We start from the raw sequence: 56,128 nt of genomic DNA, 5'->3' as shown, positions 1-56,128 counted from the left end.
GGCGAGCGTCACCGAAAACGCCGCCCCTGCGCCCGCCCCGGTCAGTATCCACGGTCCGATTGCGTCCGGATCGATCGAGATCGTCTGGAGCGTGTCCGTGTTGGCCTGCGCCGAGGTGATCGTGAACGTTCCAAGAAAACACCGCGCGCCACCGGCACTAGCATACCTCCAGCCGTACGTGCCGGCTGGCCCCCGAAACATGAAAGAGCCAAGCAAACGCCGCGCACCGCTTGAGCCGAACCGTGTGCCGGCCAGCGCCTGGGCTTCGATCGTTTGCTGAACCAGCATGAAATCGCCGGCCGCCACCGCCGCCTTGGCCGTCGTGACGGTCAGCCGAAGGCGATTGGTGGCGCCCCCTGGCGTCGGCGCAGCGACGCGTTGGACGGTAATGCCTATGCCTGCACCGACTGTCGCCACATACATCTGATCGGCGATATATGGCCAGGCGCCCGTACCAGTGATCGGCACGGCCGTGTTGCCGTACTCCTGGCTGTGCTGCATCGCCCCATTGACGATCAGGCTCGGCGTCGGATCGATCACCTGGACGATCGCCCGCGCCTGCGCCGGTGTGCCGTCAATCGGCGGGCCGCTGCCGGCAGCGAGCGCGCGTAGCTTGATCGTACCTGCCGCCATGTCGGCGAGCTTGGCATTGGTGACCGCGGCATCGACAAGTTTGGTCGTCGTCACCGTGCCTGCCCCGAGGGAGAGCGGCGTGCCGTCGGCCCGTGTGTAGCCCGCGCACTGCCAGACACCGTCGCCGCTAACAAGCAGCGCCCAATCCCCGGTTGCCGTTACGATATTGGCACCGGAGGGAAGAGCAAGCGACGCCCCATGCGTCAGAACAAGCGCGTCGGCGAACCGCACCAAACGCCAGACCCCGTTAGCCGCAGTGCCAAAGGCCGCGATGGCCGTCGCGCCAGTAATGTTGACGAGGTTCGAGTTGACCGCGCCGAGATCGACGGTCGGCGCCGACGCGACATCGACGGCAGAAGCCCAATCAAGCGGCCCGGTCAGTCGGCCGCCGGTCGCGCCGAGCGCGTCGATGCCCCAGGCCGTGCCATTGTATTGAAGCCGCGCCGAAGTGCCCGCGAGCACGACGCTCATGCCGTCTTGCGGCGGCGTGAAGGACCATTTGCCTGTGGCAGCGCTGTAAAGCGCGAGGTGTTCAGCCCTGCCAGCCCACGCACCGGTCGGGTCGATGCCGACAAGATGCCGGTCGCCATCCGCCGGAGCTGCCGGCGGCGTATTGCCATGGGACAGAACGGGGTAATTCGGCGCAAGGTCGGCCGCATTCTGCAGGCGCGTCAAGGCCGCAATGGCGGCGGTCGAGCTGGCCGTGTTGATCGCCCGGTTGATCGAACGCTGTTCGACGACGAGATCGATCGTGCGCGTCGCGGCCTTGTAGGGCCAGGCCAAGGTGACCTCGGTTTCGGTCAGCGCCTTGATGACGAGAATGCGGCCTTCATCGTCGAGAACGGCATCGCCTTCTCGGGCCCCGGCGGTCACCGGAAGGATGCCGGCAACGGATGCGGTCCTGCTGTTCTGCGTCAGCGTGATCGTCCACACGCCGGGCTCGGCGGCGAGCAGCTTGTCGTAAGACATCGATTGTTCCTGGATTTAGCGCTTATGGCGCAGACGACGGTGGAGCCGAAACATGTGGTGAGCGGAGGCTGCCGCCTCGAAGCGTGTCGACCATAACGGCTCAAGCATGGATCGTTCTTAATGCATGGAATCGCGGGAGACCGGCGCCCATGCCGCTGTGCAACGCTCGGCCAAGGGGCAACAGCAGCCTAAGCAAGGGATCGAGGTGCTGCCGGTTGCGCGACGTAGCTCAAAGTGCCGTCCGCGATGCGCCTTGCTGCCTCACTCCGCATGGCAAAGAAATACTCGTAGCGCAGGCCATGCCGAACGACTGGCTTGCCTTGCCGATCCAGGCGAGGCGCTTTGCCCTTGATCGTCTTCACCACTTGGACCATTCGCGGCGCGCGATGCAGGGTCGGCTTTCCATCCGCCCCAAGGAGCGGTAGGCCGTCGCTGGTCTCGACTGGTACTTCATCAAATTCGAGAACGTCTTCGTCGACAGTCTTGGTAACCAGGACCGCCCGGCCGTCCCGAAGTTCGATGTCCTGTCGCGTTACCGATCGCACGGATTTTGCCTGTTCGCTCACCGTGTGTTGCTGATCGACATCGTCGAAAAGTGGGTCTTCGCAATAGGCCGCATAACGCTTCGGATCGAGCCCGCGCGCAATCAATGCGTCGCGGAACGCCTGCGCAGTCGGCCCAAAATGGATCCGCGCGCCATCCTCGCCTTTGTCATCGACCGCCGATTTCCACTGCCAGAACTGGACAGGCGTGTCGTAAGCAGCCAGAAGCGCTTGGTCGTCATCACCAAGTAAATTCTTCTCGGCAGCGTCCGACGTGACGATGTTGGGGTTTGTCGCAAAAATGTTTCGCATGCGAGCGCCGGACCAACCGATGTCCTGCGCGCCATCGCTGAAGGGAACGAAGGTGCCCGTAGCGTCGATCGCGAACCGGGCAACTCCATTGGTATGGAAACGAATCTGGCTATTCGCCGTGGCGACGTCCTTGCCAAAGACACTAATGGCGGCGCCGTTGCTGTAGCTATCCCCTCCATAAATCTCAACGGACGACGTCGTGTTGGTCGCCCGCATCACTATGCCTGACGATCCAAAGAACTGGGATGACTGATACGTGTAGCCCAAGCACGTTCCGTCATACTTCACCTGCAGCGGCGTTCGAACGTAATTCCCAGCACCGTCCCAAATATGCAGCAGGTAAGAACCGTCGAGATAAAGCTCTTCCTGAATGCGAATCTGGCCGTTTGACCAGCCAAGATTCCGCATGGCCTGTCTCGAGCCTACTGCCCCGGCGAACTGACCAATCCCGGCATGGAAGGTCGTATTGCCGGACGCGTCGATGCTGATCCCGGATGAAGACTCGATCGTGCCACTGGTATCGCCAAAGCGCGGCACGCGACCCGCGGTGGTCGTCGTCGGAAGCCCGATCAGATTGCGCACCTGGTCGCGCGAGAGGTCTTCAGGCGCCCCCATTCCAACCGACGCACGCCCCTTGATGCGCGAGGTCGCCATGTCGGCAAGCTTTGTGTTGGTCACCGCAGCATCGGCGAGCTTGGCCGTGGCCACCGAGCCTGCGCGAAGCCCCAGGGGCGTCCCGTCGATCCGCGTATAGCTGAAACACTGCCAATTGCCGCTCCCCCGGCTGACGAATTCGGCTCCGTCGCCATTCGCCGTCGTGATGTCGAGGCCGCCCGGGAGCATCAGCACAGGACTGTGAACTAGCGTGACGATATCGGCGAATTTGACCGTGCGGTGGACGCCATCGGCCGCCATGCCAAGCGACAAGATGGCCGCAGTACCAGTGATGTTGATGAGGTTGGAATTGGCCGCTCCAAGATCCATGATCGGCGCCGAAGCGACGTCGACTGCAGGCGCCCAATCGAGCGGCCCCGTCAATTGGCCGCCGGCCGCGCCGAGGGCGTCGAGCCCCCACTTTGCACCGTTATATTGAAGCCGCGCCGACGTGCCGGCGAGCACCACGCTCATGCCGTCTTCAGGCGGCGTGAATGACCACTCGGCCGTTGCGGCACTGTAAAGTGCCAGATGCTTGGCCTTGCCGGCCCAGACACCGGTCGGCGCGAGGCCGACGAGATGCCGGTCGCCGTCCGCGGGAACGGCCGGCGGCGTGTTGCCATGAGACAGAACCGGATAGTTCGGCGCCAGGTTGGCCGCATTCTGCAGGCGCGCCAGCGCGGCAATGGCCGCGGCGGAACTTGCGGTGTTGATCGCCCGGTTGATCGACCGCTCTTCGATGACGAGATCGATCGTCCGCGTCGTGGCCTTGTAGGGCCATGCGAAGGTGATTTCGGTTTCGGTCAGCGCCTTGATGACGAGAACGCGACCTTCGTCGTCGAGAACCGCATCGCCTTCGCGGGCGCCCGCCGTCACGAGCAGGATACCCGCGACGGGTGCGGTCGCGCTGCCCTGGGCGAGCGTGATCGTCCACACGCCGGGAGCGGCGGTGAGCAATTTATCGTAAGCCATTTGTATTCCCCGAGCGAAAAATCAGCAGAAGCGAGCGTCGATGACGGCCGAGCCAGAGAGCTTGATACGCTGCTGGCTGGCGGGGATCGGTTGGGTGGTCCAAGCTGTCCGTAACCGCCATTGAACCAGAAACTGCCAATCGCCAGCCGGTACGGTATTGCAGCCCGTGTCGAGGATCTGGTTGATGGAAGCGCTCCAGTTTGCGGTCTGCGCCGGCAACGTGATGACGCCAAATTCTTGCGGCGACAGAATCTCAACCTCACCGCCGCCGCTGCGGCCAATGACTCGAAAATCGACATAGACCCACGGCCAGGCGGTCCCGGTGCCGCCGATGCTGTGCGTGCCGCTTGAAACCGACTTCAGGCGCAGGAATCCCATGACCGGTGCATCCGATATCCCGGCGCCCGGCACGGCCCCAGGATTAGGCGTAATCCTTATTGGTCCACCGATCGGAAACTCGGCCCAGCCGTTAGCTCCACCACCCGGGCAGTCGCCGACGCCGATGTCGACATAATCCACATCGACCGGGCGGAGGACCCGGCGTAATTCGCTTGAAGTACCGGATGCGATGCCGTTGCGGACAAACCGCCCATGCTCATCCACCATGAGCTGCGGCGCGCCGCCGGCCTCCGGTCGGCGGTAGATACGATTGCCGACCAGTACGACCATGCCTTTCGGCGTGCTGCCGCCGCCCGCCTGCGCATAGGCTTCGATCCCGGCCTCAGCCATCCCTCCACCGTCTGTCGCCTTGACCAGCATCTGCACGCCGGACGCCGCGCCGCCCGGCAGCGAAGCCGCTTGGCGGAACTGCAACAGGCCGTTGGCGCTGAGACTGCCGACCGAGGCTTGCAGATTGTTGATCTGGCTCGTCTGCGCCGAAACGGTGCCGTTGAGATTGCTCACCGTGACATTGGTGCTCGCCAGCGCCGAGGCATTGGCATCGACGCCGGCCTGCGCCGTCGTCATGCGCGCGGCGAGATCAATCAGCGAAGAGGCCGTCGCTGAATTGCGTTCCGTTTGGGTCGACGAGAACTGCGTGAATTCCGCGCGAGTCTTCGCCAGCCCCGTGACCGGATCATTGATCTCGGCCTGCAGGCCCTTCAGCTCGCTCGCCTTGGCGAAGCCGTTCACCGGGTCGGTGAAGACCTCGCGCATTTCGACGAGCCGCGCCTCGGCCTGGCCCTGCACAGAGACCAGGCGCCGCCCCTGGCGGATGCCCATCTCGGTGACCTGCTCCATGATCTCGGTCTGGCCCTGGGCAAGCTCCTCGACCTCGGCCCTGATCTCGTCGCGCTGCTTGTTGGCCTCGGCCAGCGCGTTGCGCATGGCGCCGTTGATCATCGTGTAGGCGATGACGTCGTGTTCGACATCGGTCGCCGTCACCACCGGCTTCGGCACCACCAGCTGATAGGGCTGGCTCCACGCGCCGGGCAGACCGGTCGCGCCATAGGCCCGCGCCCTGACCTGCACGGGCGTGTCCGAATAGCGCAGCGGCACGGTGCCGGCATTGGCGGCGCCGTCGTAGATGGTCGAATAGTCGGCGCCGTCCTGGCTGAGCTGCACCTCGAAGCGGGCGGCGCCGGGGCTTGCCAGCACGGCCCATTGCAGCTCGAGCGAGGAGGTGTGCTGCAGCACCTTGGCCGACAGCGTCCAGATCGCCGGCGCCTCGTCGCTGACGAGCGGCCAGGTGAGCGGCGTATCGGGCGGGATGACCGCGCCGATGGCATCATAGACCGCGGCGCTGTCGAGCTTGGCGGTGAGCGCCGTCAGGCCCTTGTCCTTCGGCTGCTGGCTCTCCACCAGCCATTGCTCGCCATGCTCGACGATCGGCCCGACGATGATGCTCGGCGGCGCGCTTTCCGGATCGCCGAGCACGTCGGCGAGCACCACGCCGGAGGAGGCCTCCTCGGCCGCCACATCGGCGGCATCGAGCACGACCTCGCGAAGGCCCGTCCCCTGAACGAGGCGCACCGGTCCCCATTCCTGCCCGCCCCTGTCGCGCAGCATGGCATAGTCGCCGGCCATGACGGCGAGGTCCATGTCGAGCGCGAGCGTCAGTCCGGCCGCGCCGGTGACGCCGGCGACCTGGCGCGAGGCGACGAACCAGGAATCGACCGCGATCGGATCGCCGCGCAGCACCAGGCGGCCGGCGAGCTCGGTCTGGAACGAGACGGTGGCGCGCCGATAGAAGCCGGCGGCGGCCAGCCAGCGCGCGGTCTCGACCGCCGCCGCATAGGTCGAGATGCCGGATATCTCGATCCGCCGCGGCGTCGTCGACGGCATGCCGTAATAGGCCTCCGCCGTGTTCTTGCGCTTGGGATCGGCCGCCTCCGTATAGGCGACGATGACGTGCGAGGTGCCGTCGTCGGCCTCGAGCTGGAAATCGAGCGAGGTCGTGCCGCGCACGATCTGCCGTCGGCTGAACGTGTGCCGGCGTACGGCCTTCGGCTCGTCGCGGACGAAGCTGTAGCCGGCGCCGAGCCGCACCGGCTCGGCGCGGAACGGGAACATGATCGTGCGCGCCGCGTCCCAGAGCGAAACCGGCCCGCGGATCAGCCCGTCGAAGGTCAGCGAATGGCCGCCGACGGCCTGATAGGCACGCACCTTGGCAAGATCGATGAGATGAGCCTCCACGCCGCCGCCGAAGGCCGGGTCGCGCAGGACGTCGACATAGCAGTCGACGCAGTTGCGGATCGTGCCCTCGACGAATTCGCTGCCGTTCCAGACCGGACCGAGCCGCTCGACCTCCACCTGGATATCGGCGAAGGCGGTGGCGGTCAGCGACTTGCCGCTGCGGATCTTCATGCAGAGCTCGGTGAGCCCCTCGCGCACCCTGACATCGGGCATGTGGCCGCGCAGCGCGTCCCACTGGATGTTGCGCTGGAACTTGGCTTCAGAATCGACGTCGAGCCGCGGCAGGTTGTTGTAGGCGCGCACGGCATAGCGGCCGAGCGGCACGTCCTTGGTCCTCGTGAAGCGCTTCGGCTGCATCACCTTCAGCGCGGGATTGGTCTCCCGGTAAAGGGTCTGCCAGGGACCGATCGGCTGGCCGGCATCGTCGACCGGCGCATATTCGAAGCGCATGTCGATTTCCAGCGTCGTGCCGGTATTGGTCTTCCAGTAGCCATTGGGGAAGCTGTAATCGACCTGCAGCCGGGAGATCTCGACGCCGACCGGGGTCACCACGAAGGGTCCGGCGATCGGGTTCGGATCGTTGGACAGCGGCAGGACCGCACCGGACACGCTCGGCGAGGTCAGGACATCGCCGGGCACGAGCGCCGAGGGCTGGCCGTAGAGGAACTCCACCTGCGTGCCGGTGAAGGGCGTGGTGACACCGGCCGAGGTCGGGCCGCCATTCGGCAGGCCGCTGGCCGCGCCCTCGGCCCAGAGCGTGGTGGCGCCGGCGCGGATCGTCCTGATCCGGTATTTGCCGCAGCCGACGATCAGACGCTTGTAGAGCGTCATGTCCTCGCCGTCGTGGGTGAAATAGTCAGGCTGGGCAAGATCCGGCGCATGCCAGAAGCGGCCATAACCGACGGGGATGCGCTCGTTGGGCCGGCCGAGCGTGCCGCCGCCGGTGACGCCATAGAGCTTGGCCGGCGCCTTCTGCTGCGCCAGCGCCGCCAGCAGCGCGCCGCCGCCGACAAGGATACCGGCGGTGATGGCGTTGCCGACCGGCCCTACCGAGGTCGCCGCGATGGTTTCAGCAGCCAAAAGACCTTTGGCAATTGCAGGGCCAGCCCACCATGCGAACGCGATGAGCGCGATAGAGGCGACCGCCAGGCCGATCTTGGCACCGGACTGGCTGCCCGAGCCGCCCTGGGGCAGCACGGTGAACAGCACGATCTCGTCGCGCGCGACCGCACGGTCGGCCCAGGTCCGGCCGGGATAGGCCTTGTCGACCTCCGGCAGCCAGACCGACTCTTCGGTCGGCGCGAAGATCTCGCCCGGGCGATGGACGGAAACCAGGAACGGCGCGCCGTTCATGCGCGACGCATGGGCGCTGACGATCCGGTCGAGCCGGCGCCGGCGCCCCTTCAGGTCGATGCGCGGCGCGAACTCGCCGCCGGTGACATTGGCAAAAGCGATCTGGGTCATAGGGGCTCGTAGAATTCGGGAAGCCAGCCGCGGGCCTCGACCAGCATGAGATCCTCGATCGCCACGCCCTGGGGGCGGTCGGCGTGGACGATCATCGGGCCCGGCATGAGAAGACAGACGCCGGCATGTTCATCGATGCGCGGCTTGCGACGCTTGGACATGAGCACGACGGCGCCGTGGCACGGCCCGTCGACGCGCCGCCAGCGCGTTCGTTCGGGATGCGACAGGAACAGCCGGTGGCGGGCAAGGCCCGAGGGCGGATAGGCGACGACAGGCAGGCTGCGGGCGAAGAAGCGCTGCTGGATCTCGGCGGTCAGCGCCCAGCAATTGCGTTCCTCGGTCCACGGCTCGCCGTTGATGGCATTCAGAAAGGCATCGAGGGTCACAGCACGTAGAGCGCCGGGAACCGGGCCTTGTCATAGATCTGACGGGGGAAGGCCTTGGACTGCATCTCCTCGTAGCCGATCTCGCCCGTCGCGGTGCTGCCGGTGACGGTCACGCGCCTGAGCTTGAGGTCGCGGATGACCTGGCCGGGCGCGGAGAGGTCGGAGGCGACATATTCGCGGTAGATGACGCGAACGGCCGCGTTGCTCGCTATGGCCTGCCGGAGGATGGCGGCGATCTGGCCGGACACGTTGTCGATCTTGACGGTGGCGGGCGTCGGCCCGTTGCCGGTATGGCCCGGCGGCTGGATCGCGAAGGCGACGGCGGTGAAGGTCACCGCCTGGCCGGGATCGAAGGGCGCCTCCATCTCCAGCGTCGCCGTCAGCGGCTGATCCTGGCCGGTGACCAGGCGCAGCGGCTCGGCGAAGGCGGCATGGTTGAGCTCGACGGTCGAAATGATGTCGTCCGACGGGCTCGTGGCATAGGCCTGCTGCATGGCGGCGGAGATGATGGACATCAGTAATAGACCGTCAGTGAGAGGGTGACCTGCCAGGCATCGTCGCTGAACGGCACGATCTTCGGCCGCTCGCCGTCGAGATGAACGGTGCGGTCGGCATAGCTGCCGTCGGCATTGGCGGTCGGCATGGTGAAGCGCAGCGTGCCGTCGCGCAGGACATCGTCGAAGAAGCTCTCGAAGGTCGCGAGCTGGCTGCCGTCCATGACGAAATTGGCGGTGTCGCGCCGCGCGCGGATCCGGCTGCGCGGGCGCGCGAGAACCGGGCCATCCTCCATTTCGGTGATCACGGGCGGAAAGCGCTTCTGGCGCGAATAGCCATCCGTCTTCGGCTCCCGGGGGAGCGAAGCCGGCCAGACGGGGAGTGTCATGGTCGTTCCTGAACTGATGAGGCGGGAAAAGGCGGACGCGCGGCCAGGCTCAGCCGCGCAGATTGCCGTTCTGGTGGACGCCGAAGCGCTCCTGGATGGCCGAACCGAGATGGCCCTGGCCGCCGGCAACGTCGCGCGCGAGCTGCGCCTGCAGCGCCGGATAGATGTCGACGACCGTCGAGCCGTCTGGCCCGGTCCGCTCGCGCACCTCGCCGCCATTGTAGTTGTTGATGATGACACCGGGCCGGTCGCTGCCGCCCGCGCCGGTTGCCGCCATCACACCGAGTTGACCGGAGGAATTGCGCCGCAGCGGCATGATGGCTTCAGGTCCCGCCTCGCCCATCAGGCCCATGCCGCCGGCGAAGGGAAAGAGCGTCGGCTGGGAGACGACGCCGCCGTCGGCGAAGGCATGAAGCCCGATCGGGCTGAAGACATTGCCGTTGGCGCTCGCGACCGGGAACAGCCAGCTGAACAGGCTGCCGAGCAGACCCGACCCGGCCGGGCCGGCGCTGGTCTTGCCGAACAGGGAGTCGAAGATCCGGCTCACCGACATGTCGATGAGCTTGTCGCTGAAGCCGCGCGCGCCGGCCAGCAGGGCATCGCCGACCGGCTTGCCCTTGGAGATTTCCTTCAGGATGGTGGAGACACTGCTCCGCGCGCCGCCGGAAAATTCCTCCCATTGCTTCTTGGTGTAGTCGTCGAGCGCGCCGATACCCTCAGGCGCCGGGGCCTCCGGCGGGCGCGGTTGCGGCAGCGGCGCAGTGGCGCCCAGCGCACTGCGGGCGATCGGGCTGCGATCGGCCGTGACGGTCACGCCGTTCCGCAGCAGCTCGAGTTGGTGCAGGCGTTCCACAAGCCCGTCATAACCACGCTCGGCCTTGTTCAGCGGCCCGATCGTGTCCGTCTGGTCGTTGAGGCTGCGCGAGAGATTGCGGGTTGCATCATCGACCACGGTCGCAGCCTTGCTGAGACGCGACGCGCCAAGCTCCGCCTTTTCGAAGGTCGCGGCGAGCTTGTCCAGTTCGCGGGTGGCCGCGGAGACCTGGCCCGTATCGATCTTGAGGTCGAGTGCGGCATCCATGACAGGTTCCATCGATTGAGACATCACGAGAGGCCGGTTTCACCCGGCAAATGATCGAGCGGGCGTGCGTTCAGAGGCCACACGGCCGGGCACCGGCGGCACGAGGCCGCCGGCGCATCAGGTGATTTGCGTCGGCGCGGCCGGTCAGAGGCAGGGGCGATCAGGATGGACCGGCCCTGCTCTCCCTCGCCGCCTTGAGGGTGCGCAAGAGCCCCTTCACCTCACGCCCCGACACCGGCGGCTTGTCGGCCGGAGCCGGTTTGCCGCCGAAAATCGTGCGCAAGAGATCCAGGCGGCCCTTGTAGGCGGCCAGGATGGAGGTGATCCTCGCGCCAAGCGTCTGCTCCTCGGACCAGCCGAGCCAGCCGGTACCGATTTCGAAAAGCCACGCGTGGAAAGCCGCGTGGCTCACCCTTCCCCCGTCCGGGCAGCCTCCTCGACTGCCGGCGGCGCGCGGCCGCCATTCGACAGGAGCGTCAGATAGTCGGTCAGCGGCGCGATGAGGTCGGCCATGCCGCTGCGATAGACCGCTTCCTTGACCTCGTTCGGCCGCCGGCCGAGACCGGCGGCGACGATCACCGTGAAGGCGCCGAGCTTGAAGCCGGCGAGCTGACGGAAGGCCTCGGCAAAGCCGCCGAGGCGCTCGTCGATCTCGATCGCCGCGCCGAGCGTGCATTTGAGCACGACCGGCCGGCCATCGAGCATGAGTTCGACATCACCCTGCATCGGCGTCGTCCCTCGGATCACGGCACGACCGTGGCGGGGACCTCGATGATCGGCGAGACGATGCTGAGATTGAAGGTCTGCTTGGTCACCTTGTCGGCATCGGCGAAGGTGGTCTTCGCCGACTGCACCATGGCGTGGAAATAGAAGACCGTGTCGGTGTCGTTGGCGTCGGCGCGATCCGCCGCGACGATCTTCACCGCATAGGCGAACTTGGTCTTCTCGGCGGCGCGCAGCGCGACCTGGCCCGGATCGAGGGCATCGCGGCCAAGCGTCAGCAGCAGGGTGCCGGGATCGCGCGCGCCCTTGACCCGGCGCACGATGGGGGAGCCGATGGCGGTGAAGGTCGCGGCGGCGGACTGTTCGCCGAATTCACCGATGCTCTCCACCTCATGGACTTCCGTGTAGGTGAGCGCGGCATAGCCGGCGGCGTCGGTGGCGGGCGTGGTCGGGCCGACATAGACCTTGGCGCCGGACGTCGTGGTGATCATCAGGTTTCTCCAACAAAAAAACCCCGCCGGATGGCGGGGCTGACGTGACCGGCCGGGGCCGGGACAGGGGCAAGCTCGAAGGGGCGAAGCCGGAGCGGCTCAGGCGAAGGCGCGGTATTGGATGGTCACGGGCAGGTAGATGCGGGAGGCCTCATCCACCTTGGCGCCGACATGGGAGCGGATGACCTTGACCTTCACGCCGTCGCCATAGATGGCCTTGGCCGGCGAAAAATGCGCGGCGATCGCGCCCGCAACCTCCTTCGGTGCGGTGATGCCGGTGCGCTGCGGCCAGACGACGTCGACCTGGATCGTGCCGTTATAGTCCCGCGCGCCCGGCGTGATGGCGAGATAGGCCGGCGCGGCCGCCGCGAGCGCCGCGGGCAGAATGGGGCTCGGCGCCTCGCTGACCCGCAGCCATTTCTCATCGGCGGGCGGCGTGAAGTCGAGGTTCGGCAGGGCAATGGGAAGCGGCGGCGTCAAGGCCAGCGCCGCAAGCTCGGCGAACAGGCTTTCCACGATCTTGGTTTCGGTCTGCGTTGCCACTGAAAGCTCCGTTCCGGAATGACTGGCCTGGTGCCTGCGCGGCTCAGCAGCCGCGAGGGTCGACAGGCCCGCACACCGCCTGCCCCGCCAGGGGTGGCGCCGTTGCGGCCTGTTCGGCTCCAGATTGTCGGGAGATGACCGACCGGCCGCTGTGCGGAATTTCCGATCGTCTATTTCTCGTACTATGACTTAATTCCTATCATTCGTCAAGCACAATCTGGCGGCTGTGGATAAGTCGACACGACAGGGAGCCAGGACGAAGCCGCCATTCGCGGCGGAATTGTGCCGCGATAGCGACCGCAATGATCGGATGTGCTTTGTGGAAATCCTGTCCGGGGCCATGAAGCCCAACGGTACATTCCATGCATTAAGACATAATTCCTAATATCTGGCAAGAGCGAAGAAGCAAGACTGGCTATCGTGGCGGCACGGAGCCGACCCGCCAAGGCACAATGCGCCTTGCATCGCAGGCCTCACCTGATAGCGAGAAGGCCCCTCCCCATTCGGGCACAGCCATGATCCGCCACATCGTTCTGTTCAGCGCCAGGGACAAGGCCGACATCGGCCGCATCGTCGAAGGCCTCGCGCACTTGACCCGGATTCCGCACGCCCGCCGCCTCGAGATCGCGCGCAACCAGAAGACCGACCAGCTCGGCAATGATGTCGACGTGGTCGTCTATGGCGAATTCGACGACGATGCCGCGCTCGCCGCCTACAAGGCACACCCGCTCTACGAGACCACGATCCAGCTCGTGCGGCCGCTGCGCGACATCAGGCTGGCGGCCGACTACGCGGTGGCCTCGGCCGTCGCCGGCCCCTGACTTCGGGGGCGGCCGGGAATCCCGCTAGGATTTCGGCGTCCATGCCGCGACGGCCGCCTGCAAGGCCTGCGGCAGGGCATAGGATTCGGCCTGGCCGGGAAAGGCGCCGCTGCGGACGTCCTCGGCATAACGCGCCATACCGTCCTGCAGCTGCGCGAAACCATCGACATAGGTGCGCACGAACTTCGCCTTGTGGCCCTGGATGAGGCCCAGAAGGTCGTGGAACACCAGGACCTGCCCCGAACAGTGCGGGCCGGCGCCGATGCCGATGGTCGGGATGCGCAGGGTCTCGGTGGCGCGCGCGGCAAGCTCGCTCGGAATGCCCTCGAGCACCAGGGCGAAGCAGCCGGCCTCCTGCAGCGCATGGGCGTCGTCGAGCAGGCGCAGCGCATCGGCGGCGGCGCGGCCCTGAACCTTGAAGCCGCCCATGACGTTGACGCTTTGCGGCGTCAAGCCGAGATGGCCCATGACCGGGATCTCGCAGTCGACAAGCGCCCTGACCATGTCGATGCGCTTGGCGCCGCCTTCGAGCTTCACCGCGCCGGCGCCGCGCTGCATGAAGCCGCCGGCATTGCGGATGGTCTCCTCGGGCCCGAGATGAAAGCTCAGATAGGGCATGTCGGCGACGACGAGCGCGCGCGGCCGCGTGCGCGTCACAGCTTCCAGATGGTGGTTCATCATGGCCATGCTGACCGGCAGGGTATTGTCGAAGCCGAGACAGACATTGCCGACGCTGTCGCCGACCAGGATCATGTCGACCACGGGATCGGCGATGCGGGCGGCCACCGCGTCATAGGCCGTCGTCATCACCAGGCGGCGGCCCTCGCCTTTCCATTGCTGGATCAGCGGAACGGTGACGCGTGGCCCTTCGGATTGCGCGATATGGCTCAACGGTGCCTCCCATTTGCGGTGCAGCAAAGTGCCGGCCAGGCCGGCCTGTCGCAATCCCCCTAACGGGCGATGAAGTCCCACAGGAAGCGGCCGCTGACGATCAGCAGGAACAGGCCGAAGGCGATCTCCAGCTGCCGCTTCGGCAGGGCATGGGCGAGACGCGCGCCGAGCGGCGCCGTCCACATGGAGGTGGGGATGAACAGGAGAAAGCCGACCAGCGAGACATAGCCGAGCGCGAAGGGAAACTGGATCGCCGCGACGGCCGGATAGTCGGCCGCCTTCGACCAGCCGGCGAGGATATAGCCGATGGCGCCTGGAATGGAGATGAGCACGCCGAGGCCCGAGGACGTCGCCACCGCATTATGGATGGTGCGGCCATAGGCCATCATCACGAGATTGCCGAGCTGGCCGCCGCCGATGCCCATCAGGCTGGAGAGAATGCCGATGACGCCGCCCGAGGCGGCCATGCCGACGGGACCGGGCATGCCGGTACCGAATTTCAGCTCCTTGCCGGTCAGCAGGCGGAAGGCCGACAGGCCGGCGACGAAGACGAAGACGAGCTTGAACACGACCGGCGGGGCGTAGCGCGCAATGACGCTGCCGACCACGACGCCGGCAATGACCGGCACGGCCCAGGCCTTGAGCACGTCGAGATCGACCGCGCCGCGCGCCTTGTGGGCCTGGAACGACCGGATCGAGGTCGGAATGATGATGGCGAGCGAGGTTCCGACGCAGAGCGGCATGCGCACCTCCACGGGCACGCCGACGACGCCAAACAGCTCATAAAGCACCGGCACGATGACAGCCCCGCCCCCGACACCGAAGACGCCGGCGAGGATGCCGGTGGCAGCACCAGCGGCAAGCAGGCCGAAGGCCAGGATGGCCAGCTGGTCGTAGGGGACGCCAAAGAGCATGATGACCTTCAGATACGTGGAGCTTTTCGCAAGTGCGAAGGCGGCGGACACTGGACTTAGCGCACGGCGCGTTCAAGTGCCCCTGACGCATGGCGGAACTGCCCGCGTCGACTTGGTTGCATTGCAATGAGAATATGCCTGGCGGGCGCCGAGCGATGGACGGGAGACCTTTCAGGCGACGGCGCGCAGGGCGTGGTCGCCCCGGGCGGAGACGACGAGCGCCAGCGCATCCCTGACGACCCGGACATCCGCGCCGGGCTTCACGGCCTCGACGCTCAGGTGGCGGCGGAAGGCCCGCGCACCAGGAACGGCCTGGTAGAGCCCCAGAATGTGCCGGGTCATCGCGGACAGGCGGACGCCCGCCGCAAGCTGCGCCTCGATATAGGGGACGAAGCGCTCAATCACCTCGTCGAGGCTCGCGACGGGGGCCGGCACGCCGAACAGCACGGGATCGACGGCGGCGAGCAGATGCGGATCCTGATAGGCCGCCCGGCCGAGCATGACGCCGTCGAGACGGACCCCGCCGCGCGGCGCCAGCAGCGCCTCGGCCTCGGCAAGCGTCCGGATGCCGCCATTGATGGCGATCGGCAGCCCCGGCAGGCGCGCCTTCAGGCGGAACACCCTGCCGTAGTCGAGCGGCGGTATGTCCCGGTTCTCGCGCGGCGACAGGCCCTTCAGCCAGGCCTTGCGGGCATGAACGGTGAGCGCGTCGACGCCGGCGGCGACCGCCGCGTCGGCCAGGGCGTCGAGGCTTTCTTCGGGATCCTGGTCGTCGATACCGATCCGGCATTTCACCGTCACGGGCACGTGCACCGCGGCCTTCATGGCGGCGACGCAGTCGGCCACCAGCCCGGGCGTCGCCATCAGGCAGGCGCCGAACTGGCCGCCCTGGACGCGATCGGACGGGCAGCCGACATTGAGGTTGATCTCGTCATAGCCGAAATCCTCGCCGATCCGGGCCGCCTCGGCGAGCGCGGCCGGATCGGCGCCGCCGAGCTGCAGGGCGACCGGATGTTCCGCCCGCGACAGGCCGATGAGCCGCGCGCGGTCGCCATGGATCACGGCGCCGGCGGTGACCATCTCCGTATAGAGCCGCGCATGGCGCGTCATGAGGCGATGGAAGAACCGGCAATGCCGGTCCGTCCAGTCCATCATCGGCGCCACGGAGAATCGCCAAGCGCCTGATTTTCCTGCCTTTCCCTTATTAATCAATATCTTGCACCATTCTAACTCTTTTAGCTGCCATCATCGCTTTTCATGAGATTGCAGCCATTTGTAGGATTGAGTATGACATTGTCGTACCACTGGGAGGCAATGTCGTACCGATGGGCACTATCATATCACGTCGCCGAAAAGACGGCTCGACCGGTCACACGGCACAAATCGTAAAGAAAAAGAACGGTCACATTGTCTGGCGAGAGGCGAAGACATTCAACAGCGTTCGCGAGGCCAAATCCTGGGCTGCTTTTCGCGAGCGCGAACTCGATCGTCCCGGCGCCATCGAGGAACTTAACCGGCCGGTGACGACACTCCGTGCCGCTATCGAATTTTACGAGGAAGACAACAAGTCAATTGGCCGGACCAAGGAACAGGTCCTCCGATCAATCAAATCTCATCCTGTCGCGGAAATGGACTGCGCATTAATCCGCAGCCATGACATCGTTCAATTCGCGACCGACCTACTGAGCGCGGGTCGCAAACCTCAAACAGTGGGCAACTACGTCAGTCATCTATCCGCCGTGTTTCGCGATGCGCGTCCGTCACGCGGCATCCAGCTCGATCCGAATGAAATGAAGGCTGCGCGTGACGTTCTCGCTCGCCAGGGCAGGATCACGAAATCGTCGAAACGCGAGCGGCGACCAACTATCGCTGAAATTGATCGGATCATGCAGCACTTCATTGATCGCCAAGCTCGCTCGCCAAGATCCGCACCGATGCACGTCGTCGTCGCCTTCGCCATCTTTTCCACCCGACGCCTTGAGGAAATTTGCCGTATCCGATGGGTCGACCTCGACGAAGGCGGCAAGCGCGTCCTGGTACGCGATATGAAACACCCGGGACAAAAGCGTGGGAACGATGTCTGGTGCGAGATGCCGGATGAGGCGCTCGCCATTGCGTTGTCCATGCCACGGGGCGGCGATCGAATCTTCCCAATCTCAACAGACGCAGTGGGTGCCGCCTTCACGCGCGCTTGCCAGTTTTTGGCCGTCGACGATTTGCATTTCCACGATCTACGTCATGAGGGCGTGTCGCGGCTGTTCGAGATGGGCCGCACCATTCCGCAGGTTGCATCGGTTTCGGGCCATCGATCGTGGCCAAGCCTCCAGCGCTACGGCCACCTCAGACAGGTGGGCGACAAGTGGGCGGACTGGCATTGGCTGAAAAAACTAAAAATCACCTGACAGATCTTGTCGTTTTTTGGCATCGACGCTTACAGGGAGTTTTGCGCACACCTGAGGCGCCATAACCCTCCCCTACGATCCCTGCATTGGAGATCGACGATGCTCACCTCTTCCGAGGCGGCCCAGTTTCTCGGAAAATCCACTAGCTGGCTCAATCAATCGCGCATGCGCGGCGACGGCCCGGTCTTCTACAAGATCGGGGCTGCCGTCCGGTATGACGAAGCGGACCTACGCGCGTGGCTCGCCACTCGCAGGCGCACGGGGGTCTATGCCCACGCGAATGATAACGCACGCGCGAAGGCCGCCTAAATCTCACCCACAGCACCACTCCGGCCCAGGGCGGCAACCCTGGCCGGGTCCTCAAAGGAGGATGCGTTGCGCATCAAGGACGTGCGGCCTGGAGACAGGCCGTCGCGACGAGGCTTCGTGTGCCTCGCACGCTTCAATATCGAGCCGATCGAGGGGGTCGTGGTTTACGACCTGACCGTCGAACGGGCGCCAGATGGGCGCGAGTTCGTGTACTCGCCGATGCGTACCGGCGGACCGGTTGCAAACTTCTCACCCCATGTTCGCCAGCGCCTGATTGCGATGGCCAAGGACGCCCTTGAAGATGTCAGCAAGCCCTTTGCAGCCTGAACCCGGCATGGACCCACTGGCCTGCGCCCACAGCCTCGCCGATCGGTGTTGCGCGGACGTGCTGCTGGCACCGATGGTCGATGGCCAGCCAGACTTTGACGCCGACCGCGAAGCTTTCGAGTGGGCGCCGGAACCTTCCGCCGAAGAACCCTCCGCCGGCCTGTCCGCCGCGGATGCCGCCCGGCTTTGCCTGCGGATCGATTGTTTCGACTCATACAGCGCTCGCGTAAATCCCGGCGCGACCGTCGTGCGAACGCTTGACGGTCGCTACTTCATTCGTCGTGGCGATTCCCACGAATTAGCCGCGGCGCGAGAGATCATCGAGCGCGCCCTAGCAGGCGGTGAGATGGTCGACGGCGGCTACGTGCGGCCTCGGCAACGGCGGGCACACGCAAACGACAATCGTTCGCCCAAGACAGGACCGCAGCGTGTTCTCAAAACCGTTGACGCAAGCTCCCTGCTCGCGATGGAATTCGAGCCAGTCAGATATGTGGTTCCAGGCTACATCGCTGAGGGCCTTACATTGCTTGCTGGCCGGCCGAAGTTGGGAAAGTCTTGGTTCTCGCTCGGTGTTAGTTTAGCCGTAGCTACAGGTGGGAATGCGCTGGGTGCGATCCCTTGCGATCAGGGTGACGTCCTTTATCTCGCACTTGAAGACAACGAGAGGCGCCTTCAGGGGCGACTGCTATCTCTCCTGCCGAAGCTTGTAAGTCGTCCTGACGTGTCGCGGCTCAGGACGGCGACGGCCGCGCCCAAGATCAATGCAGGCCTGATTGAGGCGCTGGACGATTGGCGCAACTCAGTGGCCAACCCGCGCTTGGTGACGATCGACACCCTGGCGATGGTCCGATCTCCCAAGGGCCGGAACCAGGATCCCTATTCCGCCGACTATGAGGCCATTTCGCCTCTTCAACGATGGGCAAGCGAGCATCGCGTCGCCGTGGTCGTCGTTACCCACGTCCGCAAAGCCGAAGCTGTGGACCCGCTCGAGGCCGTGTCCGGCACGAACGGCTTGACCGGTGCTGCTGACGCGATCCTGGTCCTGACGCGCGACACTAGTGGCCCCAAGCTCTACGGGCGCGGACGAGACGTAGACGAGATCGACAAGGCGCTCAGGTTCGATGGCGGCCGTTGGTCCGTTGTCGGCAACAGCGAAGACGTCAAACGTTCCGACGAGCGCAAACAAATTATTCGGGCACTCGCCGACGCGCGGGGGGCACTCCGGCCAGAAGAAATCGCACAGGCCGTTGGAAAGAAGACCAACACGGTCAACGTTCGGCTTAGCCAGATGGTCAAGTCTGGCGAGGTCGAGAAGGTGGGATACGGCGCTTATAGACTCCCCCCATCAGACTCATCAGAGTCATCACTCTTGGCCGAATAGTCTGAAACCTCTATCTCCCTCCATCAGACTCATCAGAGTCATCACTCTTATAGAATGCTGAGGAATATATAGAATGATGACTCTGATGAGTCTGATGGAGGGAGATAGAGAACAATTGACAGGATCGCACTTGTGATCGACCCGCACACAATCAATGAAACCGTCGAGACCGACGGCGAGTCCCTCTTTTGTTTTGGTGAAGACGCCGAGACGGGCGAAATGGTGTGGGCCTGGATACCAGTAGAGATTTTGGAAGAGGCCGGACGCACGGACCTGCTGCGATCCGCAGGCATCTGGTCCGACGACGATTGGGAGGCGGCGGCGTAGGCAGTTTTCGCGCACAGATTCCGGAGTGGATGGCGCGGCCAGGGCGTAGGGGGCTCGTGGGCTCAAATGTCGTACATGTTCGACATTTGAGCCCATTTCTTCCGCAATCGTCATGTAGCGGTGAGCGCTATCTCGATGCATCTCAAATTCGGCTTCGATCCATGGCAAAAAATCGCCGTGGCCGAGGGCCTTCTTTTGTTCGATAAGCTCGCGGCCGACTTCAATGATGCTTTCCGCCGCAAGCTGCATTCGGCCACGAATACGCTCGGCCGCAGCGCGAGCGGCTGACGCTTTGTCGGTCGACATACCGTCCTTTCGGAGTGTGATTGCTTACCCCTAGCGCTCGCAAAGGGAGACGCGCGTTGGGGCTGCGGCCTTTTCGGTGAAGAGTCCCAAGACCGGGCAATTCGATTTCGTGAATCCGGGCTGCCCCTTGACGATTGGTCCGCCCGCTGCCTACCCGGCCACAGTTCCCTCGTAACTCAGGAGCGCCATTTGCGCACACCCGCCGAGCATCGCGCCATTCTGGCGCGCTGGCGCGAAACCGCGTCTGCCAACGATAATCAGATGATCCGGAAGCCGCGACCATCCTCGCCCCGTCATCGTCAGCTTGCAGACGAACTGCGCCCGCTGTTGCGGTGGCGGCAACTGCGCTCCGCGGCCGAGGCCGGTGATGTGCCGACTACGTGGCTCGCCGATATTGCGGGCGAACTGCTTGCCGCGAATGACAACGAGCCGCTGCGGGAAGACGGCTATCTCGACGCCCGTCCGAGCGTTGACGAGCTAATGGCGGCGGTTGAGAGCGTCGTATTTCAACGACGAGCCGGGCGACTGGTGCCCGTCGGTGGGGACATCGAGCGGGACCGTGACGGCAGGCTCGTGCGGCTCGGTGGGCTGGCCATTTCGGACGAGCGCCCCGGGCGGATTCTTGGCCTGTCGGTGATCGGACGTGACGGCCGACGGCGCCTCTGGCCGGCCACCGAACGCTTTCGTCCACGGCCTGAATCTCGGGGCGCACCGCCGCCGGCTGCGGCGCCCCCGAACCCGTGGCAAGCTCGAGCAGCCCGGCACGAGATCCGGCGCTTGACCGAGGTGTTGTCGGGTGACGATGTCCGGACGCTCGACCTCGCGCTTGAAGCTGCAAACTTCGCGACGATCGGCGAGGCCTTCGGCAAAACCGGAAAGACTGCCGAGCGGTTCGGCAGGGCGCGATTGCTCGAGGCCTGCGCCGCACTGAGAGCCGCGCTCAATGACGAGCAGGTGGCGGCCTAAGTCCCTTTTTGCCACGTCGCCCCGATACTCATTGAGGGGACACGTCCCCCCAACCGTACCGCCGCAGACGCCGCCCTTCGGGGCGGCGTTTTGCTTTGCCGACACATTTGCAATTTTTAACACTTAAGGAGCCGAAATGGCTTCGATCAATGACGCCGTGGCGGTGCTGGACTATCGCCTTGGCTTCGATCGCGCGCGATCGCGCACGATCGCGCGAAGGCTACAGGAATCCGGGCTTCTTCCATCCGGCGCCCCCGGTGTTGGTCCGATTATCGGGCTCGACCATTTCATGAATTTTGCTATGGCGCGGGCCATCGATCCGGCGCTCCACGTGGTCGCGGATGCGGTCCGCAAATATGGGGCGATGACGCCGGGCGGCGCGTCGCTCGTTGGTGCATCGAAACACATCCCGACGGCCCGACAGCGCCTCGCCGATCTGGCCGCAATGGCGCTCGGCTCGATGGACGAACAGGCCATGCTTGCCAGTTCGGCGATCGAGTTCGTCACCACGTGGCCGGAGATCGTCGTTTCCAGCCAGTTCGGGGTGGAGCGGTTCCGCTCAGTCGGCGATCTCGCATCGCATTGGGACGCGACCACGCATCGTTCCGCGACTGCCATTCCCAGTGCTGCGCTCGGCGCGGCGGTTCGCGACTTGTTTCAGGAGTGAAGATGGCATTTCTCAAATCCAAGGCGCCGGCTTCAGCGGCATTCAAGGTGCCCACCCTCGCAGAGGCGGACGACGAATACGGTGCGATGCTTGAGCGTCTTGCATCACTGCATCACGAGCTCGGCCAGACAAGGCGCAAACAGATTGAAATTGAGAAGGCAATCGCTGCCGACAAGTCGCCGGAAATTCGAGCCAGCGTTGCTGCGTTGCTCGGCGATAAGCCGAACAGCAAAGCTGTTCTACGCGCTAATCTGGCGGACCTGCGAGGCCGTCAGCGCGACCTTGAAGCCGCTGTTAGTGTGCTCACCGAACGACTGCGGCTTCGACAGACCGACGCGGCTAAGAAGGTGCGCGAGGCCGTTCGCCCCGAACTTGACCGCCGCGTCCGCGCTGTCATCCAGGCGATGAAGGCACTTGATCTGGCGCACGTCGAGCTGATGACGCTGCATTCCGACTTGGAAGATGTCGATGCCGCTCCGAGCGCATTCGGACCAGTTTGGCCGTTTTTCCTCGGCAACGCGCGCGATGCCTCGCGCAAAATCCAGTTTTTTCTCAACGAGGTGCGAGGGGCGGGCCATGTCGGTTGAGCGGGCTAATAGAAAACGTTCGATCAACGCCACCCGATCGGTGACCTTTCGCGGACAGACGATCCGGCGGGACAAGTTCGATCCGGCGGAGTTCGCCCGGGAGATCGTTGCCCGACGCAGGCCGCGGAAATCCGTGGCGGAACGCTCTATCGAGATGGAGCGGAAGTTTGCCAAGCGCTGAAACGCGGAATGTCGGCGCGCGCGTCGAGGGCAGCACGGCCGAGGGCTATGCGGCGGTGTTCAACCAGTGGACCGCCATCGCGGGCATGTTTCGGGAGCGCGTCGCGCCCGGGGCATTTGCCGAAAGCCTCCGGAGCGATGACGTTCTTGCGTTGTGGAATCATGATTGGGATCGCCCGCTTGGTCGCACCAGCGCCGGCACCCTGCGGGTCAGGGAAGACCGGCGTGGCCTTTGGTTTTCGCTCGATCTTGATGGAAACAATCCCGACGCCTTGCGTGCCATCAGCACCGTCGGGCGAGGCGATATTACCGGCATGAGCTTCGGCTTTAAGGTTACTGCCGAGTCTTGGGCAGATCCGGGCCATGGGCTTCCCGAGCGGACGATTGAAAAGGCGGATCTTTTCGAAATCTCGCTTTGCCCGGCCCCCGCTTACGGTCAAACGACCGTCGCCCTAACTCGGGCGGAGGGCAACCGCATTGCCGCCGCTCGACGACGGGCCGAGGCCGCGATGCGGCTGCGCGGCATCGCGCCGTAGCGCATCCTCGCCCCCAGGGAGGGGTGGGTCGCGCCTCTGGCGCCTCAAAAGGGCGTTAACCGCACGGGGTCCCTCGCGCACGCATCCGCAAATCAGAATATGACCCTGTGAGGTAGTGCCATGGCGAGGCCTAGCGCGAACTCTTGGCCCGCGCCCGCGGATGTACCGGCGCGGGCGATTTTTTTGGGAAAAAACATGATCTCTTCTCTCACGCCAGCCGTCGCGAAAGATTGGCACGCGCTTGGCACAAAACACGGCCAGGAAGATGCCGCGACGTTTCTCGAAACTTGCGTGTTTGAGACTGATACCCTCGCAGCCGAAAATGGCTCATTGCGATGGGGCGATCTGACGATTCCGTCGGACTATCAGGCGCGTATCGACCTGGCAGTTGAGTCGGCAGTGATTGCGGCTTTGTGTGCGGGCGCTTCGCCGCAGGAAATGCTGGTCTATCGGCAATCGCGAGCTGCCGCAAGACACGCATTAATCGAATTTTACGGCAACGAGCGTGCGAGAATCCATCCGCCCAGATCGGGCGGACCGAAGGCGGCACGAAGATCTCGTAACAAGCGAGGTCGCGCCTAATCAGATGACGGTATCACTTCATCCAGCCGCCTCACGGCCTGGGAGGTGTCGATGATCATCATGCTGGACGAGCTCCAGGTGGCCGAAATTTATCGCGCGATGAAAGACGAGCATGGCTGAGCAAGTCGTCACAGAGCTCATTGTCGACACCGGCCGGGCTGCGGTTCAACTCGACCAGTACGTTCGCGATATGGGGCGCGCTAGCCAGGCGGCTGACGTTGCGACCAAGAAATCCGACGATCTGTCGGCGGCCGTTCGCCGTGTCCAGAATGTCTCGCTCAACTCGGTCACGATTGATCGTGCAGCCAAACAGATCGACGCCATCCATGCGCGAGTTGATCCGGCGTTCATGGCGAACAAGCGGATCGAGCTGGCCGCCTCTCGTATTGATCGCGCTGTCAGCTTGGGGATCACTAGCAGGGAGCAAGGCGACGATCTGCTTGCGCGCTATCGCGAGACCGTCGAGCGCACGATCGCGCCGACCACTCGCCTGGCGGGCGCCAATGACAATTTCGCAAAATCAACCGGTGCGTCTGCTTATGCCGTTCGCAATTTGGGTTTCCAGGTCAATGACATAGCGACGATGCTGGCATCGGGCTCGAGCCCATTTCAGGTCCTTGCCACACAGGGCGGCCAAGTCTTTCAGATTTGGCAAGATCAACCATCCGTCTTTCGCGATTTTGCATCTTCCGTCGGCTCGGTTTTGACGCCGGCACGCCTGGCGACCGGTGGCCTCCTGGCAATGGCGGCGGCGGCGGCCTACGCCTATTCCGCTTGGGCCGATGGCCAGAAAGAATTGCAGCGCTCCTTAGTCGGCCTGGGCAAAGATTCAGGCGCCACGCTCGGACAGTTGAACGCGATCACGGCTGCCACCGCTAGCCTGCGAGGCGGCTCGATTGCTGAGAACCGCGGAACCGTTGGCGCCCTTGCCGGGACGGGCCGGATTGGTCCGCAGATGATCGGATCGATTGCTGGCATTCGGCGAGATTTCGCAGCCACGCTTGGTCTCGATGCGGTCGAAGCGAACAAGATGCTTGCCGCGTCGTTTGCAGATCCCGCTCGTGGCGCGGAGACGCTCAATACGGCGGTCGGGGGGCTGAACCAACGGACACAGGACTATGTCCGTTATCTCAGTCAAAGCGGTCATGAGCAGCGAGCGCAGCAGGTGCTCCTCGACGCCATCGCCCCGCGCCTTGGCCGGGCCGAGGAGCTTACAAATTTCTGGGCACGCGCATGGGACCGGGTGAAAGTAGCGGCGTCGGGCGCCGTCACCGCCTCCGGCGAGGCTATTGATCGCTACTTGACCAGCCGCGGTAGCGTCGAGAGCCTCGTTGATCAGAGGATTAGGAGTCTGCAGGCTGAGGCGGCTGGCGACGCCGTCGTCGATCGAACCACCGGGCGGTTTCTCGGCTCTCGGTCGACGTTCGGCGAGACACAGGAAGCGTTGAGCCGCAGACTGGGAGTTGAGCGGCAGATCAATGCCGAGCTGCAGATACAACTTACGACCCAGAATGCACTCGTCGTCGGCGCGCAAGCACTCACCTCATCAACGGAACAGCAGGCAGCGGCTGCTGCATTGGCCGCGCGAAACAATCGCGTGCATGACGCTGCGGTCGATGGCGCGCGTCGACAGGGCCAGCCCGGACAACGGCTGATCGACGACATCAGGCCAATGATCTCCGAACTGGAGACCACCCGGCGTGACGCTGAGCGGCTGATGCGCGAAATGCCTGGCAGTCAGGAGTATTTCGACGCGCTGGCGCGAAACGCGACCACGGCGCGCGCCTTACAAGGGCGTTTGCGCGATGACGGCCGAGCTGTGTTCGATCTCAACGCCCGAGGAGCCGCCCGCTTTCGGCCAGACCTGTACGGTCCCCAGGACGAATACGGCAATCGCGCTCTCCGGCCCGAGAGTTTTGCCACCATTCTTGCTCAGCGCTTGTCGCCGATCGACAACGCGAACGAGGCGGCCCGCGTCGACACCCTGCTAAGGCAGGCCAGGACGGCGGGGGAACGCGGCAGCGCTGCTGCCGCGCAGGTCTATCTGAATTCGCGCCAGCAGGGCGGCGCGGCCGGCACCCAAGCTGAAGTGGACAATGCGGCTCGGATCGCGCGCGATCGCGAATTGCAGCAATCGCAATTCCAGCTCGGCGAGGCCTTCCGGCAGCGACGCAACGCCCAGCTTGATGCAGCGGAGACGCTGCGGCGCGAAATCGACACCATGGGTGGCTCGATTGCTGTCCAGGAGCGCGTGCGCGTTGAACAGCAACTGATGACCGATGCACGTCGTCAGTATCGCCGTGAACTTGGCGACAGCGCGCAGATTCCGTTCGCAGAAGCCGAGGCATATAGGCAACTCGCCAAGGCTATGGGCGAGGCGCGCCAGGAACAGGCGCTCGTGCGGCTGCGGCAGGATCTGACGTTCGAGAGTCAGACCATGTTCCTGCCCGACAGCGAACGACGCGTCGCGCAGACCATGCGCAACGTCTACGGCGAGGGCTGGTCGTCGCAGATGGACTCGGCGGTGGCGGCACAGGTCAGGTTCAACGAGCAGCTTAGACTGACCGGCGACCTGTTTTCCGGGTTTGGCAGCGGCATGCTGCAGGATCTCCGGAGCGGCGCGACATTGTGGGGCGCGCTCGGCAATCAGGTGGCTCGCGTCGGTGACCGCCTGCTGTCAATGGCGATGGACAACGCGATCAAGCAACTGCTTGGCGGCCTTCTGGGCGGCAGCGGCGGAATGGGCTGGCTCGGCGGCCTGTTCGGCGTTGGCGGGGCGGCCGGTGGTGGCTTTGCTGGCACTCCTGGCGGGTCGTTCTCGTACGGCGCGGGCGGCTATACCGGCACGGGTCCGTTCATGGCCAACGGCGGCATTTTCGGCCCCGCCGGGTTACACCCGTTCGCGCTCGGTGCTGCGTTCACGAACAGCATCGTCGATCGACCGACCCTGTTCCCGTTTGCCAATGGCACTGGGCTGATGGGAGAGGCTGGGCCTGAGGCGATCATGCCGCTGCAGCGCGACAGCCGCGGGCGACTTGGGGTCAGCTATACGCCATCGTCGCGCGGTCAGGGCCAGGGCGGGTTCACGGGCAACGTGATCGTCAACAACAACGGTCAGGCCATGTCGGCCTCTGTGCGCTCCGATAGCCAAGGCAACATGGTGATCGACCTGGAGACGATGGCCGATCGGATTGAGGCGCGCCAGGCACGAAACATCTCACGCCGAAACAGCCCGATCGGCAATGCAATGGCCGGGGCTTACGGGCTCCAACAGCGGCCGGTGGTTGGGTGACGTGGGTGGAGCGGCCCCTTTGAGGGGCCGCTCCAGTCTTCTTAACGCTTGCGGCCAGCGCCATTGTTGCTGGGATCCACCAAGCGATAGCCCTGCCCTGGCGCACGCGTCGGAGGCAGGGGTTCGCCCCGCACGACGGTTCGTTCGGTATTGAGGCTGCCGCCGCGGGGGCCAACCATTTCATATTGACCGGATTTGGGTGCAGTGCTCCCAGGTGGGAGGATTTTGTTGCCTGCCATAGAATATCATTCCTCTTTTGGAAGGTTGACATTCCGCCTCACTGGAGGCACGGCAAGGATGCGAAGCCAAGACGTGTCCAGGTTCACTCAAGGTGGCTCACCGGAAAGTAAGCTGGACCCATCATGACGAAACGGGAGCGAAGGGGTGATTCCCCGGCGCTCCCGTTTTTCATATCAGGCAATATTTCGTTAATCAACTAGGTCGCGTACTCGACCCAAGGTAGATAACGCCGCCGGCCGGTCCTGTCAATCCACTATTCGACATAACGCGATTGACAGACCGCGACTCGCCCGAATCACCTTGCCAGTTGCGTGTTCACTATATGTCCCAAAGCGCGCTGGGGCTATCGCTTGCAGCGAGCTCAGCGCCCCACGTTTGAAGCTAATCGTCAGAATGGTTTCGATATCTGTTGGGCGGCGCCTACGATCCGACGATGATCAAGTATCAGACGTCGGCGGTATAATTCTATACTACGCGGCGTCCTGATAAAGGGTGTCCGCTGCCCTAGACGGGCACTACATGCCGAGGAGGCCGCGAGGCCCCCTTCGGTTTTCCAGACCGGGAAATTGACTGGCTGCGATAGTTCCCCCCGCCCGCAAGGGTCCACGCGCAACACGGGACAACTAAGAAGTTCCACGACGCGTTGAAAGGCTCATGTAGGGGTCTTTTGATGTCGACATACCACAGCGATTTTCATTGCCCGCTTCCTTTCAAGAGCGGGCATGCTGCGATACGCGTCTTCAAGAGTCAGCCCAGCTTCGCGTGCTCACACCTTCGCCCTTCCAACGCCTTGGCCATCTTCAATCGCCAGTCTGGCCCTGTGACCTTGAATTTCGCGATCATCTCCGATGACAGCCGAAGCGAAACGACTTCGCTCATGGGTGCACTCTTCGGGCGACCACGTGATCGCGTAATGCGTTCGGCGAGATCTGGAAACGCATCGACGAATGGCCGTGCCGACTTGATTTGCTCGTCGGTCAGTTCCGGATTGTCAGGATCTAACTCAATCATACGCTGGACCGGCCTCGGTCGGGAGGGGCCTTACAGATAATCTTCTAGCTATGAAGATCTCCTTCGACCGATAACCTTTTACCTAGGGCGCGGTCGCCAGTCACGTTGGCCTTATCAATGGCGTTAGATTCATAACAATTTTCGATAATACATTCCGAGAATCGAAAATACTGTAGATCGCCACCGACCAGTCCCGGTTTTACGATACCGGGAATTCGAAGTTGAATGAGAGCTGCCCCGGCCAAGCGCGGAAATGAGCGCGGACACGCTCAATACGACCTAACCGGCGCCGGGCGTAAGCCCGCACACTCACCAACCTGGACCGCAACATGTTTCGCATGTTGACGCCTCACATTGCTTCAGTGCGGGCAGGTCCCGCTACCCCGGCACAACTTCGCGCCGTGCCGCCAGGCGTGTGGGTAATGCTGAATCAACGAGCGTCGGTGGCGATCCGGGGGCACAATACCATTCAGTGTCACGCGGGTCACCGATGGATTGCATTTTTCATGGCGACACGGAATAGGAGTGCCGTGGGCAGTGCGCCGCGCAGTTCGAACGACCAACGTTCGTGGCATTGTCAGAGCGCTATCACGTTGCGAGCAAACAAATACGAACGTGCTTACGAAACTGGATTCCATAGTGCATCTTGCCACCCATAGGTCGCGTTTATAAGGTTCGCTTACCGAAGGTTGGGGGGGTGAGAATGAAGAAAATCGCGGCGATTGCCGGGATGTTGTTGTGTGGGTGTCAAACGACAGCACAGCAGGAGAACCCACCAATCTGGGGGCGCATTGACTGCCAGCGAGCGGCCGACAACCCCGAACTTCGCGTTTTGTTTGAGCAGGCCAAGCTCGTCTGCCAGAACAGAGCGGAGGCGGCGGGTACGGCAGGCACGGCCGGGATGCCGGTGGGGCGAGGCATCGGCGGCGCGATTGCGTCCGGCATAGCTGCGGGCATCACACATTCCCAGATCGCCGTCGCCACGACGAAATCATGCATGGCTGAGTATGGGTTCATGTTGGCCACACGCTCGGAGCACGACACACGCTGCGTGGCAGTGAGAGCCACAATGGCTTCTCCTCCAACACCAACAACGACAGCACGACGCGTGATGGAGCGAGCGCAGCGACCAGCGCCGCAAAGAAGGGCTGAAGAGCGTGCCACGTCGGCGCCTACGATCACGACCGTGTCGCCGACATCCAGCGTGCAGATCACGCCTGCGCCAGCCTTACCGTCTCAGCCCGCGAGGTGAAGCGGACGATCCGGCTGGAGTGATTTGTGCGGATAGAGCCGGCTGGCGCGGCGCCGGGGGGAGCGAGCGTAATTGGGCGAGATGTCGGGTCGGCAATGCACCAAATGTGGGAGCGTACGCTTCAACTCCAATAGTCGGTGCATGGACTGCCGTAATGCTCGCGCACGGCGGCGAAACGAAAGGATGAAAGCTAACGGGGGTCATCACACCGTCGCTGAATGGCGGTCGTTGCTAGCCGCATCGCCGTGTTGCGCCGAGTGCGGACGTCCGTGGGAACATATCCCGCGCCGCCCGGATCCCCGATATCGGTTTGTCTGGACAAAGGGCCACAAGGTCCATGTCACCGCCGGAGGCACGAATGACATCTCCAACCTTCAGGCGGAATGTTACCAGTGCAATTTTCGCAAGAACGCTGGCCGATCAATCCGCGTCCGACCACAGTCTTGGTTAGGTTGAAGATCGCACTACCAGGTGGCTGACAATCATCTGGCCTTCCGCTTGCCCTCCCAGCGCTCAGCGATGCGTAGTTGGTCGCGGCCCTCCGGCGCTACGCGGATCAGCGCGCGGCCATCGCTATCTTCTCCGCATTGCATCACAAAACCTAACTTGAGCAAGCGTCGAACCGTTGTTTCACCGGCCCGAGGGATTTGTTTGTACGACTTGCCGCCCTTTTGCGATTCAAGCCTGCGCAAGATCTCAAGCTCACGCCGATCGGCCTTGGTTGGCGGTCTGTTACCGGACCAACGCAGGACCTCAAGTGCCTTTTCATAAATTTTCGGCCGCATCACCGGCACAGCGGTGACGCGTCGCTCGACTGGCGGCTCGCGGAGGGCTTGCCACAGCGCCAGCAGGTCAGCTTCCGAGAAGAGGTAGTCGCGCCCGACTCTTGAACACTGGCCATGCTGCCGTGCCAGCTTGATTATCGCGCGTCGCGTCAACCGCAGTCGCTCGGCCGCCTCGTCGGTTGTGTAAATCTTGCCGAGCTTTGCTTCTTCGGTCATGCGCGCGAGGCTACATGCACGTGCTGAATTCACCGGCAGGAAAAAAACTAGGGAGAGGTCACGGGTTGCAGATTGTCCACAACCTACCGACGCCTAATTTCGCCAAGTTTGCTTGAATTCCTGGTCGAACCATCTCTCGGCGTCTTCGTGGGCGCCCGCAACAGATCGCAAATTGAGATAGTGGCCGTATCCCTTGCTTAACAGCCACGCTTTGAAATTAGGGAAGCTAGCTGGCGCTTCGACGGTTCGACCTACGGCGCGTTCGTTCGCCCACTCGTGGCAAAGGTACCGAATAGCTTTCTCGGCTTCATCTTTCGTCATGAACGTAGCACCACGCCGGGGCCAGTCGCCATGTCGCCATTGTCCAGGAACTGAACATCTGCCTTTTCTAAGGCGGCTCGGATGGCGGTCAGATTGTTGATCGTCGGAACACGCCGGCCTTTTTCAAAGTCACGGATGGTGCTTTCACTCAGGTTCGCTTTGGCCGCTAACTCTGCTTGCGACCAGTCTAGCAGGCCGCGGGCGGCGCGAGATTGAGAGGGGGTCATTGGTCTCTCCTTCACGATAATCATATATCGCAAACGAAAAGCGTTGACACTCGTTCCGTTTCACGCTTTCCTATAATAGTAAACGATTTTCGTTGATGAGGTTTCCATGTCCAACATCACCGCCACGACCACTGCTGCCGACACTCCGATTGTGGTCGAGTCTTTCAATTGGGAGATCTTCGGCGATGCGCTGTTCGCGGCACACCGAGCGGCAAAGCTGTCTGCGCTGATGGCAAGCTTGGTGGCCAGGAACGAGGCGCCGCCAGAGAGCGCTGAGAAGGCCGCCACGGCCGTAGAAGTGGCCTTCAAACGACTGACCGCCGTTGTCTATGGCGAGCAAGAGGCAAAGCAGGTCACCTTGACCTTTCAATAAGCGGGCGCACTCGCGCGAACAATCAAGGTACGACAAATAGTACGACGTGGCGCCGAAATCTAGGTATTTCCTTAGAAGTCCGTCCAGTCCATCATCGGCGCCACGGAGAATCTATACGCTTGAGATTTCAGCATTTTTTTCGGTCGGTTCCGGATCATGCATTGTTCGGAGCCGTCTTCTACGCCATTTTGGCGCATGTTTCGCCCCTCTTTCGCGTTGCGAATGAACGAGGCGCTGGATTTGCCTGTCGGTATGAGGGAATGGCGCCCACAGAACGCCGGACGCTGGCTCCTTGCTATTTAAGCGAGCTTGCCTTGGCATGGCCGCTAATTAAACAAACAGGCAATTGCTTAAATAAGGCCGACCCATCATAGTGCCCGCATGGTCAAGGTTCACACAGCCGCGGCGCGGCTTGGCCGGTTCGTCGAAACGCCCGTTGGCGGCGAGATGGTCCGCGCCTTCGTCCCGCCTGCACTGCCGCCGCAGCCCCCGGTCGATATCCTCGCCCTCCTGCCGCATCTCAGTCTCGCGGAACGGGCGCTTGGCCGGCTCGACGGCATCACCACGCTCCTCCCCCGTCACGAACTGTTCCTCTACATGTATGTGAGAAAGGAAGCTGTCCTCTCGTCGCAAATCGAGGGCACGCAATCGACTCTCACCGACCTTCTCCGGTTCGAGACGGAGGCGCAGGCCGGCCAGCCGATCGACGACATCCGTGAAGTATCCAATTACGTCGATGCCATGATGTTTGGCCTCGAGCGCCTGAAGGAATTGCCGCTGTCGCTTCGGCTCATCCGCGAGATGCACGGCCGCCTCCTTCAAAGCGGCCGCGGCGGCACAAAGAGCCCAGGCGAGTTCCGGCGCTCGCAGAACTGGATCGGCGGCACCCGCCCCGGCAATGCGCTATTCGTTCCGCCCCCGGTCAGCGAGCTCAACACCTGCCTTGCCGCGCTCGAAACCTTCATGCACGAGGACCAGTCGCGACTGCCGGCGTTGATCAAGGCAGGCTTGCTGCACGTGCAGTTCGAGACGATCCACCCTTTCCTCGACGGCAATGGCCGCATCGGCCGCCTGCTGGTGACACTCTATCTGTGCGTCCACGGTGTGTTGCGGCGGCCGTTGCTTTACCTCAGCCTCTTTCTGAAAACGCATCGCGCCGACTACTACCGTCTCTTGCAGGAGGTCCGCGAGCATGGCGCCTGGGAGGCCTGGCTCGAATTCTTCCTGAAAGGCGTCGCGGAAACGGCGAACCAGGCCTTCGACGCCGCGACGCGCATCGTCGACCTGTTCCGGACCGATCGCGAGCACATCACCGCGGAGAGCGGTCGGGCAAGCTCGGCGCTGCGCGTCCACGAGCTCCTGCAGCAGCACCCGTTCCTGACCGCCGGGCAGCTCGTCGCGCAAACGGGTCTCAGCATGCCTACCGTCAACGCCGCCCTCGCCGACCTCGAGCGGCTCGGCGTCATCGAGGAGGTGACCGGCCGCAGGCGCGGCCGCGTGTTCGGCTACCGCCGCTATCTGGACATCCTGAGCGAAGGCACCGATCCGCTGCCGGCAGCTGGGGGACAGAGGCGCGCGCCCGCGGTCCTTGGCTGACGCTGTTCAGGTCCGTCTCCGGCCCTTCGCCGCGCTCGGCGGAGCGCCCTCTCCCGCCTCGCGCGCCGCGCCGGCGGCGAGCCCGCTGCGGCGGCGGACGAGGTCGGCGAAGCGCCGGGCCGCCTCGGTGACGCGCACCGACTGGCAGGCCAGATACATGTCGGCCTTCGGGCCGCCGCCGATCAGCCGCTTGTAGGTGACGCCCTGCGGCAGCAGCTGCGACATAGAGGCCGGCACGATCGATATGCCGATGCCGGTCGCGATCAGGTTGACGATGGAGGCCATCTGCGGCGCCTGCTGGCCGATGCGCGGCTCGAACCCGGCGGCGTTGCAGCCGGCGATGATGGCGTCGTACAGCGCGCGGCCGCTGGCGCGCGGATAGAGGATGAACCATTCGTCGCGCAGGTCCGACAGCCGGACCGCGGACTGGTGAGCGAGGCGATGCTCCACCGGCATGGCGGCCAGCATCTCCTCACGCAGCAGCGGCCAGAGCCGCAGGTCCTCGGCCTCGCCGGTCGCCGGCCGGATGAAGGCGGCATCGACCGCGTCATCCCGCAGCCGGGCAATGAGGTTGCTGGTATATTCCTCGATCAGCTCCACCTCGATGTCGGGATAGGCATTGCGATAGTCGCGGATCGCCCCGGCGACGAAGGGATGGAACGAGGCCGAGCCGGTGAAGCCGATCCGGATATGGCCGGTCTCGCCGGCGGCGATCCGGCGCACCCGCTGCACCGACTGCTTGACGGAGGCGAGAATGCCGCGGGCATCGTTGAGGAAATTCGCGCCCGCCTCGGTCAGCGCGACGCCTTTCGGCAGACGCTCGAACAGCGGGCTGCCGACCTCCCGCTCGAGATCGCGGATCTGGATGCTGAGCGCCGGCTGGGCAATGCCGATGCGCTCCGCGGCGCGGCTGAAATTCTGCTCTTCGGCCACCGCCACGAAGTAACGCAGGTGTCGCAGCTCCATAATCAGAACCTATCACAGATGCGTCTCGTATATATTGGACACGATTACCTCCGCGGCACAAGCTTTCATCAGAGCCAGCCAATGGCCAGACCAGGAGGAAATGACCATGACGATTGAGACCGAAGTCGATCGCCACGCTTGGCAGTCCACCGATGGCCTGACGCGGCGCGCGGCGCTCGGCGCGCTCGGCGCCGGCGCGCTGGTGCTGGCCGGACGCACGGCCCAGGCCCAGGCGGCCAAGCCCCAGGAGATCAGGGTGGGCATCGCCACCTATCTGTCGGGGCCGGCCAGCGTGTTCGGCGTGCCGGGCCGGCAGACCGCGGAAATGCTGTTCGACGAGATCAATGCGGCGGGCGGCATCGGCGGCGTCAAGGTCCGGCCGATCTTCGTCGACGAGGGTCCGGGCGTCGATCATTTCGTCGGCGAATATCGCCGCCTCGTCCAGAGCGAGAACGTCAACCTGATCTTCTCGGCCATCTCGTCGGCCGACTGCATCGCCTGCGCGCCGCTCGCCGATGAGCTGAAGCGCCCGACCCTCCTGTGGGACTGCGGCACGCAGCGCATCTTCGAGGACGGCAAATACGACTATGCCTTCCGGACCCAGGGCAATGCGACGCCGGAGGTCCTTGCGCCCCTGCTCTATCTGCTCAAGGTGAAGCCGGATTTCCGCAGCATCGCGGTGATCAACCAGGACTATGCCTGGGGGCGCGATTCCTGGGAGCTGTTCAAGACCGCGCTCGACGTGCTCAAGCCCGGCGTGCGCGTCGTCGCCGAGATGTTCCCGCGCTTCGGCGCCACCGACTTCACGACCGAAGTCACGCGCCTGCTGGCGACCCGGCCCGACGTGATCCTGTCGACCTCCTGGGGCGGCGATCTCGACGCGCTGATCCGCCAGGCCGCCGACCGCAAGCTGTTCGACCGCAGCCTGTTCGTGCTGCCGCTCGCCGAATCCTCGCTGGAGCGCGTCGGCAAGACCTTGCCGGCCGGCCACATCATCGGTGCCCGCGGCGATCACTGGTTCCTGCATCCCTCGCCGCAGGATCCGGCCCGGCTCACCACCTTCGTCGAGAACTACCGCAGGCGCTTCAACGTCTACCCGATCTATTCCTGCTACCACATGGCCCAGGCCGTCGCCTGCATGAAGGCAGGCTACGAGAAGGCACTGGCTGCCAAGGGCGGCGCCTGGCCGACCGATGCCGAACTTGCGAATGCCTTCCGCGGCCTCGAATTCCCCTCGCCGACCTCGACGATCAAGATCCGTCCCGACGGCCAGGGCCTGGAGAACCAGCTGATCGGCCGCTCGATCCATACCGACAAATATGCCTTCCCCGTCCTCACCGACATGGTGGTGTTCCCTGCCGAGATGATCACGACGCCGGTCGGCCAGAAGAGCGGCGACTGGCTCAAGGGGCTGAAGCCGGACATTCTCGGCAAGGTGCCCCAGGCGGTGGCTTATCGGGGCTGAGGGCCATGGCGAGCTGGTTCTCCGACAATGCCTTCATGCTCGGCCTCGCCGTGCTCGACGGCCTGTCGTCGGCCGCCGCGATCTTCATGGTCGCGGTGGGCCTCACCCTGGTGTTCGGCGTGCTGCGCGTCCTGAACGTCGCCCATGGCAGCTTCTTTGCCATCGGCGGCTATGCCGCGGCCTCGCTCGGCCTCGCGGTCGCGGCGCGCGGCCTGCCGGGCTGGCTCTCCCTGCCCATGCTGGTGGTGGCGGCGGCACTCGTCGGGGTCATTCTCGGACCGCCGATCGAGCGTCTCGTGCGTCAGACGGAGAACAGCGAGCCGGTGCTGCAGCTGCTCGTCACCTTCGCATTGTTCATGATCCTGGAAGACGCGCAGAAGCTCGTCTGGGGCGTGCAGCCGGTGGTCTCCGACGCCCCCGTCAAGCTGATGGGCACGGTCGATATCCCCTTCGCCGGCGATGTCATCCCGTTCAACGCCTATCAGCTCTACCTCCTGCCCGGCGTCGCCATCCTGACCCTCGCCGGGCTGATGTGGACGCTGCGCCGGACGCTGTTCGGCCGCATGCTGGTGGCCGTCACCACCGACCGCGAGGCCGCGCGGGCCATCGGCATCAACGCCTCGCGGATCGCGCTCCTCACCTTCACGCTCGGCACCATCTTCGCCGCGCTCGGCGGCGCGCTCGCCTCGCCCACGGCCTCGCTGGTGCCCGGCATCGGCGCCCAGACGATCGTCCTGTCGTTTGCCGTCGTCGCCACCGCCGGCCTCGGCCAGGTCGAGGGCGCCGCCATCGCCTCGCTGCTGATCGGCATGGGCCGGTCGCTCGCCGTCTATCTCGAGCCGGAGCTCGAAGTGGTCGTGCCCTACCTCATCATGGTGGCGGTGCTGCTGGTCCGGCCGCAGGGACTGTTCGGCGTCACGGAGGCGCGACGGATATGACGCGCCGCACCGAATTCCTTCTGGCGCTCGCCGCCGCCGCGCTCATCCTGCTGATCGCCTGGAGCGTGCCATGGCTGCGCTTCGTGCTGACGCTCGCGGTCGCCAAGGGCATGGCGGTGACCGGCATCCTGCTGCTGCTGCGTGCCGGCCAGGTCAGCTTCGGCCATGCTCTCTATCTGGCGATTTCGGCCTATGCGACCGCCTTTCTCGCGCCGGTCGTGCCCGAAGTCCTGCTGCTGCTGCCGCTCGCCGCGCTCGCCGCGACCGCGACCGGCCTCGTCGTCGGCCTGTTCGTGATGCGCTACCGCGAGATCTTCTTCGGCATGCTCAACCTCGCGCTCAGCATGGTGTTCTATTCGCTGCTGGAGAAATTCTACGCGATCACGCGCGGCACGGACGGCATTCGCCTCGCGCCCGTCACCTTCGCCGGGTTCCAGCCGTCCGTGGAGACGCAGAACTGGATCGTGCTGATCCTCGCCCTCGGCCTTGCGCTCGGCCTCGGCTGCTTCGTCCGGATCTATCTCAGCTCGCCGATGGGCCAGGCCCTCGCCGCGATCAAGACACGCGAAGCACGGCTCGAATTCCTCGGCGTTCCCGCCCGCCTGGTCCTGCTGGCGGCCTATGTCCTCTCGGCACTGCTCGCCGGCTGCGGCGGCTTCATCCTGGCGCTCGCGACGCGCCAGGTCACGCCTTCGCTCGCCTACTGGACGACCTCCGGCGAACTCGTGTTCATCGCGATCCTCGGCGGTTCGGCAAGCGTCTTCGGCCCCTTCCTCGGCGCGGTCGCCTATGAGCTGACGCGCGTCTACGCGGCCGCCTTCGCCGCCGACGGCTGGCAGATGATCCTCGGCATCGTCCTGCTCCTGGTCATCCTGTTCGCTCCGGGAGGCCTCTGGGGCATGCTGCGCCCGCTCGCCGAGCGCCGGAGTCGCACCGAAGGGGGCACATCATGAGCGTGCTGCTGTCGGCCCGCGGACTGAAGCTGGCCTTTGGCGGGGTCAAGGCCGCCGACGGCATCGACCTCGACGTGCAGGACGGCGAGTTCCTGGCGATCATCGGCCCGAACGGCGCCGGCAAGACCACCTTCATCAACATGACCACAGGCTATCTGAAGCCGCAGGCCGGCGAGATCAGTTTCGACGGCCGGCCGATCCTCGGCATGAAGCCGCGCGACATCGTGGCGCTCGGCATCTGCCGTTCGTTCCAGCTGCCGCAATTGATGACGGAGCATACGGTGCTGGAGAATGTCGCGCTGGCGGTCGCCGCGCGCCAGTCGATCTGGTCGGCGCTGCGCGACCTGCTGCGCCCGGCCTACCGGGAGGAGGCCTACGACATCCTCCAGCGCTTCGGCCTCGCGGACCTCGCCGGGCGGCGCGCCGACGCGCTGAACGAAGGGGCACGCAAGCTCGTCGACATCGCCATGACGGTGGCGTTGAAGCCGCGCGTCATCCTGATGGACGAACCGACCAGCGGCGTTGCCGCCGCCCAGAAGATGGCGATCGTCGAAACGCTCGTGCGCGTGCTCAGGGACGCCCGCGTCACCGCCGTCTTCGTCGAGCACGACATGGACGTGGTGGCGCGTTTCGCCGACCGGGTGGCGGTGTGGAACCAGGGGCGCATCGCGGCGCTGGGCGCGCCGGCCACCGTTCTTGCCGACCCGGCGGTGCAGCGCGACGTCATCGGCATCCGGCAGACGGAGCTCAGCCATGCTCCGGCTTGACGGGATCTCGGTGGACATTGCCGGCGCGCGTGTCCTGCGCGGACTGTCGATGACGGTTCCGGCCGGCGGGCGCGTCGCGCTGATCGGCCGCAACGGCGCCGGCAAGACCACGACGCTGCGCGCGCTGATGGGCCTTCTGCCGGTGCGCGAGGGCACGATCGTCATCGACGATCGCGACTGCCGCACAATGCCGGCCCATGACCGCGCCGGCATCGGCGTTGGCTATGCGCCAGAGGAGCGGCGGCTGTTCGGCAGCTTCACGGTCGCGGAGAACATCGTCCTGCCGGCCCAGGTACTCAGGCTCGGCAGCGCCGAGGTGGCCCGCCGGCTCGATCAGGTCTTCACCCTGCTGCCCGAGCTGAAGGACCTCGCGCCGCGCAAGGCGGCCGGCCTTTCCGGCGGCCAGGGCAAGATGGTCGCGCTCGGCCGCGCCTTGATGTCGGGCACCCGGGCGATCCTCCTGGACGAACCGTTCCAGGGCCTCGCGCCGGCCCTGGCATTGCGGTACGCCGAAGCGCTCGGCGCACTCAAGGCGGCCCTGCCCGACGTCGCCATCCTTGTCACCGAATCGAGCCCGGACCTGCTTCAGGGCCTGGTCGACAGGACCTATGTGATCGAACGCGGAGAGATCCAGGCCTGAGGCCCGCAGCTTCGCCGCGGAACCCAGCCGGACATGCGCCGACCGCGCATCCGCCCATCTGGAGTGAAACGACATGACCATTCATCGTGCCTATATCGACGGCGAGTGGGTTGCGACCGGCCTCACCTTTCCGATCATCAATCCCTCGGACGGATCGGTGACGGGCCATGTCGCCCGCTGCGGCGCAGCCGAGGTCGACCGGGCGGTCAGGGCCGGGCATGCCGCGCGGGCCGGGGCCTGGGGCGCCACCGAAGCCGCCGAGCGCGGCCGGCTGATGAATCGCCTCGCCGCCCTGATCCGCCGAGACGGCGAGGAGCTCGCGCGGCTCGAGAGCGAGGATGTCGGCAAGCCGCTCACGCTCGCCCGGTCCGATGTCGGCGTCTGCGCCCGCTATTTCGAATATTATGCCGGCGCCGCCGACAAGGTGCACGGCGACACCATTCCATTCCAGAACGGCTACACGGTCATGACGGTGTACGAGCCGCACGGCGTCACCGGCCACATCGTGCCGTGGAACTATCCCCTGCAGATGACCGGACGCTCGGTCGCGCCGGCGCTCGCCATGGGCAATGCCATCGTGCTGAAGCCGGCCGAGGACACCTGCCTCACCGCCCTCGCACTGGCCCGCCTCGCCGAGGAAGCGGGCTTTCCGAAAGGCGCGTTCAACGTCGTGACGGGCTTCGGCGAGGAGGCCGGCGCCGCCCTCGCGAGCCATCCCGGCATCGGCCATATCAGCTTCACCGGCTCCCACGAGGTCGGCGTGCTGATCCAGGCCGCCGCCGCGCGCAACACCATTCCGGTCACGCTGGAGCTCGGCGGCAAGTCGCCGCAGGTGGTGTTCGCCGATGCCGATCTCGACGAGGCCGCAGCCACCATCGTCAAGGCGATCACGCAGAATGCCGGGCAGACCTGCAGCGCCGGCTCGCGCGTGCTGGTGGAGGAACGCATCTACGACAGCTTCACGGCCGATCTCGCCGGCCGCTTCCGCGCCCTGCGCGTCGGCTCGGCCGCGCAGGACCTCGACCTCGGGCCGCTCGTCAACGCCAAGCAGAAGCAGCGTGTCGACACCTTCCTCACCATGGCGCGCCGCGACGGGCTGCCGATCCTCGCCGAGGGCGCATTTGCGGGCAACGTGCCGCAGGACGGCTTCTACGTGAAGCCGACGCTGATCGGCGACGTGCCGCCGGACCATCCGCTGGCGCAGCAGGAGGTGTTCGGCCCGGTTCTGGTGGCCATGCGCGTCAAGGATGAGGAGGAGGCCGCGGCGATCGCCAACGGCACGCCCTTCGGCCTCGTCGCGGGCGTGTGGACGCGCGACATGGGCCGCGGCCTGAGGCTCGCGCATAGGATCCGCTCGGGGCAGATCTTCATCAACAATTACGGCGCGGGCGGCGGTGTCGAGCTGCCGTTCGGCGGGGTCAAGGGATCCGGCCACGGCCGGGAGAAGGGCTTCGAGGCGCTCTACGGCTTTGCTGCAACGAAGACGGTCGCCATCAAACACGGGCTGTGAGCCCCTCTTGCCAACCTGAAGGAGAGATCATGCGTCTGAACAACAAGGTCGCCATCGTCACCGGGGCCGGCGGCGGCTTCGGCGAAGGCATTGCCAAACGCTTTGCCGAAGAGGGCGCGGCCGTCGCCGTCGTGGATCTGCGCGGCGATGCCGCCGAGCGGGTGGCGCGCGAGATCGGCGGCAAGGCCATCGCCATCACCGCCGACGTCTCGGCGGGCAGCGACGTCGCGCGCGTGGTCGACGAGACGGTCAAACGCCTCGGAACGCCACAGGTCCTCGTCAACAATGCCGGGGTGACGCACAAGAACCAGCCGATAATGCAGGTGACCGAGGCCGATTTCGACCGGGTCTTCGCCGTCAACGTCAAGTCGATCTTCCATTTCGTGCGCGCGACCGCGCCGGTCATGCGCGACAATGGCGGCGGCGTGATCCTCAACGTCGGCTCGACCGCGGGCCTCAGGCCACGGCCGGGCCTGACCTGGTACAACGCCTCGAAGGGCGCGGCGAACCTGGCGTCCAAGTCGCTCGCCGTCGAGCTGGCCCCGTGGAAGATCCGGGTCAATGCGATCTGCCCGGTCATGGGCGAGACCGGCCTTCTCGAAGCCTTCATGGGCGTGCCCGACACGCCCGAGAACCGCGCCAGGTTCGTTGCGACCATTCCGCTCGGCCGCATGTCGCGCCCTGCCGACATTGCCAACGCCGCGCTCTATCTCGCCTCCGACGAGGCCGAATTCATCACCGGCGTCGAATTCCCCGTTGACGGCGGCCGAACCGTCTGACCTCCAACGCGGGCGGCGGCCGTGCCGCCGCGCCGTCCCTCATGCATGTCCATCAGAGAAACGAGACCATGACCGTCGACATCGACCATCTGAGAACCTGGATCGGCCGCTCGGAGGTCAGCGAGGACATCGTCACCCCCCGCCTCGTCGCCGAATACCAGGCGACCTTCGAGGCCTGCCTTGCACCGGTCGGCGCGGGCGAGGCGCCCCTCGCGCTGCAATGGTGCCTCGCGCCGCCGATCGCGCCGATGAGCCTGCTCGGCCCGGACGGCCATCCCTCGCGCGGCGGCTTCCTGCCCCCGGTGCCGCTGCCAAACCGGATGTGGGCCGGCGGCAGGATCGAAACGCGCGGCCCGCTGAAGGTCGGCGACCGCGTCGAGAAGCGCTCGGTGATCGAGGACGTCACCGTGAAGGAGGGCCGATCGGGGCCGCTCTGTTTCGTCGCGGTGCGCCACACCTATGACGGCGGCCGCGGCCCGGCGGTGATCGAGCGGCACGACATCGTCTACCGCGATGCAGCCAAGGCCCCCGCGGCCCCGGCCGGCGCCGCGGCCGCACCGCCTCCGGCCGCGCGCCAGGCGGACCTTGCCTGGACCGTCGCGGCGACACCCGTCCTGCTGTTCCGTTATTCCGCCATGACCTTCAACGGGCACCGCATCCACTACGACTTTCCTTATGTCACCGGCACCGAGGGCTATCGCGGATTGGTGGTGCATGGCCCGATCCAGGCTACGCTCCTCTTCAATCTCGTCTCCGTGCTCGGCGGCGGCCCGCCCGCAAGCTTCCGCTATCGCGGCCTGTCGCCGCTGATCGCCGGCTCTGCCTTCCGTATCGCCGGCACGCGGGGCGCCGACGGCACGCTGGCCGCCTGGACCGAAGACGCCGGCGGCCGGATCTGCATGGAGGCCGAAGCGCGGCCCTGAACACCGCGCGCCCTATCCTTCGAACGCCGCATCGGACCACCGGATGCGACCACGAGAGCCAAGGCACAGGTGGAACGAGGCAACGACAAACGGCTTACGAGGAAACACATGTCCAACGATCTGATGTCCATCTCACGCCGCAACATGCTGATGGGCGGCGCCGCCGCCGGCGCCCTGGGCCTGATCCGGCCGGACGCCGCTTTCGCCCGCGCGCCGATGATCGGCACGCCCGCCCCCTATTTCTACCGCTTCAAGCTCGGCGATGCCGAGGCGACCATCGTCTCCGACGGCACGCTGCCGCTCGGCGACCCCGCGACCAACTTCACCGGCCTGACACCGGCCGAGATGAACCGGCAGCTCACCGACAATTTCCTGCCGACTTCCAACGCCGTGCTGGAGCAGAACATCCTGATCCTCAATACCGGCGACCGGCTCGTGCTGTTCGACACCGGCATGGGCATTTCCAAGCTGTTCGGGCCCAGCACCGGCAAGCTGCTGCAGACGATGAAGCAGGCCGGCATCGATCCGAAGGACATCGACGCCGTGGTGATGAGCCACGCCCATGTCGACCATTGCGGCGGCTGCGTCGCCCAGGACGGCTCGCGCTATTTCCCCAACGCGCAGTACTATATTTCCCAGATCGACTTCGATTTCTGGACCGACGAGAAGAATCTCAACGGTCCCCTGAAGGCCTTCGTCGAGGTCGCCAGACACAATCTCCTGCCCAACCGCGATCGCATGGTGTTCTTCCGCGATGGCCAGGAATTCCTGCCCGGCATCCAGGCGATCTCGGCGCCCGGCCATACCGCCGGCCACACGATCTTCATGATCCAGTCCGGCGGCAAACAGCTCTGCTACATCGGCGATCTGACGCATCATCCGGTGCTGCTGATGGAAAAGCCACTGACAGAGTTCGCCTATGACTCCGACCCCAAGCAGTCGGCGCAGACGCGGGTGAAGATGCTGACCACACTTGCGGCCAACCGCACACCGATCCTCGCCTATCACTTCGCCTGGCCGGGCATCGGGCACGTCGCCAAGGTGGGCGAAGGTTTCCGCTACTTCCCGCAGGGCATGGTGATGGAGATGTGACATCGGCCGGCGCCCACCGGCACGGCTTCGGTGCACAAGCGCCGGAGCCGGCATGACGATCGGGGCGCTGCCGCAACAGCAGAGCGCCTGCGCCAGGTGAAACAACGCGGCGCTCCATGGTCGGCGTGCGGGTCCGCGAGGCTTCGGCGCCGGTCCGGCTCCGTCGTCCGCAGGCCGGCTCGCCCAGCGATGAGCGGTACGGTTTTTCGAGCCGGACAGACCAAAGCCATTGATCGGAACAGTCTCATCTCTTATCGTGGAAATGCATCCACTATAAAAGAAAGGCCATATGGTCCGTGGCACCGCGTTTCGGCCGTTCGACCAATGCCGGGCACAATGGCGGCCCGCCCCTCGACGACTATGAAGGTCCGCCCTGGGGCAAGGGCGACCCTCACCGCTTTCTCCACTGGAAACGCGCCCATGCTGAAGCCTGGCGCAAGGTCCCGGCCGATATTGTGCGCTTCAGGACCGACAAGGCGGACCGTCTCGGCCTGACCTACGAGGAATATGCGCTGGAAATCCTGGAGCGCGGTCGGCACCTGCAAGTCGAGGACGCCGAACGCATCGCCGAAATCAAGGCGGCCCGCCGCCGGCGGCGAGCGCGCTGATGCGCGATGGAAGGCCGGCCGCGGCGAGGACCTGATCGCGCAGCCAGCCATTGGCCGGATCGGCATCGGCGCGGGCGTGCCAGTAGAGACAGACGTCATAGGGCGCGACATCGAGGGGAAAGGCGAGGATCTGGTTGCCGAAGCGTCGATTGAGAAGGCCGGCATGGCGCTCGGGCATGGTCAGGAGCAGGTCGGTCTCGGCCACCACCTGACAGGCGGCGAAATAGTTCTGGCAGCGCAGCCGCACGCGCCGGCCGAGGTCGCGCCGGCCGAGCTCGAAATCCTCGGCGGTCTGGCCGCGGCGGCGCTGCGACACCGCGACGTGCTGTTCGGCAAGATAGGCGGCAAGGTCGAGCTTCGCATCGATCCGCGGGTGGCCGCGGCGGGCGACGACGGCCAGGCGCTCGTCACCGATGGTCAGCCGGCGAATCTCCGCCGGCAGGGGCAGCGGCACATCGATGGCGAGATCGAGCGTGCCGGCGGCGAGCGCCGCGCCGAGGTCGCGGCGACCGGCCCGGACCACCGCGATATCGACACCGGGCGCATCGCGCGCGATCCGCCCCATCAGGCTCGGCAGGATCACGCCTTCGCGCACGTCCCGGATGCCGATGACGAAACGGCGCGTTGCCCTGGCCGGATCGAAACCGCCGGTGGCCGCCAGCGTCACTGCGAGCTCGTGCAGCGATCGGCGGATCGGCTCGGCCATCCGGCGCGCCAGCGGCGTCGGCATCATGTCCCGGCCGTGCCGCTGAAACAGGGGATCGCCGACGAGTTGGCGCAGGCGCGCCAGTGCGTGGCTGACGGCCGGCTGCGACAGGTTCAGCCGCTCGCTGGCGCGGGTAATGCTGCCTTCGGCGACGATCGTGTCGAAAACGACGAGGAGGTTCAGGTCGACTCGGGAAAGATGCACAGTTCTTATTCCGCCTTATCCAAACAATGCATTTCCTTCATGATATTGGATTGGCCTAACCTTGCACAGCGCGATGGCGGGCACCCTCGCCGACCGCGCCGGAGCGAGGACGGATCCATGGATATCGAGAGTGCTGCGCCAGCGCTCGCACCATGCGGGGATGGCGGGTTCAGCGGCTTCCGCGTCGGCCGGCACGACCTTGGCCGCTGGTCGTGGGAACGTGCGCCCGCCCCCGAAGCCAGCGATCTCGCGGCTGGCGAAATCCTGGTGACGGCGGACAAGTTCGCCTTCACCGCCAACAATATCACCTATGGCCGGCTCGACGAGCCTATGCCGTTCGCCCGGTTCTTTCCGGCCGCGGACGGCTGGCAATACATCCCGGTCTGGGGTTTTGCCACGGTCACCGCGTCGCGCGCAGCGGGGATCGGCGTCGGCGCGCGCATCTACGGCTTCCTGCCGATGGCCTCGCATCTGCGGCTTCGGCCCGATCATCTCCGCGGCTCGCGCTTCGTCGATGGCGCGGCCCACCGGCAAGGCCTGCCGCCGACCTACAACGAATATGTGCTGACTGATCGCACCGGCCAGGACGAAGCCGACGAAGATCTGCACCTGGTGCTGCGGCCGCTGTTCAGCCTGTCCTTCTTCTGCGCGGCCTTCCTGGCCCAGGAAGGGGGCTTCGGCGCCCGGCGCATCATCATCTCCAGCGCCTCCAGCAAGACCGCGCTCGGCCTTGCCCTCCTCGTCAAGCGCTCGACTCTCGGCGCCTGCGAGCTCGTCGGCCTGACCTCGGCCGGCCATGTCGGGTTCGTGCGGCGCCACGGCGCCTACGACGCGGTCCTGCCCTATGCGGAGATCGCGACGCTGTCGCCCGTGCCGACGGTCTATGTCGACATCGCCGGCAATGCGGCGGTCCGGCGGGCCGTGCACCACCGTCTCGGCCCGGTCCTCAGGCACAGCGCACGGGTCGGCTTCACCCATTGGGAAACGCTCGACGATCGCGCCGGGGCGGAGCTCCTGCCCGGGCCGCAACCGACCCTGTTCTTCACGGCGGACCATATCGTCGCACGCCGCCGGCAATGGGGTGCCGACGGCCTGAAATCCCGGCTCGCCGACGCCTGGCAGGCCTTCGCGGCGGAAGCCGCGTGCTGGCTCACGATCGACAAGGCCGCGGGCCATGCCGCCGTCGAGCGCGTCTACCGCGCGGTGCTGGATGGCCGCGTGCCGCCCGACAAGGCTCACATCCTGTCGGTCGGCGCGGCGTGATTTCCACCTTGCGTCAGACTGCCACCGGCGCTGCCACCGCCTTCAGCAGATCGCGCGCCAGCTTCGGGTCCAGCCGGATCTGCAAGCCACGCTGGCCGCCATTGAGATAGACGGCGGTCTCCTCCAGCGCCGCCGCGTCGATGACGACCGGCACGGCGCGCTTTTGGCCGAAGGGACTGATGCCGCCGACATGATAGCCGGTGAGCCGCTCCGCATCGGCCGGCTTCATCATGCTCGCCGCCTTGCCGCCGACGGCCGCCGCCAGCTTCTTCATGGCAACCTCTCGATCGGACGCCAGAACCACGCAGACCGGCTTGCCGTCCACCTCGACCATCAGGGTCTTCAGGACGCGGCATGGGTCCTCGCCCAAGGCGTCCGCCGCCTGCAGGCCGATCCGGTCGGCTCCGGGATCGTAGTCGTAGGCATGGACGGTGAAGACGGCCCCGGCCTTGGTCAGCACCTGGGTGGCGCGCGTGGTCTTGGACATGGGAAGGCATCGATCGGTCGAAACGGGCGGCGAACCTAGCCGGAATTGGCAAACCCCGCCATGGCCGACATGGCAGGGATCGAGACCGGATGCGGCACCGCGCTCGGACGGGCCGCCGATGCGGACAAAAAAAACGGACCGACCGCGAACCGCTTGTTCCGTCGCCGGCCTCTCTGACCTGTAGGACCGCGGAGGCGGCCGCACCGGAGACGACGATCATGGGTTTCTATCGCAAGAATATCGGCAGCCTGCAGCAGGCAAGCCGCATCGCCCTCGGGCTCGGCGGCGCCACCGCTTCCTATATGCTCGCCGGCCCGCCTTATGGGCTGGCCGGCGCTGCCGTCGGCGTCGTGTTCGCATTGACCGGCATCGTCGGCTATTGCCCGTTCTGCGCGGTAGCAGGTCTCGGCCGCGGCCAGAGGCGGGGACGATGACGGCGAAAGGCCTCGATGAACCTTTGTTCGAAGCGGCGCGGCGCGGAGACCGCGCCGCCATCGCCGTTGTGCTGGCTGAAGCCCAACCCGATATCCGCCGCTACGCCCGCCGCGCCTGCCGCGGCGCGGCCGATGCCGAGGACGCGGCGCAGGAGGCGCTCTGGCTGCTCGCCCGCAAGGTCGGGACCATCCGCTCGCTCGGGGCAGTGTGGCGCTGGCTGTTCGTCGTCGTGGGACGCGAGTGCCTGCGGCTCGCGCGCCGCGCGCGGCTCGTGCCACAGGAGCCCGAAGTCGAGGCCGCGTTCGAACGCGATTTCGCAAGCCGTCCGGACCCCGAGATACGCCTCGACATCGCCGCCGCCATCGCGGCCCTGCCGGAACACTATCGAGCCGTGGCGCTGATGCGCGACATCAACGAAATGACCATCGACGAAATCGCCACGGCGCTTGCCACCACGCGCGAGACGGTGAAGGCACGCCTGCATCGCGCGAGAACACTCATCCGCGAATATCTGCTCAGATGAGTATGTTTTTCTCCTTTCTTGGCACTCACCGATAATCTCATTCCCTGTGCGTCATGCCGGATTTGTCGGTCCGGGGGGCTTATCAGCCCTGCTCGATCGTGGCAGCCTGTATGTCAGGGGAGACAAAAGAATGAGCAGCATTTCCGATCTCGACGCCTTTGCCCTCGGCAAGGCGTTCCGGCGCAAACAGCTCTCACCGGTCGAAGCAACGACCGATGCGCTCGACAGGGCGGAAGCATCACAATCAACGGTCAATGCCTTCGTCACCATCGACCGGAAGCGCACCCTCGACTGGGCTCGCGAAGCGGAGGCCCGGTGGCTGAAGGGAACCCCGCTCAGCCGCTTCGACGGCGTCACCGTCACGATCAAGGACAATATGGCGGTCGCCGGCTGGCCGAGCCGCAAGGGTTCGAAGGTCGCCGCGGCGGATCCCGTCGGCTTCGACGCGCCGGTCACGGCGCGCTGCAAGGAGGCCGGCCTCGTCGTGCTCGGGACGACGACCATGCCGGAATTCGGCTGGATCGGCCTGTCCTCCTCGCCCCTGACCGGCCACACCCGCAATCCCTGGAACCAGGAGCGCACCGCCGGCGGCTCGACCTCGGGCGGCGCCGCGGCCGCGGCGCTCGGCATCGGCCGCTTCCACCTCGGCTCGGACGGTCTCGGCTCCATCCGCATTCCCGCCGCCTTCTGCGGCGTCGCCGGCATCAAGCCGAGCTTCGGCCGCGTTCCCGCCTATCCGATCTCGGTGATGAGCGAGCTCGCCCATCTCGGCCCGATCGCCCAGACGGTCGGGGAAGTCGCAGGCCTTCTGTCCATCCTCTCCGGTCCCGATCTGCGCGACCCAATGGCCTGGAATACACCTGCCCCCGACTTCACGGTCGGCCTGGAGGACGGGGTCAGAGGCCTCAGGATCGCCTATTCACCGCGGCTCGGCTTCGCGCGCAAGATCGACCCCACGGTCGAAAAGGTGGTGGCGGAGGCCGCACGGGTGTTCGAGGATCTCGGCGCGACGGTGGACGAAGTCGATCCGCCGATCGAGGACCCGGCGCCGATCGCCTGGGATATCTGGAATGCGGGCGCCGCTCTCGCCGTCTCCGCGTTCAACGAAGCCGAACGCAAGCAAATGGATCCCGGCCTGCTCGGCTGCGCCCGTGCCGGCGATACCTTCCCGGCCTCGGCGCTCATCGACGCCCTGCTCTATCGGCGCACCAAGACCGTCATCGCCATGGCCAAGTTCCACGAGGCCTACGACCTGCTACTGACGCCCACCATGCCGACAGGCGCCATCCCCCTCGGCGCCGACCTGCCGCCGCCGGGCTTTGCCGGGCAGAGCGAATGGGGACCGCTATGGACCGACTGGTGCCCGTTCACGCCTCCCTTCAACGTGACGCAGCAGCCCGCCGCGACCGTGCCTTGCGGCTTCGATGCCGACGGCCTGCCTGTCGGGCTGCACATCGTCGGCGCCAAGCGCAATGATGCGCTCGTCCTCAAAGCCATGCGCGCCTTCGAAACGGCCCGCCCCTTCGCCCGGGTCTGATTGTCGTATCAGCGGTCTGCCTAAGGGCTGTGCGTGCATCAAAATTACGCGCACGGGCCCTCTGGATCGGGATTGACTTGGCTCCAGCAAGCATCGTCTGATCCCTTCCGCTGACCGGTGGCCGAGCCTGCCCACCCGCATTCTCCGAGGAGTTTTGCCATGTCGTCCATGAAAATATCTCGCCGCACCGTCATGGCCGGCGCCGCCGCCACCGCAACGGCAGGCAGTCTTGCCGCACCCTCCACGGCCAGCGCCCAGCAGGCACAGGACACGCTGCGCTGCGTGATGCATTCGGATCTCAAGATCGTCGACCCGATCTGGACCACCGCCTACATCACCCGCAACCATGGCTACATGATCTACGACACGCTGCTGGCCATGGACGCCAAGGGCGAGATCCAGCCGCAGATGCTGCAAGGCTATACCGTCAGCGACGACAAGCTCACCTATGACTTCACCCTGCGCGACGGCCTCCTGTGGCACGACAACCAGCCGGTCACGGCGGAGGACTGCGTCGCCTCGATCAAGCGCTGGGGAGCCAAGGACGCGCTCGGCCAGACGGTGCTGACCTTTGTCGCGAGCATGACCGCGAACAGCCCGAAGACCTTCCAGATCAAGCTGAAGGAGCCGACCGGCCTCCTGATCTTCGCGCTCGGCAAGCCCTCCTCCAACGTTCCCTTCATGATGCCGAAGCGGGTCGCGGAGACCGATCCCAACACGCAGATCTCGGACTTCACCGGTTCCGGTCCGTTCCGAATGGTGCGCGAGGAATGGCGCCCGGGCGACAAGACGGTCTATGTCAAGTTCGACGGCTACAAGCCGCGCTCCGAGCCGCCGTCGGGCCTCGCCGGCGGCAAGGTCGCCAAGGTCAATCGCGTGGAATGGCGTGCCATCGCCGACCAGCAGCAGGCGGTCAACGCCTTGCTCGCCGGCGAGATCGACCTGATCGAGGCGCCGAACCACGACCTGCTGCCGCTGCTCAAGGCCGACCGTTCGATCAAGATCGTCGACTGGAACCCGCTCGGCAACCAGTACACGATGCGCTTCAACCACGCGGTCAAGCCCTTCGACAACCCGAAGGTCCGCCAGGCCGTGCTCTATGCGCTGAACCAGGAAGACTTCCTGAAGGCGACGATCGGCGATCCCGAATATTACAAGGTCTGCAAGGCGATGTTCGTCTGCGGCACGCCGCTGGCGACCGATGCGGGCTGGGAAGACAAGCTCGAATCCAACTTCGCCAAGTCGCGCCAGCTGCTCCAGGAGGCCGGCTACAACCGCGAGCCGATCGTGCTCCTGCATTCGACCGATCTGCAGGTGCTGACCAACCTCGCTCCGGTCGCCAAGGGACTGCTCGAGCGCGGCGGCTTCGTCGTCGACATGCAGTCGATGGACTGGCAGACCGTCGTCGCCCGGCGCGTCAAGAAGGATCCGCCGGCCCAGGGCGGCTGGAACGCCATGCTGACCTCGTGGGTGTCGGCCGACATCCTCAATCCGGTCATGGCCGGCTTCTTCAACGCCTCCGGCGACAAGGCCGCCTTCGGCTGGCCGAACGATCCGGAAATGGAAGCGCTGCGCCAGCGTTTCGCCCGCGCCGGCACGCTGGCCGAGCAGAAGAGCATCGCCGAGGCGGTCCAGCGCCGCTGTGCGGAGTTCCCAACCCACGTCCATCTCGGCCAGTGGTACCTGCCGGGCGCGACGCGTCCGAACGTCTCCGGCTGGATCCCGGCGCCCGCGCCGATCATGTGGAACATCGAGAAGGGCCGCGGCGCCTGACCCTGCATGCAGACGGCGGCCGGCCATGCCGGCTGCCGTTTCTTTTTGCTCGTCGCTCGTTCTTTTTCAGCGTCTGATCGGTATTACATGGTTTCATATATTCTCCGGCGCCTCGCCTCGACCATACCCGTGCTGCTCACCGTCGCGGTGATGGTCTTCCTGATGCTGCGGCTCACCCCCGGCGACCCCGCAGCGGTCATCGCCGGCGACAATGCCACGGCCCAGCAGATCGACGAGATCAGGACGAAGCTCGGCCTCAACCAGCCGATCGTGTCGCAGTTCTTCATCTGGATCGCCAACATGCTGCGCGGCGATCTCGGCGAGAGCTTCTTCTTCCGCAAGACGGTCTGGGAGCTGATCGCCGATCGCGTCGAACCGACGCTGTCGATCGCAGCCCTGACCATCATCATCGCGGTCATCATCGCCATCCCGCTCGGCGTCGTCGCGGCCTACAAGCAGGGCACCTGGATCGACAGGATCGTGATGGGCTTCTCGGTGATCGGCTTTTCGGTGCCGGTCTTCGTAATCGGCTACCTGCTCGTCTACATCTTCGCCATCAAGCTGAGCTGGTTCCCGGTCCAGGGCTACCAGCGCCTGGCGAACGGCGTCTGGCCCTGGTTCATGAGCCTCGTCCTGCCGGCCTTCACGCTTTCGGTCATCTATATCGCGCTGATCGCGCGCATGACCCGCACGAGCGTCCTGGAAGTGCTGTCGGAAGACTATATCCGCACGGCCCGTGCCAAGGGGCAGACCGAGCTGCGCGTGCTGTTCCATCATGCGCTGAAGAACGCCGCCGTGCCGATCGCCACCGTCGTCGGCATCGGCATCGCTCTGCTGATCGGCGGCGTCGTGGTCACCGAAAGCGTCTATTCGATCCCCGGCCTCGGCCGGCTGACCGTCGATGCCGTGCTCGCCCGTGACTTTCCGGTGATCCAGGCGATCATCCTGCTGTTCTCGCTCGTCTATGTGCTGATCAACCTGCTCGTGGACCTCTCCTATACGATCTTCGACCCGAGGATCCGCTATTGACCGCCCCCGCCACCACCACGCCGCTCGCCGCAGCCGACGCCCCGGCCCCCGCCAAGCCGAACGTCTGGCGCAAGCTGAAGCGCAATCCCGCCGTCATCGCCGGTGCCGCGATCGTGCTCGTCATGGTGCTGATCGGCCTGCTCGCGCCGCTGATCGCCACCAGCGATCCCTCGGCGATCAATCCCGGCGCGCGCAACCGCGTGCCGATGGCCGAGAGCTCCTACCGGCTCGACGACGGCACCCGCAAGACGATCACCCATTACATGGGCACCGACACGCTCGGCCGCGACGTCTTCTCGCGTGTCGTCTACGGCGCCCGCGTGTCGCTGTTCATCGGCGTGACCGTCGCGCTCCTGTCGGTGGTCGCCGGGCTCATCATCGGCATGCTCGCCGGCTATTTCCGATGGCTGGACGGCGTCATCATGCGGCTGATGGACGGCCTCATGGCGATCCCGGCCATCCTGCTCGCCATCGCGCTCGTGTCGCTGTCACGCGCCGGCATCCTGACCGTCATCGTCGCCATCGTCGTGCCCGAAGTGCCTCGCGTCGTGCGCCTCGTGCGCTCGGTGGTGCTGTCGGTGCGCGAGGAGCCCTATGTCGAGGCCGCCGTGACGGTTGGCACGCCGACCCTGGCGCTGCTCATCCGCCACATCCTGCCCAACACGATCGCGCCGCTGATCGTGCAGGGCACGTTCATCTGCGCGTCGGCGATCCTGGTCGAGGCCATCCTGTCCTTCCTCGGCATCGGCATTCCTCCCGACGTTCCGACCTGGGGCAACATCATGGCCGAGGGCCGGCAGCTGTTCCGCCTGTTCCCCCACAACATCCTCTATCCCGGCATCTTCCTCGCCCTCACCGTTCTCGCGGTGAACATGCTGGGTGATGGCCTGCGCGATACGCTCGACCCGAAAATGGAGAAACGCGGATGAGCGCACCCGTTCTCGACATCAGGAATCTCGCCGTCCGCCTGCCGAAGGGCGGCGACCGCGCCAATGCCGTCGACGGCGTGTCGTTCTCCGTCAATCCGGGCGAGATCGTCTGCGTCGTCGGCGAATCCGGCTCCGGCAAGTCGGTCACCGCCCATTCCGTCATGGGCCTCCTGCCGAAGGGCCAGCTGACGCCGGTCGGCGGCGAGATCCTGCTCGAAGGCGAGGACATGCTGAAGGCGAGCGGCAGCCGCCTCAGGGCGCTGCGCGGCACGCGCATGTCGATGATCTTCCAGGAACCGATGACCGCGCTCAACCCGGTCATCACCTGCGGCGAGCAGATCGACGAGGTCCTGGAGATCCATACCGGCCTTTCCTTCGCCGAACGCAAGGAGAAGGTGCTGGCGGTGATGGACGCAGTGCGCCTGCCCGATCCGGCGAAGCTCTACGATGCCTTCCCGCATCAGCTCTCCGGCGGCCAGCGCCAGCGCATCATGATCGCCCAGGCGCTGGTGCTCGACCCTGCCCTGCTGATCGCCGATGAACCGACCACCGCGCTCGACGTGACGACGCAGGCGCAGATCCTGAAGCTGGTCGCCGACATGCAGCAGCGCCGTGGCACCGGCGTGCTGTTCATCACCCACGATTTCGGCGTCGTCGCCGAGATCGCCCACCGGGTGGTGGTCATGCAGAAGGGCAGCGTGGTCGAGACCGGCACGGCTGAAGAGGTGCTGAAGCGGCCACAGCATCCCTATACCCAGATGCTGATCAATGCCGTGCCGACCCTGACGCCGCCCGACCGCGAGGACAAGACCGGGCCGGTCATGCTGGAGACGGTCAATCTCTGCAAGGTCTATGGCGGTGGCGGTTTCTTCAAGAAGGGGCGCGAAGTGCGCGCCGCCTCCGACGTGAACATCCAGGTGCGCAGCGGCGAGACGCTCGGCATCGTCGGCGAATCCGGTTCCGGCAAGTCGACGGTGGCCCGCTGCATCGCCCGGCTGATCGAGCCGAGCGCGGGCGCCATTCGGGTCGGCGACCTCGACGTCGCCGTCCTGCCCGAACGCCAGCTGCGGCAGCACCGGCGCATCTGCCAGATCGTTTTCCAGGACCCCTACCGGTCGCTCAATCCACGCCGCTCGGTCGGCGCCTCGATCATCGAGGGGCCCTGCAATTTCGGCATGGCCGAAAGCGAGGCGATCAGCCGGGCGCGCGACCTGATGAAGCTCGTCGGCCTGTCGCCGGATGCGCTCGACCGCTATCCGCACCAGTTCTCCGGCGGCCAGCGCCAGCGCATCTGCATCGCGCGGGCGCTCGCCATGGAACCGGAAGTGCTGATCGCGGACGAGGCGGTCTCGGCGCTGGACGTGTCGGTGCAGGCCCAGGTGCTGGACCTGCTCGACGACGTGCGGAAGAAGTTCGACCTGGCCGTCCTGTTCATCACCCACGATCTCAGGGTCGCGGCGCAGATCTGCGACCGCATCGCCGTGATGAAGAGCGGCGTGGTGGTCGAGCACGGCAGGACCGTCGACATCTTCGCGTCGCCCCAGCACAGCTATACAAAGGCACTGTTCGAGGCGGCGCCCGGCCGTCATTTCGAGTTCGCTCGGGTCGCCGCCTGACCTGGTGCCGGTGGAGGCATGGCGGCGGCGGCAAGCGCCGGCGCCGATGCCTCCCCGCAAGCAGGAGAGGATCATGGCGTCAATCGACAGCGCAATGCTCGCCCGGCGCATCGCGCAAGGCCGCGGCGACGAGCCGGCCGACCTCGTCATCCGCGATGTCAGGCTCTACGACCTCGTCACCGGCGCCCTGGTGGCGACCGACATCGCCATATCGGGCGATACCATCGTCGGCACCTATGGCACCTACCGCGGCGCGCGCGTGATCGAGGGACGCGGCCGCATCGCCGTGCCCGGCTTCATCGACACCCACCTGCATGTCGAATCCTCGCTCGTGACCCCGCTCGAATTCGATCGCTGCGTCGCGCGCCACGGCGTGACGACGGCGATCTGCGATCCGCACGAGATCGCCAACGTCCTCGGCCGCGCCGCTTTCGACTACATGCTGGAGGGCGCCGCGCGGACGGTGATGGACCTCAGGGTACAGCTCTCCTCCTGCGTGCCGGCAACCCATCTCGAAACCTCGGGCGCCCGCCTCACGGCGGCCGATCTCCTTGCCTATCGCGACCACCCCAAGGTGCTCGGCCTCGCCGAATTCATGAACGTGCCCGGCATCGTCAATCGCGACCCGGACTGCCTCGCCAAGATCGAGGCCTTTGCCGGCCGGCACATCGACGGCCATGCGCCGCTCGTCGGCGGCTTCGACCTCAACGCCTATGCGAGCGCCGGCATCCGCACCGATCACGAGACGACCAGCGCCGACGAAGCCCTGGAGAAAATCCGCAAGGGCATGACGGTGCTGATCCGCGAGGGCTCGGTTTCGAAAGACCTGCATGCCCTCGCCCCGCTCCTGACGCTCGAGACCTCCCCCTTCCTCGCCTTCTGCACGGATGACCGCAATCCCCTCGACATTGCCGAGGAGGGACATCTCGACTTCATCATCAGGACCGCCATTTCGCTCGGCGTGCCGCCGCTCGCGGCCTATCGTTCGGCATCGCTGACCGCAGCGACAGCCTTCGGTCTGAGGGACCGCGGCATGATCGCGCCGGGCAAGCGCGCCGACATCGTGCTGCTCGACGATCTCGAGGCCTGCGCGGTCTCGGCCGTCTTCGCGGGCGGCGTTCCGGTCGACGAGAGCGCCTATGCGGGCCGGACGCCGGTGGCGCCGGTCGGCCTCGACAGCATGAAGGCGCGCACCGTGACCGCCGAGGACTTCCGGATCGCCGCCGCCGGTGCGACCATGCCGGTCATCGGCGTCATCGAAGGCAAGATCATCACCCGCCATCTCACGCTGACCCTGCCGGTGCGGGACGGCGCCATGGCGATCGATGCCGCCCAGGACGTCGCCAAGGTGGCGGTCGTCGCCCGCCACGGCATCAACGACAATATCGGCCGCGGCTTCGTCCAGGGCTTCGGCCTGGGGCGCGGCGCGATCGCCTCCTCGGTCGGCCACGACAGCCACAATATCTGCGTGGTCGGCGCCGACGACGGCGACATGGCGCTGGCGGTGAACCGGCTGGTGGCGATCCGCGGCGGCTTCGTGGTGGTCGCGGATGGCGCGGTGCGCGCCGAACTGCCGCTGCCCATTGCCGGGCTGATGAGCGAGCGTCCCTACGAGGAGCTTATCGCGCCGCTGAGAGCCTTGCGCGATGCCGCCCGCGGGCTCGGCGTGACGCTGAAGGAGCCATTCCTGCAGGTGGCATTCCTGCCCCTGCCGGTCATCCCGCATCTGAAGATCTCGGACCGCGGCATGGTCGATGTCGACCGCTTCGCACTGATCGCCTGAAGCCTCGCGCAAGCGCTTTTTCCGGCCCCCCCACGCCATGCCGAGGACACGTTTCTCGCGCGCCCGCGGCTGGATCCGCGGCATGCGGCAGTCGCCCGGCATTTGAGCGCAAGAAACGGATTTAGACGTGCGCAGCGGCATGGGACGGATGATACGCCTCGCGATCGCGCCGGATCGGAGGGTATGGAGACCGCTCATGACCGCGCCGACATCACCTCACGCCTTCACCCGCCTCCTGATCACCTCGGCCTTCGTGCAGATGGCCGACCAGATCGCACTGGCCGCCCTGCCAGTCACCGCGCTGCTGGTGCTCGGCGCCGGCCCCGGCCTCGTCGGGGCGCTCGTCGCGGCGCAGACGGCGGCCTGGCTCATCGTCTCGCTGCCGGCCGGCGTCATCGTCGACCGC

55 protein-coding genes and 1 pseudogene (1 of these 56 cut by a window edge) are annotated in these 56,128 nt (G+C 65.5%); 35 read left to right on the top strand and 21 right to left on the bottom strand.

Annotated features, from left to right (window positions below):
* The 11 genes from OZ671_RS10160 to OZ671_RS10110 all read right to left on the bottom strand — a co-directional run.
* Positions 1-1,602 carry the 5' portion of a DUF2793 domain-containing protein gene (locus OZ671_RS10160; protein ID WP_268860653.1) on the bottom strand. The gene continues 510 nt to the left of window position 1, outside the view, so 1,602 of the gene's 2,112 nt are visible here — the first part of the coding sequence; its start codon is at positions 1,600-1,602; its stop codon lies off the left edge, out of view.
* A gap of 188 nt (positions 1,603-1,790) precedes the next feature.
* The gene (locus OZ671_RS10155; protein ID WP_268860652.1) at positions 1,791-4,082 is read right to left on the bottom strand and encodes a DUF2793 domain-containing protein; all 2,292 of its coding nucleotides are present in this window, start codon (positions 4,080-4,082) and stop codon (positions 1,791-1,793) included.
* Between the two features lie 21 nt (positions 4,083-4,103).
* On the bottom strand, positions 4,104-8,180 hold the full coding sequence (locus tag OZ671_RS10150) for a host specificity factor TipJ family phage tail protein (RefSeq protein ID WP_268860651.1): 4,077 nt from the start codon (positions 8,178-8,180) through the stop codon (positions 4,104-4,106).
* Complete coding sequence (locus OZ671_RS10145; protein WP_268860650.1) at positions 8,177-8,566, bottom strand: hypothetical protein; 390 nt, start codon at positions 8,564-8,566, stop codon at positions 8,177-8,179. The genes OZ671_RS10150 and OZ671_RS10145 overlap by 4 nt, the downstream gene beginning before the upstream one ends.
* Complete coding sequence (locus OZ671_RS10140; protein ID WP_268860649.1) at positions 8,563-9,081, bottom strand: DUF1833 family protein; 519 nt, start codon at positions 9,079-9,081, stop codon at positions 8,563-8,565. Before OZ671_RS10140 ends, OZ671_RS10145 begins: the two co-directional genes overlap by 4 nt.
* On the bottom strand, positions 9,081-9,449 hold the full coding sequence (locus OZ671_RS10135; RefSeq protein WP_268860648.1) for a hypothetical protein: 369 nt from the start codon (positions 9,447-9,449) through the stop codon (positions 9,081-9,083). Before OZ671_RS10135 ends, OZ671_RS10140 begins: the two co-directional genes overlap by 1 nt.
* A gap of 49 nt (positions 9,450-9,498) precedes the next feature.
* Positions 9,499-10,530, bottom strand: a complete 1,032-nt coding sequence (locus OZ671_RS32070; RefSeq protein ID WP_442957067.1) for a phage tail tape measure protein — start codon at positions 10,528-10,530, stop codon at positions 9,499-9,501.
* Between the two features lie 160 nt (positions 10,531-10,690).
* Entirely contained in the window at positions 10,691-10,942 is a 252-nt protein-coding gene (locus tag OZ671_RS10125) for a hypothetical protein (RefSeq protein ID WP_268860647.1), read from the bottom strand.
* Positions 10,939-11,256, bottom strand: a complete 318-nt coding sequence (locus OZ671_RS10120) for a hypothetical protein (RefSeq protein WP_038309989.1) — start codon at positions 11,254-11,256, stop codon at positions 10,939-10,941. The genes OZ671_RS10125 and OZ671_RS10120 overlap by 4 nt, the downstream gene beginning before the upstream one ends.
* Positions 11,257-11,273: 17 nt before the next feature.
* Positions 11,274-11,744: an iron ABC transporter substrate-binding protein gene (locus OZ671_RS10115; protein WP_268860646.1), complete on the bottom strand. Its 471-nt coding sequence runs from the start codon at positions 11,742-11,744 to the stop codon at positions 11,274-11,276.
* Positions 11,745-11,843: 99 nt separating this feature from the next.
* Complete coding sequence (locus tag OZ671_RS10110) at positions 11,844-12,287, bottom strand: phage tail terminator-like protein (protein ID WP_268860645.1); 444 nt, start codon at positions 12,285-12,287, stop codon at positions 11,844-11,846.
* A gap of 515 nt (positions 12,288-12,802) precedes the next feature.
* Here OZ671_RS10110 and OZ671_RS10105 point away from each other — a divergent pair.
* Positions 12,803-13,108, top strand: a complete 306-nt coding sequence (locus tag OZ671_RS10105) for a Dabb family protein (RefSeq protein ID WP_268860644.1) — start codon at positions 12,803-12,805, stop codon at positions 13,106-13,108.
* Between the two features lie 24 nt (positions 13,109-13,132).
* On the opposite strand, the gene panB is transcribed toward OZ671_RS10105, so the two are convergent.
* The 3 genes from panB to dusA form a co-directional block, all read right to left on the bottom strand.
* Positions 13,133-13,999, bottom strand: coding sequence for a 3-methyl-2-oxobutanoate hydroxymethyltransferase (gene panB, locus OZ671_RS10100; protein ID WP_268860643.1), 867 nt, complete (start codon positions 13,997-13,999; stop codon positions 13,133-13,135).
* Positions 14,000-14,058: 59 nt separating this feature from the next.
* The gene (locus OZ671_RS10095; RefSeq protein ID WP_268860642.1) at positions 14,059-14,913 is read right to left on the bottom strand and encodes a sulfite exporter TauE/SafE family protein; all 855 of its coding nucleotides are present in this window, start codon (positions 14,911-14,913) and stop codon (positions 14,059-14,061) included.
* A gap of 171 nt (positions 14,914-15,084) precedes the next feature.
* Complete coding sequence (dusA, locus tag OZ671_RS10090) at positions 15,085-16,122, bottom strand: tRNA dihydrouridine(20/20a) synthase DusA (RefSeq protein ID WP_268860733.1); 1,038 nt, start codon at positions 16,120-16,122, stop codon at positions 15,085-15,087.
* A gap of 116 nt (positions 16,123-16,238) precedes the next feature.
* Here dusA and OZ671_RS10085 point away from each other — a divergent pair, with 116 nt between their 5' ends.
* The 4 genes from OZ671_RS10085 to OZ671_RS10070 all read left to right on the top strand — a co-directional run bounded on the left by OZ671_RS10085 (position 16,239) and on the right by OZ671_RS10070 (position 19,332).
* Positions 16,239-17,315, top strand: a complete 1,077-nt coding sequence (locus OZ671_RS10085; protein ID WP_268860641.1) for a tyrosine-type recombinase/integrase — start codon at positions 16,239-16,241, stop codon at positions 17,313-17,315.
* A gap of 99 nt (positions 17,316-17,414) precedes the next feature.
* Positions 17,415-17,624 carry a helix-turn-helix transcriptional regulator gene (locus OZ671_RS10080; protein WP_268860640.1) on the top strand — a complete coding sequence of 70 codons (210 nt, stop codon included), beginning with the start codon at positions 17,415-17,417 and terminating at the stop codon, positions 17,622-17,624.
* A 66-nt stretch (positions 17,625-17,690) separates the two neighbouring features.
* Positions 17,691-17,951, top strand: a complete 261-nt coding sequence (locus tag OZ671_RS10075) for a hypothetical protein (protein ID WP_268860639.1) — start codon at positions 17,691-17,693, stop codon at positions 17,949-17,951.
* Positions 17,952-17,958: 7 nt separating this feature from the next.
* Positions 17,959-19,332, top strand: coding sequence for an AAA family ATPase (locus OZ671_RS10070; protein WP_268860638.1), 1,374 nt, complete (start codon positions 17,959-17,961; stop codon positions 19,330-19,332).
* Here OZ671_RS10070 and OZ671_RS32065 read toward each other — a convergent pair.
* A complete protein-coding gene (locus tag OZ671_RS32065; protein WP_442957069.1) occupies positions 19,315-19,863 on the bottom strand; it encodes a hypothetical protein in 549 nt (182 codons plus the stop codon). The two genes, OZ671_RS10070 and OZ671_RS32065, sit on opposite strands and share 18 nt — an antisense overlap.
* On the opposite strand from OZ671_RS32065, the gene OZ671_RS10060 reads away from it, so the two are divergent.
* From OZ671_RS10060 to OZ671_RS10030, 7 genes are all read left to right on the top strand, one after another.
* Entirely contained in the window at positions 19,795-19,947 is a 153-nt protein-coding gene (locus OZ671_RS10060; protein WP_268860636.1) for a hypothetical protein, read from the top strand. The genes OZ671_RS32065 and OZ671_RS10060 overlap by 69 nt on opposite strands.
* 207 nt (positions 19,948-20,154) lie before the next feature.
* Positions 20,155-20,931: a hypothetical protein gene (locus OZ671_RS10055; RefSeq protein WP_268860635.1), complete on the top strand. Its 777-nt coding sequence runs from the start codon at positions 20,155-20,157 to the stop codon at positions 20,929-20,931.
* A gap of 136 nt (positions 20,932-21,067) precedes the next feature.
* The gene (locus OZ671_RS10050) at positions 21,068-21,598 is read left to right on the top strand and encodes a hypothetical protein (protein WP_268860634.1); all 531 of its coding nucleotides are present in this window, start codon (positions 21,068-21,070) and stop codon (positions 21,596-21,598) included.
* A 2-nt stretch (positions 21,599-21,600) separates the two neighbouring features.
* Complete coding sequence (locus tag OZ671_RS10045) at positions 21,601-22,185, top strand: hypothetical protein (RefSeq protein WP_268860633.1); 585 nt, start codon at positions 21,601-21,603, stop codon at positions 22,183-22,185.
* Positions 22,186-22,352: 167 nt separating this feature from the next.
* On the top strand, positions 22,353-22,901 hold the full coding sequence (locus tag OZ671_RS10040; RefSeq protein WP_268860632.1) for an HK97 family phage prohead protease: 549 nt from the start codon (positions 22,353-22,355) through the stop codon (positions 22,899-22,901).
* Positions 22,902-23,096: 195 nt separating this feature from the next.
* Positions 23,097-23,483 (top strand): hypothetical protein, encoded by a 387-nt coding sequence (locus OZ671_RS10035; protein ID WP_268860631.1) that lies wholly within the window; start codon positions 23,097-23,099, stop codon positions 23,481-23,483.
* Between the two features lie 112 nt (positions 23,484-23,595).
* Positions 23,596-26,775 carry a phage tail length tape measure family protein gene (locus OZ671_RS10030; protein WP_268860630.1) on the top strand — a complete coding sequence of 1,060 codons (3,180 nt, stop codon included), beginning with the start codon at positions 23,596-23,598 and terminating at the stop codon, positions 26,773-26,775.
* Positions 26,776-27,762: 987 nt separating this feature from the next.
* Here the strand turns inward: OZ671_RS10030 and OZ671_RS10025 are convergent.
* The gene (locus OZ671_RS10025) at positions 27,763-28,026 is read right to left on the bottom strand and encodes a BrnA antitoxin family protein (RefSeq protein WP_268860629.1); all 264 of its coding nucleotides are present in this window, start codon (positions 28,024-28,026) and stop codon (positions 27,763-27,765) included.
* 1,333 nt (positions 28,027-29,359) lie between these two features.
* On the opposite strand from OZ671_RS10025, the gene OZ671_RS32060 reads away from it, so the two are divergent.
* Positions 29,360-29,734 carry an HNH endonuclease gene (locus tag OZ671_RS32060; RefSeq protein WP_442957068.1) on the top strand — a complete coding sequence of 125 codons (375 nt, stop codon included), beginning with the start codon at positions 29,360-29,362 and terminating at the stop codon, positions 29,732-29,734.
* A 26-nt stretch (positions 29,735-29,760) separates the two neighbouring features.
* Here the strand turns inward: OZ671_RS32060 and OZ671_RS10020 are convergent, their stop codons facing one another.
* Positions 29,761-30,279 (bottom strand): helix-turn-helix domain-containing protein, encoded by a 519-nt coding sequence (locus OZ671_RS10020; protein ID WP_268860628.1) that lies wholly within the window; start codon positions 30,277-30,279, stop codon positions 29,761-29,763.
* A gap of 317 nt (positions 30,280-30,596) precedes the next feature.
* The gene (locus tag OZ671_RS10015; RefSeq protein WP_268860627.1) at positions 30,597-30,827 is read right to left on the bottom strand and encodes a helix-turn-helix domain-containing protein; all 231 of its coding nucleotides are present in this window, start codon (positions 30,825-30,827) and stop codon (positions 30,597-30,599) included.
* Between the two features lie 106 nt (positions 30,828-30,933).
* On the opposite strand from OZ671_RS10015, the gene OZ671_RS10010 reads away from it, so the two are divergent.
* On the top strand, positions 30,934-31,200 hold the full coding sequence (locus OZ671_RS10010; RefSeq protein ID WP_268860626.1) for a hypothetical protein: 267 nt from the start codon (positions 30,934-30,936) through the stop codon (positions 31,198-31,200).
* 381 nt (positions 31,201-31,581) lie between these two features.
* Positions 31,582-32,796 (top strand): Fic family protein, encoded by a 1,215-nt coding sequence (locus OZ671_RS10005; protein WP_268860625.1) that lies wholly within the window; start codon positions 31,582-31,584, stop codon positions 32,794-32,796.
* A 6-nt stretch (positions 32,797-32,802) separates the two neighbouring features.
* On the opposite strand, the gene OZ671_RS10000 is transcribed toward OZ671_RS10005, so the two are convergent.
* A complete protein-coding gene (locus tag OZ671_RS10000; protein WP_103167677.1) occupies positions 32,803-33,762 on the bottom strand; it encodes a LysR family transcriptional regulator in 960 nt (319 codons plus the stop codon).
* Positions 33,763-33,868: 106 nt separating this feature from the next.
* On the opposite strand from OZ671_RS10000, the gene OZ671_RS09995 reads away from it, so the two are divergent.
* The 10 genes from OZ671_RS09995 to OZ671_RS09950 all read left to right on the top strand — a co-directional run bounded on the left by OZ671_RS09995 (position 33,869) and on the right by OZ671_RS09950 (position 43,437).
* Positions 33,869-35,227: an ABC transporter substrate-binding protein gene (locus OZ671_RS09995; RefSeq protein ID WP_268860624.1), complete on the top strand. Its 1,359-nt coding sequence runs from the start codon at positions 33,869-33,871 to the stop codon at positions 35,225-35,227.
* 5 nt (positions 35,228-35,232) lie between these two features.
* Positions 35,233-36,165 carry a branched-chain amino acid ABC transporter permease gene (locus OZ671_RS09990; RefSeq protein WP_268860623.1) on the top strand — a complete coding sequence of 311 codons (933 nt, stop codon included), beginning with the start codon at positions 35,233-35,235 and terminating at the stop codon, positions 36,163-36,165.
* A complete protein-coding gene (locus OZ671_RS09985; RefSeq protein ID WP_268860622.1) occupies positions 36,162-37,118 on the top strand; it encodes a branched-chain amino acid ABC transporter permease in 957 nt (318 codons plus the stop codon). Before OZ671_RS09990 ends, OZ671_RS09985 begins: the two co-directional genes overlap by 4 nt.
* Positions 37,115-37,885: an ABC transporter ATP-binding protein gene (locus tag OZ671_RS09980; RefSeq protein ID WP_268860621.1), complete on the top strand. Its 771-nt coding sequence runs from the start codon at positions 37,115-37,117 to the stop codon at positions 37,883-37,885. The genes OZ671_RS09985 and OZ671_RS09980 overlap by 4 nt, the downstream gene beginning before the upstream one ends.
* Entirely contained in the window at positions 37,872-38,525 is a 654-nt protein-coding gene (locus tag OZ671_RS09975; protein WP_268860620.1) for an ABC transporter ATP-binding protein, read from the top strand. The genes OZ671_RS09980 and OZ671_RS09975 overlap by 14 nt, the downstream gene beginning before the upstream one ends.
* A gap of 73 nt (positions 38,526-38,598) precedes the next feature.
* Complete coding sequence (locus tag OZ671_RS09970; protein WP_268860619.1) at positions 38,599-40,035, top strand: aldehyde dehydrogenase family protein; 1,437 nt, start codon at positions 38,599-38,601, stop codon at positions 40,033-40,035.
* Positions 40,036-40,064: 29 nt separating this feature from the next.
* Positions 40,065-40,814, top strand: a complete 750-nt coding sequence (locus tag OZ671_RS09965) for a glucose 1-dehydrogenase (protein ID WP_268860618.1) — start codon at positions 40,065-40,067, stop codon at positions 40,812-40,814.
* Positions 40,815-40,882: 68 nt separating this feature from the next.
* The gene (locus tag OZ671_RS09960) at positions 40,883-41,737 is read left to right on the top strand and encodes an FAS1-like dehydratase domain-containing protein (protein ID WP_268860617.1); all 855 of its coding nucleotides are present in this window, start codon (positions 40,883-40,885) and stop codon (positions 41,735-41,737) included.
* 108 nt (positions 41,738-41,845) lie between these two features.
* Entirely contained in the window at positions 41,846-42,829 is a 984-nt protein-coding gene (locus OZ671_RS09955) for an MBL fold metallo-hydrolase (protein ID WP_268860616.1), read from the top strand.
* Positions 42,830-43,125: 296 nt separating this feature from the next.
* Positions 43,126-43,437: a hypothetical protein gene (locus tag OZ671_RS09950; protein ID WP_268860615.1), complete on the top strand. Its 312-nt coding sequence runs from the start codon at positions 43,126-43,128 to the stop codon at positions 43,435-43,437.
* On the opposite strand, the gene OZ671_RS09945 is transcribed toward OZ671_RS09950, so the two are convergent.
* Positions 43,403-44,347 carry a LysR family transcriptional regulator gene (locus OZ671_RS09945; protein WP_268860614.1) on the bottom strand — a complete coding sequence of 315 codons (945 nt, stop codon included), beginning with the start codon at positions 44,345-44,347 and terminating at the stop codon, positions 43,403-43,405. The two genes, OZ671_RS09950 and OZ671_RS09945, sit on opposite strands and share 35 nt — an antisense overlap.
* A 117-nt stretch (positions 44,348-44,464) precedes the next feature.
* Here OZ671_RS09945 and OZ671_RS09940 point away from each other — a divergent pair, with 117 nt between their 5' ends.
* Entirely contained in the window at positions 44,465-45,610 is a 1,146-nt protein-coding gene (locus OZ671_RS09940; protein WP_268860613.1) for a DUF2855 family protein, read from the top strand.
* A 13-nt stretch (positions 45,611-45,623) separates the two neighbouring features.
* Here the strand turns inward: OZ671_RS09940 and ybaK are convergent, their stop codons facing one another.
* Positions 45,624-46,097 carry a Cys-tRNA(Pro) deacylase gene (gene ybaK, locus OZ671_RS09935; protein ID WP_268860612.1) on the bottom strand — a complete coding sequence of 158 codons (474 nt, stop codon included), beginning with the start codon at positions 46,095-46,097 and terminating at the stop codon, positions 45,624-45,626.
* A gap of 218 nt (positions 46,098-46,315) precedes the next feature.
* Between ybaK and OZ671_RS09930 the strand changes: the two genes are divergently transcribed.
* The 9 genes and pseudogenes from OZ671_RS09930 to OZ671_RS09890 all read left to right on the top strand — a co-directional run.
* Positions 46,316-46,531, top strand: a complete 216-nt coding sequence (locus tag OZ671_RS09930; RefSeq protein WP_268860611.1) for a YgaP family membrane protein — start codon at positions 46,316-46,318, stop codon at positions 46,529-46,531.
* Positions 46,528-47,055, top strand: coding sequence for an RNA polymerase sigma factor (locus tag OZ671_RS09925; RefSeq protein ID WP_268860610.1), 528 nt, complete (start codon positions 46,528-46,530; stop codon positions 47,053-47,055). The genes OZ671_RS09930 and OZ671_RS09925 overlap by 4 nt, the downstream gene beginning before the upstream one ends.
* 130 nt (positions 47,056-47,185) lie before the next feature.
* Entirely contained in the window at positions 47,186-48,592 is a 1,407-nt protein-coding gene (locus OZ671_RS09920; protein WP_268860609.1) for an amidase, read from the top strand.
* Positions 48,593-48,751: 159 nt separating this feature from the next.
* Positions 48,752-50,365 (top strand): ABC transporter substrate-binding protein, encoded by a 1,614-nt coding sequence (locus OZ671_RS09915; RefSeq protein WP_268860608.1) that lies wholly within the window; start codon positions 48,752-48,754, stop codon positions 50,363-50,365.
* An 87-nt stretch (positions 50,366-50,452) separates the two neighbouring features.
* Positions 50,453-51,394 carry an ABC transporter permease gene (locus OZ671_RS09910; protein WP_268860607.1) on the top strand — a complete coding sequence of 314 codons (942 nt, stop codon included), beginning with the start codon at positions 50,453-50,455 and terminating at the stop codon, positions 51,392-51,394.
* Positions 51,391-52,323, top strand: coding sequence for an ABC transporter permease (locus tag OZ671_RS09905; RefSeq protein WP_038309903.1), 933 nt, complete (start codon positions 51,391-51,393; stop codon positions 52,321-52,323). The genes OZ671_RS09910 and OZ671_RS09905 overlap by 4 nt, the downstream gene beginning before the upstream one ends.
* Complete coding sequence (locus OZ671_RS09900; RefSeq protein ID WP_268860606.1) at positions 52,320-53,939, top strand: ABC transporter ATP-binding protein; 1,620 nt, start codon at positions 52,320-52,322, stop codon at positions 53,937-53,939. The genes OZ671_RS09905 and OZ671_RS09900 overlap by 4 nt, the downstream gene beginning before the upstream one ends.
* A 73-nt stretch (positions 53,940-54,012) precedes the next feature.
* Positions 54,013-55,722, top strand: a complete 1,710-nt coding sequence (ade, locus tag OZ671_RS09895; RefSeq protein WP_268860605.1) for an adenine deaminase — start codon at positions 54,013-54,015, stop codon at positions 55,720-55,722.
* A gap of 196 nt (positions 55,723-55,918) precedes the next feature.
* Positions 55,919-56,128: pseudogene (locus tag OZ671_RS09890) on the top strand (MFS transporter); the annotation flags it as partial.

Origin of the sequence: Phreatobacter sp. AB_2022a, assembly GCF_026847585.1 — a bacterium.
In the GTDB taxonomy this organism is placed as follows: domain Bacteria; phylum Pseudomonadota; class Alphaproteobacteria; order Rhizobiales; family Phreatobacteraceae; genus Phreatobacter.
This window is presented reverse-complemented; position numbering and strand designations above follow the sequence as displayed.

What these genes read in the sequence shown, in the direction of transcription:
- OZ671_RS32070 (WP_442957067.1), bottom strand. Translation starts at nt 10,530, where the DNA reads ATGGATGCCGCACTCGACCTCAAGATCGATACGGGCCAGGTCTCCGCG.
- OZ671_RS10105 (WP_268860644.1), top strand. Translation starts at nt 12,803, where the DNA reads ATGATCCGCCACATCGTTCTGTTCAGCGCCAGGGACAAGGCCGACATC.
- OZ671_RS10025 (WP_268860629.1), bottom strand. Translation starts at nt 28,026, where the DNA reads ATGATTGAGTTAGATCCTGACAATCCGGAACTGACCGACGAGCAAATC.
- OZ671_RS10135 (WP_268860648.1), bottom strand. Translation starts at nt 9,449, where the DNA reads ATGACACTCCCCGTCTGGCCGGCTTCGCTCCCCCGGGAGCCGAAGACG.
- OZ671_RS10035 (WP_268860631.1), top strand. Translation starts at nt 23,097, where the DNA reads ATGATCTCTTCTCTCACGCCAGCCGTCGCGAAAGATTGGCACGCGCTT.
- OZ671_RS10050 (WP_268860634.1), top strand. Translation starts at nt 21,068, where the DNA reads ATGGCTTCGATCAATGACGCCGTGGCGGTGCTGGACTATCGCCTTGGC.
- OZ671_RS10095 (WP_268860642.1), bottom strand. Translation starts at nt 14,913, where the DNA reads ATGCTCTTTGGCGTCCCCTACGACCAGCTGGCCATCCTGGCCTTCGGC.
- OZ671_RS09990 (WP_268860623.1), top strand. Translation starts at nt 35,233, where the DNA reads ATGGCGAGCTGGTTCTCCGACAATGCCTTCATGCTCGGCCTCGCCGTG.
- OZ671_RS09940 (WP_268860613.1), top strand. Translation starts at nt 44,465, where the DNA reads ATGGATATCGAGAGTGCTGCGCCAGCGCTCGCACCATGCGGGGATGGC.
- OZ671_RS10155 (WP_268860652.1), bottom strand. Translation starts at nt 4,082, where the DNA reads ATGGCTTACGATAAATTGCTCACCGCCGCTCCCGGCGTGTGGACGATC.
- OZ671_RS09980 (WP_268860621.1), top strand. Translation starts at nt 37,115, where the DNA reads ATGAGCGTGCTGCTGTCGGCCCGCGGACTGAAGCTGGCCTTTGGCGGG.
- OZ671_RS09970 (WP_268860619.1), top strand. Translation starts at nt 38,599, where the DNA reads ATGACCATTCATCGTGCCTATATCGACGGCGAGTGGGTTGCGACCGGC.
- OZ671_RS10120 (WP_038309989.1), bottom strand. Translation starts at nt 11,256, where the DNA reads ATGCAGGGTGATGTCGAACTCATGCTCGATGGCCGGCCGGTCGTGCTC.
- OZ671_RS10115 (WP_268860646.1), bottom strand. Translation starts at nt 11,744, where the DNA reads ATGATCACCACGACGTCCGGCGCCAAGGTCTATGTCGGCCCGACCACG.
- ybaK (WP_268860612.1), bottom strand. Translation starts at nt 46,097, where the DNA reads ATGTCCAAGACCACGCGCGCCACCCAGGTGCTGACCAAGGCCGGGGCC.
- OZ671_RS32060 (WP_442957068.1), top strand. Translation starts at nt 29,360, where the DNA reads ATGTCGGGTCGGCAATGCACCAAATGTGGGAGCGTACGCTTCAACTCC.
- OZ671_RS09910 (WP_268860607.1), top strand. Translation starts at nt 50,453, where the DNA reads ATGGTTTCATATATTCTCCGGCGCCTCGCCTCGACCATACCCGTGCTG.
- OZ671_RS10085 (WP_268860641.1), top strand. Translation starts at nt 16,239, where the DNA reads ATGGGCACTATCATATCACGTCGCCGAAAAGACGGCTCGACCGGTCAC.
- OZ671_RS10070 (WP_268860638.1), top strand. Translation starts at nt 17,959, where the DNA reads ATGGACCCACTGGCCTGCGCCCACAGCCTCGCCGATCGGTGTTGCGCG.
- OZ671_RS10020 (WP_268860628.1), bottom strand. Translation starts at nt 30,279, where the DNA reads ATGACCGAAGAAGCAAAGCTCGGCAAGATTTACACAACCGACGAGGCG.
- OZ671_RS10010 (WP_268860626.1), top strand. Translation starts at nt 30,934, where the DNA reads ATGTCCAACATCACCGCCACGACCACTGCTGCCGACACTCCGATTGTG.
- OZ671_RS09920 (WP_268860609.1), top strand. Translation starts at nt 47,186, where the DNA reads ATGAGCAGCATTTCCGATCTCGACGCCTTTGCCCTCGGCAAGGCGTTC.
- OZ671_RS10140 (WP_268860649.1), bottom strand. Translation starts at nt 9,081, where the DNA reads ATGTCCATCATCTCCGCCGCCATGCAGCAGGCCTATGCCACGAGCCCG.
- ade (WP_268860605.1), top strand. Translation starts at nt 54,013, where the DNA reads ATGGCGTCAATCGACAGCGCAATGCTCGCCCGGCGCATCGCGCAAGGC.
- OZ671_RS09960 (WP_268860617.1), top strand. Translation starts at nt 40,883, where the DNA reads ATGACCGTCGACATCGACCATCTGAGAACCTGGATCGGCCGCTCGGAG.
- OZ671_RS10030 (WP_268860630.1), top strand. Translation starts at nt 23,596, where the DNA reads ATGGCTGAGCAAGTCGTCACAGAGCTCATTGTCGACACCGGCCGGGCT.
- OZ671_RS10060 (WP_268860636.1), top strand. Translation starts at nt 19,795, where the DNA reads ATGCATCTCAAATTCGGCTTCGATCCATGGCAAAAAATCGCCGTGGCC.
- OZ671_RS09930 (WP_268860611.1), top strand. Translation starts at nt 46,316, where the DNA reads ATGGGTTTCTATCGCAAGAATATCGGCAGCCTGCAGCAGGCAAGCCGC.
- OZ671_RS09925 (WP_268860610.1), top strand. Translation starts at nt 46,528, where the DNA reads ATGACGGCGAAAGGCCTCGATGAACCTTTGTTCGAAGCGGCGCGGCGC.
- OZ671_RS09915 (WP_268860608.1), top strand. Translation starts at nt 48,752, where the DNA reads ATGTCGTCCATGAAAATATCTCGCCGCACCGTCATGGCCGGCGCCGCC.
- OZ671_RS10080 (WP_268860640.1), top strand. Translation starts at nt 17,415, where the DNA reads ATGCTCACCTCTTCCGAGGCGGCCCAGTTTCTCGGAAAATCCACTAGC.
- OZ671_RS09955 (WP_268860616.1), top strand. Translation starts at nt 41,846, where the DNA reads ATGTCCAACGATCTGATGTCCATCTCACGCCGCAACATGCTGATGGGC.
- OZ671_RS10000 (WP_103167677.1), bottom strand. Translation starts at nt 33,762, where the DNA reads ATGGAGCTGCGACACCTGCGTTACTTCGTGGCGGTGGCCGAAGAGCAG.
- OZ671_RS09975 (WP_268860620.1), top strand. Translation starts at nt 37,872, where the DNA reads ATGCTCCGGCTTGACGGGATCTCGGTGGACATTGCCGGCGCGCGTGTC.
- OZ671_RS10015 (WP_268860627.1), bottom strand. Translation starts at nt 30,827, where the DNA reads ATGACCCCCTCTCAATCTCGCGCCGCCCGCGGCCTGCTAGACTGGTCG.
- OZ671_RS10150 (WP_268860651.1), bottom strand. Translation starts at nt 8,180, where the DNA reads ATGACCCAGATCGCTTTTGCCAATGTCACCGGCGGCGAGTTCGCGCCG.
- OZ671_RS10045 (WP_268860633.1), top strand. Translation starts at nt 21,601, where the DNA reads ATGGCATTTCTCAAATCCAAGGCGCCGGCTTCAGCGGCATTCAAGGTG.
- OZ671_RS09965 (WP_268860618.1), top strand. Translation starts at nt 40,065, where the DNA reads ATGCGTCTGAACAACAAGGTCGCCATCGTCACCGGGGCCGGCGGCGGC.
- OZ671_RS09900 (WP_268860606.1), top strand. Translation starts at nt 52,320, where the DNA reads ATGAGCGCACCCGTTCTCGACATCAGGAATCTCGCCGTCCGCCTGCCG.
- OZ671_RS09985 (WP_268860622.1), top strand. Translation starts at nt 36,162, where the DNA reads ATGACGCGCCGCACCGAATTCCTTCTGGCGCTCGCCGCCGCCGCGCTC.
- OZ671_RS09995 (WP_268860624.1), top strand. Translation starts at nt 33,869, where the DNA reads ATGACGATTGAGACCGAAGTCGATCGCCACGCTTGGCAGTCCACCGAT.
- OZ671_RS10005 (WP_268860625.1), top strand. Translation starts at nt 31,582, where the DNA reads ATGGTCAAGGTTCACACAGCCGCGGCGCGGCTTGGCCGGTTCGTCGAA.